Here is a 55199-nt window from a genome sequence, read left to right on the forward strand (position 1 = left end):
CCTCGCGTGGCGAACCCTGACAGCACCGTCGGGGTGGGCCCGGGAACACGCCGTCTTCGGGTGCCGCCCCTCAGATCGTTTCGGGAGCGACAGCGCATGCCGACCGACACATCGACGTCCCGTCCCGCCCCGCTCACCACGGCCCCCGGCACAACGCCCGCACGGCGGAGCCATGACGACGCCCCCGACACCTCCCGGCTGTTCGCCCGGCTGGCGGCGCTGGAGGAGGGGCCGGAGCGTGACGCCGTGCGCGACGAACTCGTCACCGCCTGGCTGCCCATGGCCTACCGGATCGCCGGCCGCTTCCGCGACCGCGGCGAGTCCGTCGAGGACCTGCGCCAAGTGGCCGCGCTCGGACTGGTGAAGGCCGTCGACCGCTTCGACCCGTCCCGCGGGGCCTTCGAGAGTTACGCCGTGCCGACCATCACCGGTGAGGTCAAACGGCACTTCCGGGACCGGATGTGGGCCGTCAGGGTGCCGCGCCGGGTGCAGGAGCTGCGCAACCGCGTACGGGTGGCCCGCCGGGAACTCACGCAGAACCCGGGCAGCCCCGAACCCACCGTCGCGGACCTCGCCGCCCACACCCGCCTCACCGAGGACGAGGTGTCCGCGGGCCTGGAGGCCCTGGAGAGCTTCAGCACCCTGTCGCTGGACGCCGAACTGACCTCGGGGGACGACGGCTACAGCCTCGCCGACACCCTGGCCGCGACCGACGCCTCCTACGACGTCGTGGTCGACCGCGAGGCCGCGAAGGAGGGTCTGCGCCGGCTGTCCGAACGGGAACGGGCCGTCCTCTACATGCGCTTCTTCGAGGACATGACGCAGAGCAGCATCGGCGACCGCCTCGGCATCTCCCAGATGCACGTCTCCCGGCTGATCAGCCGCAGCTGCGCCCGGGTCCGCGACGAAGCCCTCGCCCGCCGGACCGCCGACCGCCGCCGGCTGTGACAACCCCCCACACCTCACGGAGCCTGCACCGATGCCACATCAGCACGCGGCGACCACACTGACGGCCGCAGCGGTCATCGCCGCGATCCTCGTGGCCCGAGCCGCTCTCCTGCACCGCACCGGCCGGAGCCGGGACCTGCCCGTACTGCGTGCGTCGCGCCGCGTCATGACATCGGAGGCCGTGACACGCCGACCGGCCGCCGTGCCGTCGGACGATGTCGTGCCCTTCGCCGTACGAGAGGCCGAACGGCACGTTCACCGCACCTGGCAGCAGATGCGGGCACACCCCGACCCGTCCGAGTGACCGGAGCGGTCTGTGCGTGATTCAGCGGCCGTGGGGGACACGCGGTGCATGTCCTCCGTCCAGAATGCGCAGCCGGACACCGCCTCCGGCTCCGGTCTCAAGCGAGCTCTCACCACCCCGCTGCTGTACTTCTTCATCCTCGGCGACGTCCTGGGCGCAGGGGTCTACGTCCTGGTGGGGCAGGTCGCCGCGGACGCGGGCGGGGCCGTGTGGGTCCCCCTGCTCGTCGCCCTCCTGCTCGCCCTGCTCACCGCCGCCTCCTACGCCGAGCTGGCGACGAAGTACCCGAAGGCGGGCGGCGCTTCCCACTACGCGACCAGGGCGTTCGGCCCGTTCGCCGGCTTCGTCGCCGGCTTCTGCATGCTCGCGGCCGGCATCGTCTCCGTCGCCGCGCTCGCCAGGGGATTCGGCGGCGACTACCTGTCGGCGTTCGTCGACCTGCCCGTGGCCGCCGTCGCCGTCGTCTTCCTCGCCCTGCTCGCCGCCCTGAACGCGCGCGGCATCCAGGAATCGACGCGCGCGAACGTCGTCGCCACCGTGATCGAGGTCAGCGGGCTGCTGATCGTCGTCGCCCTCGGCGGATGGCTGCTGCTGCGGGGCGACGGCGACCCCGGCCGGCTCACCCGGCTCGGGACCCCCGGCCACGGCGCCGCCGGCGCGGTGCTCAGCGGCTCCGTCCTCGCCTACTACTCCTTCGTCGGTTTCGAGACCTCCGTGAACGTCGCCGAGGAGACCCGCAACCCCAGGCGTTCCTACCCGCGCGCCCTGTTCGGCGCGCTGGCCACCGCCGGGGCGGTGTACGTGCTGGTGGGCGTCACCGCGTCGGCGGCCGTGCCCACCAGCCGCCTCGCCGCGTCGAGCGGGCCCCTGCTCGAGGTGGTCGAGGCGGCGGGCGGAGTGCCTCAGCGGCTGTTCAGCGCGATCGCGCTGGTAGCCGTGGCGAACGGCGCGCTGCTCACCGGGATCATGTCCTCGCGCCTCGCCTTCGGCATGGCACGCGACGGACTGCTGCCCTCGGTGCTGACCACCGTGCTGCCCGGCCGCCGTACGCCCTGGGTCGCCATCGCGGCCACCACGGTCCTCTCGACCGCCCTGGCGCTGACCGGGGACGTGGCCACTCTGGCCTCGACGCTGGTCCTGCTGCTGCTCGTCGTGTTCTTCATGGTCAACGTCGCCGTCCTCGTCCTGCGCCGCGACTCCGGTACGGCGGACCACTTCCGTACGCCGACCGTCCTGCCCGTGCTGGGAGCGGCCTCCTGCGTCGTGCTGGCCACCCAGGTCGAGACCGAGGTCTGGTGGCGCGGACTCGCGGTGCTCGGCGTGGGCGCCGTCCTCGGCGCGGTCAGCCACCGCGCGGCCCGGCGGAAGGGCGCGTCGCGGCCGTGACGCCGCGCGACTCCCGGGCCGGAGGAACGCCCGCCGCCCGGCGTGGACCGGGCGGCGCCCGGCCCGCGCCGGGCAGCGGGCTCACAGCGTCAGGTACAGCCGCGTGCCCCGGGGCCGGAAGCCGACGCGTTCGTACACCCGGCGGGAGCCCTCGCCCGAGTACTCGAGCCACACCGACGACGTGCCACGGCTGAACGTCGCCCCGGCCAGGGCGGCGGTGACGGCGGCCGCGATGCCGCGGCCCCGGTACGCGGGCCGGGTGCCGACGCCGGCCAGTTCCGCGGTGTCCTCGGCGGGCGCGGAGCAGAGTGCGCCGCCGGCGCACGTGCCGTCGGGCGCGCGCACGAAGCGCACGGCGCCGCCCTGCTCCTCGGTGCGCCGCAGCCGGGCGGCGCCCGCCTCGGAGGGGCCGAACTCGCCCGCGAACGCGTCGGCCAGCGCGGTGTCGATCGCCCGGTAGTCCTCGTCGGTGTGCGGCGCGCGCACGTCGAGGCTCCCGGCCGGTGGCGCCACCAGGGTCGCGGGGGTGCAGACCAGGTACTCGTGGACCGCCTCGGTGCGGAAACCCGCCCGGCGCAGCGCGGGTTCGACGGCGGGCGCGGCGTCCGGGGCGAACTCCAGACGGGGCCGCAGGCCGCGTGCGCGGAACGCCCCGATCAGGGCGGTGACGTCCCGGTCGGCCGGCTCGGCGCCGGGGAACGGGGTGGCGTAGTTGACGTACGGGCTGTCCGTCGCCGGATCGAACCCCGCGACGAAGCCTCCGGTTTCGAGCGGCGCCGGACGGCGGAGGAGATGGGCGACGGCGAAGTTCTGCACGTTGTCGTGCACGGTGATGTGGACCTCACGGTGAAGGGCAGCCGCGAAGGCTGCGGGACCGGCCGTGGCCGGGGACACGGGACATGCGTGGGGCCGCCGTGGGAAGACGCGAGGGCACCGGCCGCCGCCGTGGCGGCGGGGATGTCAGTGCCGACGGCGGCCGCTGCGGGACGCCGCGATCAATGGCTTCAGTCCTTCATCGTGCAGAGGTCTGCGTGGATCGACTCGCGGGATCGTGCCACAGGTTGGGGAGCCGCACAAGCCGTCGCCCGCTCACAGCCGGACCACGATCAGGGCGATGTCGTCGCGGCCGCCGCTGGCCACCCCGAGTTTGGTCAGCAGGGTGTCGGCGAGCCGCTCGGCGCCCAGGCTGCCGCACTGCCTCAGCGCGTGCATCAGCCGGTCGAGGCCGGCGTCGATGTCCTCCTTGCGGCGTTCGATGAGTCCGTCCGTGTAGAGCACCAGGGTGTCGCCGGGCGTGTACGGGATGCTGGCCTGGGGGCGCGGCACATGCATCGGCCGTGCGCCCAGGGGCGGGTCCGTGGCCCGGTCCAGCAGCTCCATACGGCCGTCCGGGTGAGCCAGCACCGGCGGCGGGTGGCCGGCGCAGCTGTAGGTGATCAGGTGGCTGCGGCGGTCGACGATCGCCTTGACCGCCGTCGTGCCCAGGGCTCCGTCGATCGAGCGGGCGTACAGCCCCAGGACCTCCAGGGCCTGCGCGGGCCGTTCCAGGGCCCGGATGGCCGCCGACAGCGCGCTGCGCAGCATGCCCATCACGGCGGCGGCCTCCAGGCCGTGCCCGATGACGTCGCCGACCGCCAGGGCGAGCTGGTCCGGCGGGATGTCGACCACGTCGTACCAGTCGCCGCACACGTTCAGCGAGCCGATCGCGGGCAGGTAGCGCACCGCCACGTCGTGCGGATGGTGGGCCAGGTCGGGAGCGTGCAGCATGGCCTCCTGCAGGGTGACCGCGACCTCCCGCTCCCGGGTGTTGGCCTGCCGCAGCTCCTCGTTCAGCCGCTGCAGCTCGCGCGCCCGGGAGTACAGCTCCGCCTCCAGCGTCTGGGCGGCCTCCAGTCGCTGGCCGACCCGTATCCGCGTGGGGTCGCCGGCCTGGTAGGCCTTGACGAACGCGGTCACGTCCTCGACCCGGTGGATGATCCACGCCACCTGCCCGTCCGGCCCCATGACCGGGGTGTTCACCGGGGACCACCAGCGTTCCTCGAACTCCCCGGGCCGGCGCACGACGGGGATGTCGTACTTCTGCAGCGCCATCGTGTCCGGCTTGCGGGAGGACAGGACCCGGTGGAGGGACGCGTTGAGATTGCGCGTGCCGTCGGCCTCCGGGTCGTTGGGGTTGTCCGGGAAGGCCTGGAAGACGTGCTGCCCGATCAGGTCGTCGCGGGTCCGCCCGGTCGCGTCCAGATACGCCCGGTTGACGTCCACGATCACCAGGTCCGGCCCCAGGACGAGGTACGGGCTGGGGGTGGCGGCGAACAGCGCCGCGTGATCGACCTCCGCCGGCATCCTCCGCTCCCTGCTCCGCTGGTGTCCGCACACCCAGGCTGCACCAGCCGGACGAGTCCCGCTCTCCCGGCGGCGCCCGGACGCGACCGGGGTACGACGGCGGCATGCCGGGGTACGACGGCGGCGCGGGCCGTGTCGGGCCCGCGCCGCCGTCGTACCGTTCGGGTGTCCGCGCCCCGGGGCGCGGTCAGACGGCGGGCCGGACGGCCTCCACCGCCTCGGGCCCGGCGGCGTGGGCGCGGCCCGGCAGGGTGAGCACGGCCACGAAGCCCAGCACGGCCACGGCGGCGAAGAAGTAGAAGCCCCACGGGTGGCCGACCCCGGAGGCGACCAGGGCGCCGGTGATCGACGGGCCGACGATCGACCCGATGCGGCCGATGCCGGAGGCCGAGCCGAGGGCTGTGCCGCGCACGGCGGCCGGGTAGAAGTTGGTCACGTAGGCGTAGACGAGCACCTGCGCCGAGAAGACGAACACGCCGGTCAGGAAGACCACGGTGTCGAGCAGCAGGTCGCTGTCCATCCTGACGCTCAGGCAGGCCAGCATCACCACCGAGACCGCGAACCAGCCGAGCGTGACCGGCTTGATGCCCCGCCGGTCGGCGACGAAGCCGCCCAGCACCAGCCCGGCCACACCGCCGGCGTTGAGGATCAGGAGCTGGGTGACGGCGGTGGGCACGGGGTAGCCGGCCTCGTTCATCAGCTTGGGCAGCCAGGTGTTGAGGCCGTAGACCAGCAGCAGGCCCATGAAGGAGGCGACCCAGATGCCGATGCCCGCGCGCAGGTACGCCGGCTTGAGCAGCTCGGCGAACGGCACGCGCTGCGCCCCGGTCGCCTGCCGGGCGCGCACGAACGCCTCCGACTCCGGCAGCCGGAACCACTGGACGGCCGCGACGACGAGCCCGGCCGCGCCGAGGACGTAGAAGAGCACCTCCCAGTTGTCGGTCACCTGGAGGGCCAGCAGCGAGGTGATCACGGCGCCGGTGTGGTAGCCGGTCATCGTCAGCGTGCTGGCCCGCGCCCGGCGCCGGGCGGGCATGTGCTCGGCCATCATCGTCAGGGACACCGGCATGCAGGCGCCGAGGCCGACGCCGGCGATGAGGCGCAGCACGGCGAACATCGCCACGGAGGAGGCGAGCGGAACCAGCAGGGTGAAGACGGAGAACAGCACCACCGACCCGATGAGCAGCAGGCGCCGCCCGAGCCGGTCGGCGAGCGGGCCGACCAGGACCGCGCCGATGGCCACGCCGACCAGCGAGAGCGTGGCGATGGTGGTGGCGTCCCCGGCGGTGATGCCGAGGTGCTTGGTCTTGATCAGGGTCGGGATGATCGCGCCGAGGACGACGAGGTCGTACCCCTCGAGCATGACGGTGATCCAGCACAGGACCACCGTCCAGACGCTGCGGCCGGCGGCGCCGGTGCCCGCGGAGGTGTTGGACGCGTCGGACGCGTCGGAAGAGACGACGGATGCCATGGTGACATTCCCCCCAGAGCGGCTACGGGAGACGGAGACGGGTGAGCGGGAGCCGGAGCGGCCGCGCGGCGAGCCGGAGGGTTCGCGCGCGGGTCCGGCGGAACGGGGACGCGGGGATCAGAACGGGTAGTCGGCGATGTCCGGCCGGACGGTGACCCACTGGGTCTCGGTGAAGGCCTCGATGTTGGCGGCGGCTCCGCCGAACCGGGACCCGGTGCCGGATGCCTTGACCCCGCCGAACGGGGCGTTGGGCTCGTCGGCGACGGTCTGCTCGTTGATGTGGATCTTGCCGGAGTCGATCCGGTCGGCGAGCTTCATGGCCGTGCCGACGTCGCCGAGGATGCCGACGGACAGGCCGTACTCGCAGTCGTTGACGATCCGGGCGGCCTCCTCCGGCGTGGAGAAGCCGATGACCGGCGCCACCGGACCGAAGATCTCCTCGCGCCAGGCCGGCATGTCGGGGGTGAGGCCGGTCAGCACGGTGGCGCGGTATCCGGCGCCCACGATCTCGCCGCCCGCGGCCAGCTTCGCGCCCGCCGCGACGCTGTCGGTGACGATGCCGTGCACCCGCTCGAGCTGCCGCCGGTCGATGATCGGACCCAGCGCCACGTCCTCCCGGGCCGGGTCGCCCACGGGCAGCGCCTCCGCCTTCGCGGCGAGCACCTCCGCGTACTCCTCGAGCAGCGACTCGTGCACGAGGTGGCGGCCGGTCGTCATGCAGATCTGCCCCTGGTGCAGGTACGAGCCGAACGCGCCGGCGGAGGCCGCCTTGCGCACGTCGGCGCCCGGCAGCACCACCAGGGCGTTGTTCCCGCCGAGTTCGAGGTGGGCCCGCTTGAGCAGGCGCCCCGCCCGCTCGCCGATCGCCCGGCCGACCGGGGTGGAGCCGGTGAAGGACACGACCCGCACCTCGGGCGCCTCGACGACCGCCTGGCCGACCGAGCCGTCGCCCGGGAGCAGGTGCAGCAGACCGGAGGGCAGCCCGGCCTCCTCGAAGACGCGGGCGATGACGACGCCGCCGCTGACCGCGGTGCGCGGGTCCGGCTTCAGCAGGACCGCGTTGCCCAGCGCCAGCGCGGGCGCGACCGAGCGCAGGCCGAGGATGAGCGGGAAGTTGAACGGCGCGATCACGCTGACCACACCGGCCGGGCGGCGCCGGGCGAACGACCAGCGGGACTCCTCCGAGGCCAGCACCTCGCCCTGCGGATGCGTCGGCAGCGCGGCGCACTCGAAGCACTCGCCCAGCGCGAGCCGCACCTCGAAGGCCGCCTTGGACCGCACCGAGCCGGCCTCCCGCACCAGCCAGTCCTCGATCTCGGCCGCGTGCTCGGTGAACAGCTCGCCCGCGCGGCGCAGCACGGCCGCCCGCTCCGCCGCGGGGGTGGCCGCCCAGTCCCGCTGGGCCTCGGCGGCGCGGGCGGCGGCCCGGCCGGCGTCCTCGGCCGTGGCGAGGCCCACGGTGCCGAGCCGGTCGCCGGTCGCCGGCTCGGTCACCGGCTGGTCGAGGGACGCGTCCCGCCAGCCGTCGCCGAAGAGCTTCTCGCCCCAGACGGCGCTGTCCAGGAGTGTCATCGGTTTCCCTTTCCGCCACCCGGGGAGGGGGCGAGTTGTCTGAGAGGGCACAGGGGAGAGGGGGGGATCGGGAGGGTCGTCAGGAAGGGGTCGTGAGCGCCGTGTCGACCTGGACCAGCCGGGGGCCGTCCGGGCGCTCGGCCAGCACGGCCCGCAGCTCGTCCACGCCGCCGACGTGCCGGGCGGGCACCCCGTACCCCTCCGCGATACGGGTGAAGTCCAGACCCGGGATGTCCAGGCCCGGCGCGTCCGGCACGCCGAGGAGTCCGCTGAACCAGCGCAGCGCCCCGTACGTCCCGTTGCGCAGCAGCACCACGGTGAGCGGGACCCGGTGCCGCGCGGCGGTCCACAGGGCGGTGATGCCGTAGTTGGCCGAGCCGTCCCCGATCACACCGACGACCGGCCGGCCGGGCTGGGCCATGGCGACCCCGACCGCGCCGGGCAGCCCGAAACCGAGGCCGCCGGCCGCCGGGAAGTAGTAGGAGCCCGGCTCGCGCAGGTCAATCTGGCGCCACCAGGCGGCGTTGGTCGAGGTCGACTCCACGACGTAGGCGGTGTCGCCGGGCTGCTCGTCCCGCAGGGCGGCGAAGACCTGCTCCGGGTGCAGCAGCGGCGCCTCGGCGGACGCCGGCGCGGGCGCGGGCCGGAACTCGCCGGTGGGCGCCGCGGGCGCGTCCAGCTCCTTCAGCAGCAGCTCGATCACCGCCGCCGGGTCGGCCACCAGCGCCTCGCCCATCGGCGCCCGCGCGGCCGCCGCGGCGTCCTCGGTCACCTGGATCAGCCGGGTGCCCTCGGGCAGGTACCGGCCGGGAAGGTACTCGTGGTACCGGAACACCGGGGCGCCGAGCACCAGCACCAGGTCGTGGCCCTCGAACGCGCGGGACACCGGCTCGATGCCGGCCGGCAGCACACCGCGGAACAGCGGATGGCGGTTGGGGAAGGGCAGCCTGAACTGCGACGGCGCCGCCCACACCGGACCGCCAAGCCGCTCGGCGAGGCGCACCGCGTCGTGGAACAGCCCGGCCGAGTCGACGTCCCCGCCCAGCACCAGCGCGGGCCGCCGCGCGGCGGCGACCCGCTCGGCCAGCCGGCGTCCCTGCTCCGCGCCCGGCACGCCCGCGCGCTCCACCCGCCGGTCCAGCACGGCCGGGGAGTTCTCGCCCGCGTCGGCCGCCCAGTCGTCGTACGGCACGGAGAGGTAGGTGGGCCGGCGCTGCAGTCCGGCCTCGAAGACCGCCTGGGCGAGCGCGCGCGGCACGTCCTGCGCGCACGCCGGTTCGGCGGCCCAGCCCACCAGCGGCCGCATCAGCGCGGGGGCGTCGACGTTGGCGAGGTTGGCCTCCGGCCCGATGGCCGGCCGCACCTGCTGGCCGGCCACGACCACCAGGGGAGTGCGCGAGGCCACCGCGTTCGTCAGCGCGCCCATGGCGTTGCCGGAGCCGGACGCCGCGTGCAGGTTGACCAGTACCGGACGGCCGGTCGCCTGGGCGTAGCCGTCGGCCATGCCCACCACGGCACCCTCGTGCAGACCGAGGACGTAGCGGAACCCGTCCGGCAGGTCGGCGAGGAAGGGCAGCTCGTTGGAGCCGGGGTTGCCGAACACGGTGGTGAGCCCCTGGCGGCGCAGGAACTCATGGGAGACATGACGCACGGATGGCACGGGTGCTTTTCCCTTCGGAAGTGACGCAGCACACGCTAGGGAGCCCACGACATGGTCACCAATAGATGTTGTCCGGCCCCGATATAGACTTCGTCGATATGAGCAGCTTCGACCTCAACCTCGCCCGGGTCTTCGTGCTGCTCTACGAGACCGGCAGCGTCACCGCGACCGCCGAGACCCTGCACGTCACCCAGCCCACCGTCAGCTACAGCCTGGGCAAACTCCGCCGCCACTTCGGCGACGACCTGTTCCGCCGGACCGGCCGCGGACTCACCCCGACCGCCGGCGCCCGCCGCCTGTACGAGCCGCTGCAGCGCGCGCTCGCCGACATCGACGGGGCCATCCGCCAGTCCGACGACTTCGACCCCGCGACCATGGGCGGCCGCTTCACCGTCTCCTTCTCCGACCTGGGCGAGGTCACCCTGCTCCCGCGCCTGGTGGCGGCGGCGCGCGAGCGCGCGCCCCGGGTGTCCTTCGCCGTCCGCTCCCTGGACGTGGACGACGCCGAGAGCCAGCTCCGCAGCGGAGAGCTCGACGCCTTCGTCGCCACACCGGTGCTGACGTCCCACCGCACCGTGCGCATCCCGCTCTTCCACGAGCGCTACGTCGGCATGGTCGCCGCCGACCACCCCCGCGTCCGCGGCGCCCGCGTCACCCTGGCCGAACTCGCCGCCGAGCACCACGCGTCGGTGTACGGGCCCAGCGGGCACGTCGTCCCGCGTTCCCTGCTGGCCACGCACGGACTGCTGGACCGCGTGGCCGTGGACGCCACCCGCTTCTCGGTGCTGCCGTACCTGCTGGAGCGGACCGACCTGATCGCCATCGTCCCCGAGTACGTCGGCGAGGTCTTCACCGCCTCGCACCGCCTGCGGCTGGTCCGTCTGCCGTTCGACACCGAGCCGATCGAGATCGCGCTCTACGCCCGGCACGAGGCGTCCCGCAGCCCCTCGCAGCGCTGGCTGGTCCACTTCATGGCCGAGGTCCTGGGCGAACTGGTCAGCCCGGCGCAACTGCCGCCGACCGCCATCCGGTAGGGCGCGCTCTTCTGGCGGTGCGGCGCTGCCGCGCGCACCGTGGAGAGGAGGGGCTGGGATGGACCGTCCAGGCGGGCGCTCGTGCCGCGAGAGAGGTGGGACACGTGGACAGCAATGTCTCCGGGCCGAAGGTCGTGGTCGGGATCGACGGCTCGCCGTCCTCGTACGCCGCGCTGCGCTGGGCCGTGCGCTACGCGGAACTCGTCGGCGCCACGGTGGACGCCGTCACCGCGTGGGAGCTGCCGGGCCTGTACGGCTGGTCGGGGCCCGCGGTGGACATGGACGTCGACCGGGACGAGGCCCGGGACCGGATGCGGCAGGAACTCACCGACGTGCTCGGCGCGGACGCGGCCGGCTCGGTGCGGACCCACGTGGTGCACGGCAACCCCGCCGACGTGCTGCTGCGGGCCGCCGAGGGCGCCGAGGCGCTGGTCGTCGGCAGCCGGGGCAGGGGCGGCTTCACCCGGGCCCTGCTGGGCTCCGTCGGCCAGCATCTGACGCAGCACGCGACCTGCCCGGTCGTGCTGGTGCGCCCCGAGCCGCCCAGGCCCGAGCCGAAGTAGGTCCGGCCCGGGACGGTCACCCGGTGGCGGCGCCCACGGTCACTCGGTGGCGGCGCCCTGACCGGCCACCGCGCCATGGCCCTCCGGCGGCAGATCGAACCGTACGTCGACCACGCCCTCGACGGCCCTGACCAGGCGGGCGGCCACGGGAACCAGGGCGGTGTCGCGCACCCTGCCGACGAGCGTCACCACTCCGTCCTCGACCACCACGTGCAGCGACGAGGTCGGCGGCGGGAAGAGGTACGACACGATCTCGCGCCGGACCTGCTCGGCGATGTCCTCGTCCCCGCGCAGGAAGACCTTCAGCAGATCCGCGCGGCTCACCACGCCCTGCAGCAGCCCGAGTTCGTCGACCACCGGCAGCCGCTTCACCGCGGACCGGGCCATCACCCGGGCGGCCTCGGCCAGGGTCGCGTCCGCCCGTACGGTCACGGCGGGCGAGGACATCAGGTCCCCCGCGCTGAGCGCGCCGGCCTTGGCCAGGTCGGCTGGGCGGCGCAGCCGCGTGTACTCCTCCGCGGGGTCGTCCCGCAGCTCCTCCGTGGGCAGCAGGTCGGCCTCGGAGACCACACCGACGACCCGGCCCTCGCCCTCGATCACCGGCAGGGCGCTGACCCGCCAGTCCTGCATCATCTCCACGATCTCCTTGAACGGCGCTCGGCGGCCGACGGCGGCCACCGTGTGCGTCATGACGTCGCTGACGATGTGCGGGGTGCCGTACATGGCGACTCCAGGGGGACTTGGCTTCGGCGGGAGTTTCAGGCGGCGGGCCGGGGCCCGGGGTCCGGGTTCCCAGGCAGTCGCGTGTGCACCTCGAAGACTCCGCCCAGGCCCGCGAGGCGCAGCATGCGCAGGAAGCCCGTGCTGTCGTCGGCGACCAGCCGCAGCCTGCCCCGGCGGGCCAGCGTCCGGTTCCGGGTCCGGCACAGGACGCCCAGGCCGGCGCAGTCGATGAAGGTGGCCGGCCGCAGGTCGAGCACCAGGTCCGGGTGCGGGCCCGCGGTGAGCGTGTCGAGCCGCCGCGCCAGCGCGTCCACCGCCAGCAGGTCTATCTCCCCGTTCAGGGCCACGACGGTCGCGCCGTCGGCCTCGCGGACCGCGGGGGCCGGGCCGGGCAGCGTGTTCTCGGACATGCAACGAGACAAGCGCCTGCGGGGGTGTGCGCGGAAGGGCCGGTCGGCCCCATCCCGGGGCCGACCGGGGCCCACGGGCCCCGCACGCGGCGCGCCGCGTGCGGGGGAGAACAGGCAGCGGCGGGGAGCGAAGGGCCCGGAGGGGCGCCCTCCGGCCGGCGGCGAGGGCCGGTCGGCCCCATGCGCGGACCCCCGGCACCGCACAAGCTGAACATGTGGGGCACTTCCGGCACCCCGCCGGAGTCCGGCCGACGCCCGCGCGTCCGCCGGACGCCCTGGTCCCGCGGCAGACCGAAGAGGTGAGGAGCGTCATGAAGGGCTACGTCTTCCACGGTCCCGGGCAGGCCTCCTGGCAGGACGTCCCGGACCCGGCGATCAAGGAGCCGACCGACGCGATCGTGCGGGTCGGCGCCGTGACCATCTGCGGGACGGACCTGCACATCCTCAAGGGCGACGTGCCCGAGGTGCGCCCCGGCACGGTGCTCGGCCACGAGGCCGTCGGCGAGGTCGTCGAGGTCGGCAGCGACGTGAACACCGTGCGCCCCGGCGACCGCGTGCTGATCTCCTGCATCACCTCCTGCGGCCGGTGCCGCTTCTGCCGGGACGGCTCCTACGGCCAGTGCCGCGGCGGCGGGGGCTGGATCCTCGGCCACCTGATCGACGGCACCCAGGCCGAGTACGTCCGCGTGCCCTACGCCGACCTGTCCGTGCACCCGCTGCCCGGCGCCGTCCGCAGCGAGGACGCCGTACTGGTGGCGGACATCTTCCCCACCTCCTACGAGGTCGGCGTCCTCAACGGGCGGGTGCGCCCCGGTGACACCGTGGCCGTCGTCGGCGCCGGCCCCATCGGGCTCGCGGCGATCATCACGGCTCACCTGTTCTCGCCCGAGCGGATCATCGCCGTCGACCTGGCGCCGGCCCGGCTGGAGGCGGCCAGGCGGCTCGGCGCCGACGCGGTGGCCGACGCGCACGAGGCGCCCCGGCAACTGGTGGCCGACCTGACCGACGGGCTGGGCGCGGACGTGGTCGTCGAGGCGGTCGGCGTCCCCGAGAGCTTCGAACTGTGCACCCGCATGGTCCGCCCCGGCGGGCGTGTCGCCAACATCGGCGTGCACGGGCGGCCGGCGACCCTGCACCTCGAGGACCTGTGGATCAAGAACGTGACCATCACCACCGGTCTGGTGGACACCTACTCCACCCCGACACTGCTGCGGATGGCCGCGGCGGGCCGGCTGCCGACCGGTCAACTGGTCACCCACACCTTCCCGTTGCAGCAGATGGAGGAGGCCTACGACATCTTCTCGCAGGCCGGCGAGACCGGCGCGCTCAAGGTGGTGCTCGGCGGGGAGCAGCACGCGGAACTGGCCGTGCCCGCGGCCTGACCGAGAAGGAGGCGAGGGACCATGACCGGCAGGACTAGGGCCAGGACGGTGGCCGACCCCTCCGCGGCGGCGACTGACGCGCCCGCCGAGGTGGAGACCCGTACCGCGCTGGGTGACCTCGGCCGGCGGCTGGCCGCCCGGCGACTGCAACTCGGCCTGACCAGGCGGCAGGCGGCGGCCCGCGCCGGAATGGCGGCCAGCTACCTCAGGTACCTGGAGGAGCACCCCGGCGCCGCGCCGGGCACGGGCGCCCTGATGAACCTGGCCCAGGCGCTGGAGACCACCGTCACCGAGCTCACCGGCGGCGATGCCGACCTGCCGCCCGGCACCGGACGGGCCGGGCGCGCACCGGAGTTCAGCAAGTTGCGGCCCAGCGAGTGCCGCACCCTGCTGGCCATGCACGGAGTGGGGCGGCTCGCCGTGCCCACGGCCTCGGGGCCGGTGATCGTGCCGGTCAACTACACCGTCGTGGACGGCGCGATCGTCTTCCGGACCGCGCGCGGCGCGACCCCCTCCCTGGCCGCGGGACTCCAGGTGGCGTTCGAGGTGGACCGCATCGACGACGCGTTCAGCGAGGGCTGGAGCGTCCTGGTGCGCGGGCCCGCCCGCGCGGTCACCGACCGGCACGAGCAGCTCAGGCTGGCGGAGCGGGCGTACAGCATGCCCTGGGCCGGCGGCCCCCGGAGCGTGTGGGTGCGCATCGACCCCTTCACCATCACCGGACGCCGGATCACCGTGTGAGGCGGTCCGGCGCCCGGCCTGGGCCACGGTCTGTCCGCCCGGCGCGGGAACGACGGAGCGACACCGCGGGGGATCGGTGCCGCTCCTGCCACCACTTTCGTGCGTGCCCCGCCGCGTCCATAGTGCCGATGGGCCCCCATGGGGGGCCACAGGTCCCTCGACCCGTGCGGCCCGCCGCGGCCCGGGCCGCTTCGGCCCCGGGAACGGGCCACTCGGCCCATCCCGCGGACGGGCCCGTGGCCGCACGCTGAAGGTGTCCCAGGAAGGGACCCCCGTCTCCGGGAGGACGCCATGAACGGCACTCCGACCGTCGTGAACGACGTGATGACCCGCACGGTGGTCGCCCTGCGCACCGGCGCGGCCTTCAAGGAGATCGTGCAGGCGATGCAGGACTGGGGAGTGAGCGCCCTCCCCGTGCTGGACGCCGACGGCCGGGTCGTGGGCGTGGTCTCCGAGGCCGACCTGCTGCCCAAGGAGGAGTACCGCGAGGGCGACCCTGACCGGTACGCGCAGGTCCAGCACCTCGCCGACCTCCGCAAGGCGGACGCGGTGACCGCGGCGGAGCTGATGACCTACCCGGCCGTCACCGTGCCGCCCGAGGCCACCCTCGCCCACGCGGCGCGGGTCATGGCCCGCCGCAGGGTCAAGCGCCTGCCGGTCGTCGGCCGGGACGGAACCCTCCAGGGCGTCGTCAGCCGCTCCGACCTCCTGAAGGTGTTCCTGCGCGCCGACGAGGACATCGCCGAGGACGTCGGCCGGGAGGTCGTGGTGAGGCTGTTCGGCACCGCGGACGCCCCGGTGCGGGTCGAGGTGCGCGAGGGGGTGGTCACCCTCACCGGACGCGTCCACGACGCGGTGCTCGTGCCGCTCGCCGTCCTGCTGACACGGTCGGTGCCGGGCGTCGTCGACGTGCACTGCGCCCTGACCGGCCCGCGCCGCCACCCGCACGCCGGTCCGGAACTCCCGGAGCCGCGCCGCACGGCCCCCGCCTGACGGCGGCCGACGGCAGACGGAGCCGAGAGGAGGCCAGCACCGATGCCGGCGAAGACGTCCCGCAGGAACAGGCCCGCCGTCCGGCTGTGGCGTTGGCGGCGCAACGCGCTGCGCAGGCACAGCGACGTCGTCGAGGCGTGGATCGTGCTCGGCGTCTGGCTCCTCGTCCTGGTCGGCGGAGCGGTGGCGGGCCTGGTGACGGCACGGACGGTGGACTCGGACCTCGCCGCGCGCCGGGCCCGGGCGCACCCGGTGGCCGCCGTGGTCACCGACGTCACGCCGGTGACGCCGGCCGCGACGAGCGCCCGCGACGACGGCCGGATGTGGGTCGCCGTGCGGTGGACCGACGCGGCCGGCTCGGTGCACCAGGCCCGGACCAGGATGCTGCCGGACGCCCTGACGGGCACCCGGCTCACGGTCTGGACGGACGGGGCCGACCGAGTGGTGGCGAAGCCTCTGGGCAGGACGGAGGCGGCCGTCCAGGCGGCTCTGACCGGCGTCCTCTTCGGCCCCCTCGCCGCCGGGACGATCTGGGCGGGCGGCCGCCTGCTCCGAGCCGGGCTCGTACGCCGTCGCCTGACCGAATGGGACGAGGAGTGGAAACGGGTCGGCCCCGAGTGGCGCAAACTCAGCGGCGGACGGGGGTGAGGGGGCGGTTTCAAGGATGCCCACCCCACGGAATCCGGGCCGTGCGCCGCGGCGCACGGCCCGGCCACGGCCTCTCAGTCGTCGGCGTCTCAGTCGTCGGTGGATGTGAGGTGGCAGTCCACGCCGACCACGCCCTCGACGGCGCGGACCATGCCGACCGCCAGCGGGATGCGGGCCGCGTCGGTGACGCGGCCGGTCAGGGTGGCGACGCCGTCCGAGACCGTGATGTGCACGGGCTCGGCAGGGGCCGGGAAGAGGACGTCGACGACGTCGCGCCGGATCTCGTCGGCGAGGTCGCCGTCCGGGCGCAGGAACACCTTGAGCAGGTCCGAGCGGCTGACGACGCCTTCGAGCACCCCCTCGGTGTTCACCACCGGCAGCCGCTTGACGCGCCGCATGGCCATGATCCGTGCCGCCTCGGCGAGCGTGGCGTCGGCGTGCACGGTGACGGCCGGGGTGCTCATCACCTCGTCCGCCGTCACCGCCCCGGCCTTGGCCAGGTCGGGCAGCCGGCGGAGCTGGGTGCGCCGGTCCGGATCGCTGTCGCGGAACTCCTCCTTGGGCAGCAGATCGGCCTCGGAGACCACACCGATCACCCGGCTGTCGCCCTCCAGCACGGGCAGCGCACTGACCTTCCACTGCTCCATGCGCTCGACGATGTCCTTGAACGGGGCCTTGCGGCCGACGGCGACGACGGCACGCGTCATCACGTCGTTCACCCGGTACGGGCTGCCTGCCATGGTGTCCTCCTCACCGGGCCGGGTGCTCACACCAGGCCGCCGCTGCCGTAGGGGGCGTAGAGGTCGAGCAGCCGGATCCGGGACGCGTGCAGCCGCTGCGCGACCACCCGCCCGACCCAGACCGCGATCGCCCGGCCGAACTCCGGGTCCGCGGCGCACATCTCCAGGACGGTCCCGGCGTCGAACTCCCAGGCCCGCACCGGGCTCAGCGCCTCGGCGCCCAACTGCCAGATGTGCGGCGGGTAGTGCCAGGACCAGCCGACCAGGTCGCCGTGGCCGAGCGACTCGATGACGGCCGGACGGCGGCCGGGCACCCGCAGGTCCAGGGCCACGGTGCCGGTCCGCACGATCCAGAAGCGGTCGGCACGCCTGCCTTCCTCGAACAGGCGGGTACCGCTCTCGAACGAGGCCTCGCGGGCGGCCCGCATCAGGCTTTCACGCTGCTCGGCGGGCAGAGCCGCGTTCAAGGTGGTGGTGGCGGAGGTCATGGCACCGGCTCCCTTCATGGCGTCTGCTGCCAGCGTGGGCCTCCCGGGCCCCTGGCACCACGGGCCGCTCGGGCCCGACTCCGGGGCCCTTCGGCCCGGACGTGCACGCCGGGAAGGGCGAGCGGCGGGACGGACGCACGGCGGGACGGACGTACGACGGGGACGGCGTGACGGCGTGACGGCGGGAAGGACGCCATCCGCTTCTCGTGGATCCTGATTGCGCGGTGCACGGCCGTGAGCCGCTTCTCCGCGTCTCCAAGGAGTCCTTCCCGCTACCTCCAGCAGACCACGGGAAGCGCGGGTCCACCAGTAGTGCCCCGCCGCCGTTCCCCTCCGGCCTCCAGCCGCTCCAGCCCCTCGTCACTCCCCGGACAGGTCGAGCAGCACCTTGGAGGCGACGGTGCGGTCCCGGGCCGCGGCGAAGGCGGCGGCCGACCGCTCCAGCGGGAACACATGGGTGACGGCGGGCTCCACGTGCAGTCCCTGGGCCAGCAGCGTCAGCGCCTCGTCGAACTCGGTGTCGAAGCGGAACGCCCCGCGCAGCTCCAGCTCCCGCGTCACCGTGACGTTGCCGAGCAGCCCGATCTCGCCCGGCGGCAGCAGGCCCAGCAGTACGACCGTGCCGCCGCGGCGCGCCCGCTCCACGCAGGTGCGCAGTCCCGCGGGCGCGCCGGACGCCTCGACGGCGACGTCGAAGCCGCCGGACCAGGCCGCATCGGCGGGCCGGTCCGCGCGCACCGTGGCGGTGGCGCCCATCGCCTCGGCGATCCGCAGCGGCTCCTCGTGCAGATCGCTGACGACGATCTCGGCCGCCCCGGCGTGCCGCAGCGCCGCCACGACCAGGCAGCCGATGGGACCGGCGCCGGTGACCAGGACCCGCCTGCCGCGGACCTCGCCCGCCCGGCGCACGGCGTGCAGCGCCACCGACAGCGGCTCGGCGAGCACCGCGCGGCGCAGGCTCAGGCCGGGCGGCAGCGGCCGGACCTGGTCGGCGGGCACGCTGACGAGCTGGGCGAAGCCGCCCTGGACGTGCGGGGTGTGGGCGGCGCTGCCCAGGTAGCGGGTATGGCCGCAGATGTTGCGCCGGCCGCGCGCGCACTCCTCGCAGGCGCCGCAGGGGGTGGCGGGATGGATCGCGATGGGAGTGCCCGGCGCCGGCCCGTCCGGTACGCCGGCGCCGGGCCCGAGGTCGGCGACATGGCCGACCACCTCGTGCCCGAGCACCATCGGCTCGCGCAGCGCGAAGTCACCCACCCTGCCGCTGTGGTGGTAGTGCAGATCGGATCCGCAGATCCCGCCGAGGGCGACGGCGACCGCGATCTCACCCGGTCCGGGGCCGGTGAACGGCCGCTCCTCGATCCGCAGGTCGCCGGCTCCGTGGACGACACAGGCTCGCATGGTCAGGGGCTCCTTCACGGTCACAGGACGGAGAGCATGCCGCCGTCGACGTACAGCAACTGCCCGTTGACGAAGTCGGAGGCGGGGGAGGACAGGAAGAGCAGGGCGCCGACGAGGTCCGCGACGTCGCCCCAGCGCCCGGCCGGGGTACGCCCGCGCACCCAGGCGCTGAACTCCTGGTCGGCGACCAGCGCGGAGGTCAGCTCGGTGTCGAAGTAGCCGGGGCCGATGCCGTTGACCTGGATGCCGTGCGGCCCGAGGTCGGCGCACATGCCCTTGGTCAGCATCTTCAGGCCGCCCTTGGTGGCGGAGTAGGGCGCGATGCCGGGGCGCACCACCTCGCTCTGCAGCGAGCAGATGTTGACGATCTTGCCCTGCCCGCGCGGCACCATGCGCCGGGCGACCTCGCGGCCGACCAGGAAGGCGCTGGTGAGGTTGGTGTCCAGCAGGCCGTGCCAGTCCTCGTCGGTGAAGTCGAGCAGGGGCGCGCGGCGCTGGGCCCCGGTGTTGTTCACCAGGACGCCGATCGGCCCCACCCCGTCCTCGATCCGGGCGACGGCGGCGGTGACCGCGGCGGAGTCGGTGACGTCGAACGCCTCCGCCACGACCGCCTCCCCGAACTCCGCCGCCAGCTCCGCGCGGGCCGACTCCAACGCCACGGCGTCGCGACCGTTGAGGACCACCGTGCAGCCCGCCTCCAGCAGCCCCCGGGCGAGCGCCTTGCCGATGCCGCGACTCGATCCGGTGACCAGGGCCACCTTGCCGGTGACGTCGAAAAGGGGGTGGCTCATCTGTGTCGTCCTCCAGGGTGGCCTCGACCGCGATGCACTGCAGTTCTTTCCATTCAGTGGAAAGGCTGCCTGCTCAACGGAAAGCATCGTGGTCATGTCCGGGACTCGCTGTCAACCGCTGGATGAAAGGCCTTTCCGCTCAATGGAAAACAGCTGTAGAACTGCGTACGCTGCCACCCGTGACCTCCAGTGACTCCAGAGATCCCGCCGCCGCCCCGGCGGACGTCGTGGGCCGGGCGATCCGGCTGCTCGTCCTGGTCGGCGAGCACGCGCACGGCAGCACCCTGTCCGCGCTGGCCCGGGAGAGCGGTGTCCCCGTGAGCACCGCGCACCGGCTGCTCGGCACGCTGCGCCGTGAGGGCCTGGTGGAGTTCGAGCCCGACGGCAAGCGCTACAGGCCCGGCCTCAAGCTGTTCCAGCTCGGCCAGCAGGCCGGACAGGCCTACGGGTTCGCCGGCACCGCCCTGCCCGTGATGCAGCGCGTGACCCGGCAGACCGAGGAAGCCACCCTGATGTCCGTGCTCGACGGCGCCCGGCACCTGTACGTGCACTACGTCGACGGGCCGCTGCCGGTCGGCGTGCGCAGCGAGCCGGGCCGGCACGGGCCGCTGCACTGCACCTCGATGGGCAAGGTGCTGATGGCCTTCGCCCCCGACGACGTGCGCGCCGATCTGCTGGACCGCGTGGAGCTGACGCCGCACGGGCCGAACGGCATCACCGACCGCGACGTCCTGCGCGCGGAGGTGGCCCGCGCCGCCGACCTCGGGTACGCGACGGTCGACGAGGAGCACCATGCCGGGCTGCGCGCCGTGGCCGTCCCGATCCTGCGCGCGGACGGGAGCCTCTTCGGCGCCCTGTCCACCGCCGCCCCCGCCTTCCGGCGCGAACTGGACGACCTGGTGGCACTGGTTCCCGTGCTGCGGTCGGCCGCCGCGGAACTGGGGGTCCGACTGCCCGCCCGCTGAGCCGGGCGATCCGGCTCTGGACGGCGGCGGAGGCGCTGGGTTAGCCTCCGTGTCCAGAGTTGGATTTCCAGTCTAGTTTTCCGGATGGCCACCGATGGACCACGTCATGGACGGCGCCGAGCCGGACCGCCGCGCCGGTGCGGCGACCTCGGCGGCCGCCGAGGCGGACGAGCACCTCATCCGGGAGACGGAGAAGATCGCCGTCGCCCTCGGACGCATGTTCCCGGGCCTGTGCGAAGTCGTCCTGCACGACCTGCGCGACCCCCGGCACGCCGTCCGGGCGATCGAGAACAACCTCTCGGGCCGCCGCGTCGGGGACTCCGCGACCGAGCTGGGCCTCGCCCGGATCGCCGACCCGGAGTACCCGGGCGTCATCCAGAACTACCCCAACCGGTTCCCCGACGGCCGCCCGGCCAAGAGCACCTCGATCGGCATCAAGAACGCGGCCGGCGACTACGTCGCCGCCCTCTGCCTGAACCTCGACGTCTCCGTGCTCTCACCCGTCACGCTCGCCCTGTCCAACCTCGTCGCCACCGACGACGACCACCGCGACCAGCCGCTGGAGACCCTGCGCGACCGCAATGCCCGGGAACTGCGCCGGGCCGTCGAGACGCTCGCCGCCGAGCGCGGCGGGACACCGCGTTCGCTGAGCCGCGACGCCAAGAAGGCACTCGTACGGCATCTGCACGCCGAGGGGTACTTCGACTCGCGCGACGCCGCCCAGACCATCGCCGACCTGCTCGGCGTGTCCCGCGCCACCGTCTACAACTACACCAGGTGAGAGGCCGCCCATGACCGCCGCGGACCACCGTCTGCCGCTCATCGCCGAGGAGCGGACCGCCGCCCCCGCTTCCGCCCGGACCCTGGCCGACCCCGACACGCCGTTCGCGGTCGTCGACGCGCACCGGGTGCGGCGCAACATCGCCCGGCTCGCCCGGCGCGCCGACCGCCTCGGCGTCACCCTGCGCCCGCACGTCAAGACGGCCAAGAGCCTCGACGTCGCCGCGCTCCCGCACGACGGCGCACCCGGCCCCGTGACCGTCTCCACCCTCGCCGAGGCCGAGGCGTTCGCCGACGGCGGTCACACCGACATCACCTACGCCGTCGGCATCGACCCGCACAAGCTGCCCCGGGTGATCGCCCTGCTGCGCCGAGGCGTCACCCTGCGCGTCCTGCTCGACAGCGCCGAGCAGGCGGCGTCCGTGGCCGAAGCGGCCAGGGAGGCGGGCATCGCCGTGCCCGCCCAGATCGAGATCGACTGCGACGGCCACCGCGGCGGCCTGCGGCCCGACGCGCCGGAGCTCGTCGGCATCGGCCGCGTCCTGCACGCCGCGGGCTGCCTCGACGGGGTCCTGACCCACGCGGGCGAGTCCTACTTCGCCCACACCGCCGAGGAGCGCCGCCGGGCGGCGGAGGGGGAGCGCGACGCCGCCGTCGCGGCCGCCGGACGGCTGCGCGCCGCCGGTCTGCCCGTGCCCGTGGTCAGTGTCGGCTCCACCCCCACCGCGCACGCCGCGGAGGACCTCACCGGGGTCACCGAACTGCGCGCCGGGAACTACGTCTTCTTCGACCTCGTGATGGCCGGCCTCGGCGTCTGCGACCTCGACGACCTCGCCCTGTCGGTCGTCGTCACCGTCATCGGCCACCGCCCCGAGTACGGCTGGATCATCACCGACGGCGGCTGGATGGCCATGTCCCGGGACCGCGGCACCTCCACCCAGCCCCAGGACCAGGGGTACGGACTGGTCGCCGACCTCGGCGGCCGGCTCGTCCCCGGGCTCGTCATGACCGCCGCCAGCCAGGAGCACGGCACCCTCACCGCCCGCGACGGCGCCCGCCTGCCCGACCTGCCCATCGGCACCCGGCTGCGCGTCCTGCCCAACCACGCCTGCGCCACCGCCGCCCAGCACCAGGGCTACCACGTCGTCGACGGCACCCTGCCCGCCGAACCCGCCCCCGCGGTCCAGGCGGTCTGGAAACGCGTCACCGGCTGGTGACCCGCACCCCGCCGGCCACCGTCCCGCCCGTCGCCCCCGCCCGCTCCTGCCGTAAGGAACCAGCATGGCCGCCGCATCACCCGTATCGTTCGACGACGTCCGGGAGGCCGCCGCACGCCTCCGCGGCATCGCCCACCGCACTCCCGTCCTCACCTCCCGCACGCTGAACTCGGCCGTCGGCGCCGAGGTGTTCGTCAAGTGCGAGAACTTCCAGCGGGTCGGCGCCTTCAAGTTCCGCGGCGCCTACAATGCCGCCGCCCGGCTCTCGCCCGGACAGCTCGCCAAGGGCATCGCCGCCTACTCGTCCGGCAACCACGCCCAGGCGACCGCGCTGGCCGCCCGGGAACTGGGCACCAGCGCCGTCATCCTGATGCCCGAGGACGCCCCCCGCTCCAAGCTGGCCGCCACCGCCGGATACGGCGCCGAGGTCGTCACGTACGACCGCTACGCCCAGGACCGCACCGCGCTCGGCGAAGCCCTGGCCGAGGACCGCGGCCTGGCCCTGATCCCGCCCTACGACCACCCCGACGTCATCGCCGGCCAGGGCACGGCCGCCCTCGAACTGCTGGAGGAGACCGGGGAACTCGACGCGCTCCTGGTGCCGGTCGGCGGCGGCGGCCTCATCGCCGGCAGCGCCACCGCGGCCAAGGCGCTGCACCCCGGCATCCGCGTGATCGGCGTGGAACCCGAGGCGGGCGACGACACCAGGCTGTCCCTGGCCAGCGGCGCGCGCGTCACCATCCCGGTGCCCCGCACCATCGCCGACGGCCAGGCGCTCGCCACGCCCGGCGAGATCACCTTCCCGATCAACCAGCGCCTCGTCGACGCCGTCAGCGTCGTCAGCGACGAGGAGATCGTCCACACCATGCGGTTCGTCTTCGAACGCCTGAAGATCGTGCTCGAACCGAGCGGAGCGAGCGCCCTCGCCGCCCTCATGGCCGGGCGCGTCGACAACCCGCCCCGGCGGATCGGCGTCATCGCCTCCGGCGGCAACATCGACACCGAGAGGTTCGCCGCACTCCTCGCCCGCTGACCCTGTGACTTCTCCCACCTGCTCTTGCCGCGGCGGCCGGGGCCTCCTTACGTTCGGACGCATGTCCACCCATGGCCCCATCATTCCTGGCGAACCGGACGAACCCGTCGCGGCGGGCGAGCTCCCGGCGGACCGGCCCGGCACCGCCGAGCCGGTCGAGTTCACCGTCGACCTCAGCTCCCACGAGATGCTCCGGCGCACGCACACCGTGGCCGCCCTCGGCGCCGGCTGGGACCCCGTCGCGGCGCTGCACGGCGAGCAGGCCGCGTACGACCTGCTGTACTCCGGCCTCGACGACGAACAGCAGCGGCTGTACGAGGAGCTGATCGCGGCCGGTGTGCTGCCGCGGCGCGGCGGCGGCGATGCTGCCGCTTGACCCGCAGGCCGACATCGGCCGCCGGGCCTGGGTGGCCTGCCCCAACTGCGACGACCGCCGCGGCTGCGCCACCTGCCAGCAGGGGCGCCCGTGCCGGGGGCACTGGCGCTACCTGCTCTCCAACACCGGCAGCCTGCTGCACCTGCAGTGCCCCTCCTGCCGCCACGTCTGGAACCACGAGACGCACTTCGGCGCCACCCGCTCCCGGATGTGACGCGGGCCGGGACACGCGGCGCCGCTCAGCGGGCCCCCGTCCAGTTGTGGGCCACGTCGACGACCAGATGGCCCGACACCTGCTGGACCCGGAACGGCAGCCGGGCCCGGACGCCGAGACCCACCTGCGTCTCGCCCTCGAAGCTGCCGGCGAACCGGGTGTCCCGGAAGGTCCGGTACCCGTGGACGTTCACGCCCGGCAGGGTGCGGCCGACCCGCCCCGGGTAGGTGACCGCGCCGGTCGCCGGGTCGTAGCTCGGCGCGCCGACGTGCACGTCCAGCACGGCCCCGCCGCCGACCGGGATCGTGTGCCCGGTGGCGCTCTGCCGCAGCCGGTTCACGTACCGGACGTAGTAGCCGACGGCGCGGCCGCCGCCCGGCACGTCGAACACCATGCGGTCGTAGCAGTCGTGCCGGCCGGTCCTGATGTTCTTCAGCGGCACCGCCCCGGTGGCCGTACCGCCCTTCGCTCCGCTGCCCCAGCCGGTCGGACAGGCCGTGGCCCGCGCGGCGGCCGCCGGAGCCGTGTCCGCGGCCGTCGCCACGCCGCCCAGTCCGGCGCCCGCCAGGACGAGAGCTGTCGCTATTACACCTGTTCTCCGCATGATGTCCCCCTTGGTCACGCCATGCTGTTATGGGATGAGACATGCGGATATGGCGAATGGTTGCACGCGGAGCGGGGGAATCTGCCGCGTGTTCGCCGGGGGCTCAGGACAGGGGCGGCGCCCGGTGCGGGGCGGTGGGCATCGCGAGGTGCGCGAGGTCGCCCGGCGGCGGGGTCCGCACCGGCCACAGGGGAGCGGCTTCGCCGTCGGCGAGCGCGGCGGGAGCGTCGGTGAGGTTCATCCGCTCGCGCAGCCGGCCGTAGAAGTCCATCGGGCCCAGCCGGACCGCCTTGAGCCGGCGGGGGGCTGCGTACACCCCGATCCAGTCCCCGGGGTTCAGCACCCCGCGCACCTGGCCGTCGATGCTGACGGCGGCCGGCCCGGACCGTTCCAGCACCCGCAGCGCGATGGGCTCGTCCGGCGCGGCCACGACCGAGCGGTTGAACGCCATGTGCGGGGCGACCGGGGTGAAGATCAGCCCCTCGGCGCGGGGCGAGACCACCGGCCCGCCCGCGGCGAAGCTGTACGCCGTCGAGCCCGTGGGCGTGGCCACCAGCAGCGCGTCGGCCGAGTAGGCGGCGAGCAGCCGGCCGGCGAGATAGACGCCCACCGACACCTGCCGGTCCCGGGTCAGCTTCTCCAGCACCACGTCGTTCAGCGCGACGACGTTCAGGGCGACGCCCCAGTCGTCGCCGATCTCGCACTCCGCGCGCACCCGGGGCGGCGGCAGCATCGGACCGCGGCCGTAGCGCACCAGCTCCTCCATGGGCTCCGGCACCTCCAGCCGGCACGACGCCCGCAGGGTGAGCAGCATCCGGTTCTCGACCGTGATCCGCTCCTCCCGTACGGCGTCCAGCGCGACGCGCACGGCCGGGGCGGGCACCTCCGTCAGGAAGCCCACCCGCCCGAGGTCGACGCCCAGCACCAGGGCGTCGTTCTCGGCTGCCAGCCGGGCGCCGCGCAGGAAGGTCCCGTCGCCGCCCAGGGTGATGACCAGGTCCGGATCGCCGGCCGCGTCCATCTCCTCCCGGGCGCTGTGCCGCTCGCCCTCCTGCCACACGTCGATGTCGGCACAGGCCACCTCGTGCTCCGCGCACCACTCGCGCGCCGCACGCGCGGCGGCCACGGCCTCCGCCCGTCCGCCGTGCACGACGAGGCCGACACGGTTCACCGTCATAGCCGCCTCCCAGCCGGTTCGCCCAGAAACCCATCCTCGCCGGGAATCCCGGCGGGCACCTCCCGCGGGCGGGTTCCGTGCCGGTCCGAACCCGTCCGCGTCACCGCCGTGTCACAGGTGGGCCGCCGCGGAACCCCTGGTCAGGCTGCTCTGTCTGGGTGGGTGAGCGCCGGCGCCGAGCCGGCCGACCTGAGCACTTCGAACCATCGGGGGATCCCATGCCGTACCGCAGCACCGTCCGGGTCGCCACATCCGCCGCCGCCGTGATCGCGGCCGCCCTGTCGCTGGCGGCATGCCGGTCCGGCGGCGACGAGCCGGCCGCCGGGGCGTCCCCGGCACCGGCGGCCACCGCCGCTTCCCCCACCGCCTCCGCCGGACACGCCACCGCCCCCACGAGCCCGGCGCCCACGGCCTCCCGGCCCGCGGGCGCCGGCACCCCGGCCGCCACGGCGGCCCCCGCCTCACCGGCGTCCCACACCTCGGCGAAGCCCGCGCCGCCGTGCCCGGCGACGGCGCTGAAGACCAGCGCCCGCCAGGCCGCCGACCGCCCGGACGGCACCGGCACCGGCGCGGCGGTCGTGGAGTTCACCAACGTCTCCGGCGGGGCCTGCGTGCTGCGGGGCCACCCCACGGTGGCCGGGGCGGGCAACGGCTCGCCCGGCCACAACAAGCCGCTGTCGGTCACCGCGCAGGGCGCCGCGTCGAGCGTGCGGCTCGCACCGGGCGGCAGGGCGTGGGTGAAGCTGACCTTCGTCCAGGTGCAGGGCGAGGGCGACGGCTACTGCGCGTCCGGCGCCGAGCCCGCCGCCTACCCGACGCTGGTGGTCGGCCTGCCCGGGGCGGGAGCGCACCAGGTGGCGCTGGACGACGGTGTGTTCGCCGAGTGCGACGACACGGTCACGGCGACCGCGGTGACGTCCGTCGAGCCGGCCTGAACCGCGTCGGCCGGCCCCGCCGCGCACGGGCGAGGGCGGGGGCGGCCGACGTGGGGGCGGGGACGCGGCGGCCGGTTCCGTACCCTGGCGGCATGCGCATGCGCCCCACCCTGACCTGGACCCCCGCGGAGGACCTGCCGCCGGGCACCACTGACCTGGAGCCGGTCGCCGACGCGCTGAGCGGCGGCGGTGTGCTGGTGCTCAGCGGGGCCGGCATCTCCACCGAGTCGGGCATCCCCGACTACCGGGGCGAGGGCGGCAGCCTGAGCCGGCACACCCCGATGACCTACCAGGAGTTCACCGCGGACGCCCTGGCCAGGCGCCGGTACTGGGCGCGCAGCCACCTCGGCTGGCGCACCTTCGGCCGCGCGCGGCCCAACACCGGGCACCGGGCCGTGGCCGCCTTCGAACGGCACGGCCTGCTCTCGGGCCTGATCACCCAGAACGTCGACCGCCTGCACCAGGCGGCGGGCACCGCGAACGTCGTGGAGCTCCACGGCAGCCTGGACCGGGTCGTCTGCCTCTCCTGCGGCGCCCTCAGCCCGCGCCGCGACCTCGCCCGGCGCCTGGAGGAGGCCAACCCGGGCTTCGATCCGGTGGCCGCGGGCATCAACCCGGACGGTGACGCCGACCTGACCGACGACCAGGTCGGCGACTTCCGCGTGCTGCCCTGCACGGTCTGCGGCGGCATCCTGAAGCCCGACGTCGTGTTCTTCGGCGAAGCCGTGCCACCGGCGCGCGTCGAGCACTGCCGCACGCTGGTCCGCGAGGCCTCCTCGCTGCTGGTCCTCGGCTCCTCCCTGACGGTGATGTCCGGCCTGCGGTTCGTCCGCCAGGCCGCCCAGTCCGGGAAACCGGTGCTGATCGTCAACCAGGACCCCACCCGAGGCGACCGCCACGCCCGTACCCGCGTCGCGCTCCCCCTGGGAGCGGCCCTCACCACGGTGGCCGCCCGGCTGGGCGTCCCCGTCGACGGCGGGACCGGGGACATGACGCGGCCCTGAGCCGTCGGCGGCTCCGCCAGGGCACCGGAGCCCTCGGCCGCCCGGCGGGACCTCAGGAGGCGCGGGCCGCCGTGGTGCCCACCGCGGTCCGGGACGCGCGTTCCACCAGCGAGACGCCGTCCTTCATGGTCTTGTTGCCGTCCGACAGGACCGCGACGAGGTAGTGGTGTCCGCCCGCGGTGATCCGGCCGACGCTGTTGACGTCCCACAGGTCGGTCGTGTCGCGCTGCAGCCAGCCGTTCTTCAGGGCCGGCCCGGAGCCGCCGGCCGCCGACACGCCCCAGGACTGGTCGTCGGCGACCTGGCCCATCAGCGTGCGGACGTAGGCACGGGACGCGGTGCCGAGCGCCGGCGCGGAGCCGGTCGTGGCGGCCTGCCCGGTGTCGAACACCGCGCGCAGCAGCCGTATCTGGTCGGCGGACGTGGTCCGGGTCAGACCCCACTTGCCGCCGGGGCCGCCCTGGGTCTCGGTCAGCCCCAGCCGCTTGTTCGCCGCCTTGAGGCCCGGCGCGAGACCGATGCGCCGCCACAGGGTGTTCGCCGCCGCGTTGTCGCTGTGCTCGATCATCTTCTTCGTCTGCGCGCGCTCCTGGGCGGTCAGGACGCGCCCCGAGTCCTGCGCCTTGAGCAGCAGCGCGGCGAGGATGTCGACCTTGACGATGCTGGCCGTGTCATAGGGGGTGTCCTCGCCGAACACGGCGGGCGTGTGGCCCGGGCGGTCCAGGTCCAGGACCGCGGCGGTCACCCGCGCCTTGCCGTGCGCCCCGACCGACGCGGGGAAGTCCGCCGGGCCGGCGGCGGCCGGGGCCGCCGAGGCGGCGGAGGGCAGCAGCGTCGCCGCGGCGGCCGCGAGCGCGCCGCAGAGGGCCGCGCGCTTGCCCGGGCGGGGGAGCAGGAGGGTTCGGAACGGCATGGTGGCAGGCCTCGGCGGTGCGGGGGACAGGGACACGGACTTGCGAACGTAGCCAGAACCCCCGGCCCGCGTAGTGACCGCTGCCACGAAAAGGCCCCTTCAGGGCGATTTGTGAGCAGAGCAACAGATTCCGATGGGCGCAGAATGAGACCAGGGAGGCGTCACAGGTCCGGGAGGCGTCATGAGCACATCAGGCGAGTCCAGGGTGTCCGGGCTCGAGGTCCGGTCCATCGACTACGTGCCCCTGAGCGAGCGGCACGGCAGGCTCTGGCACCTGGGCCCGCTGTGGTTCATGTCCAACGCGCAGATCGCCACCCTGGCGGTGGGGCTGATCAGCATCACGGAGGGCGGCAACCTGCTCTGGTCGCTGCTGGCCATCGTCGCCGGCACCGTCATCGGCACCTTCTTCATGGCCTTCCACTCGGCCCAGGGCCCCCAGCTCGGCCTGCCGCAGATGATCCAGTCCCGGCCCCAGTTCGGCTACGTCGGCGCCCTGCTGGTGTGGCTCTTCGCCTACGTCCAGTACGCCGGGTTCAACGTCTTCAACAGCATCCTCGCCGCCGACGCGCTGCACACCACGCTGCACGGAGGCGTCAGGTTCTGGGTGGTCGTGGTCACCGCGATCGCGCTCGTCATCGCCCTGGTGGGCTACGACATCATCCACAAGGCCGAACGCTTCCTGACCTACACCTTCCTGGTCGTCTTCGGCGTCTTCACCGTCGGGGTCCTGGTCAACCTGCACTACCCGGCGGGCTCCTTCGACGTCGGCGGCTTCCGGTGGACCCCGTTCCTCGCCCAGTTCGGCGTGGTCGCCGGCTACCAGATCAGCTGGGCCATCTACGTCTCGGACTACTCGCGCTACCTGCCGCCGGACGTGACGGTCCGCAAGACCTTCTACTGGACCTACTTCGGCTCCGCGCTCGGCGGCATCTGGCTGATGGTGCTCGGCACCCTGCTGGCCGCCTGGGCCGGCAAGGACTTCGAGACGATCCGGTCCATCAACGCCGCCGGCGACAAGGTGTTCGACGGGTTCGGCGCGATCGTGCTGCTCTTCGCCTCCCTGGGCCTGATCTCCGTCACCGCACTGAACATGTACGGCGGCTCGCTGACCCTCATCAGCGGCATGGACTCCTTCCGGCGGGTGCGGCCGACCCTGCGCGTACGGCTGCTGACCATCGGGCTGACCGCGGCGCTCTCGCTGGTCGGCGCGCTCGCCGCGACCGCCCACTTCCTGGAGAACTTCAACGACTTCCTGCTGCTGGTGCTCTACCTGTTCATCCCGTGGACCGCTGTGAACCTCATGGACTACTACGTCGTGCGCCGCGGTCACTACGCCATCGCCGAGATCTTCAACCCGCGCGGCATCTACGGCCGCTGGGGGTGGCACGGCATCATCGCCTACCTGGTCGGCTTCGCCGTCATGGTCCCGTTCTTCTCCGTCGGGAAGCTCTTCGTCGGTCCCGCCGCCGAGGCGCTCGGCGGAGCCGACATCTCGCTGTTCGTGGGGCTGCCGGTCTCCGCGCTCCTGTACTGGTGGCTGACGCGCTCCGTGGACGTGGAGGCCGAGACGCGCATCGCCGAGGCCGAGGCGGAGGCCCTGGAGCAGGCGGCGCACGAACACCGCGAACCCTGAGCGTCGGCACCGCGCGGCGCCGGGGTGGCCTGCGGTGGTTAATTACCTGCGCGACGCAGGGGAATCGGGATATGTTTCTGCGTGGCGCAACCGATGTGCCGCGCAGTGTTCGCTGCGCGCCGTCCCGCGCCACCCCGAACCCCGACTCTCCTCGGAGGAGCCCCCATGCTCACCATCGCCGTCACCGGTGCGACCGGCGCCCAGGGCGGAGCCACCGCCCGCGCACTGCTCGCAGCCGGCCACCGCGTCCGCGCCCTCACCCGCGACCCGGCCGCACCGGCGGCCGCGGCCCTGGGCCGGCTCGGCGCCGACGTCCGCCGCGCCGACTTCGACGACCGCCCCTCCCTGGACGCGGCCCTCGCGGGCGCCGACTCCCTCTTCGCGGTGACCACCCCGTTCGGCACGGACACCGCGACCGAGGTGCGCCAGGGCAGGAACCTGCTCGACGCGGCGGCGGACGCCCGTCTCGGGCACGTCGTGCTCACCTCCGCGGCGCACGCCGACCGCCGCACGGGTATACCGCACTACGACAGCAAGGCCGAGATCGAGCGGCACCTGGCGACGACGGGCATTCCCTGGACGGTCGTCGCCCCGGCGGCCTTCATGGACAACTTCACCACCGGCTGGACGCTGGAGGGCCTGCGCGAGAACACCTTCGCCTGGCCCATGCCCGGGGACCGCCCCCTCACCCTCATCCCCGCCGAGGACATCGGCGCCTTCGCGGCCCTGGCCCTGGTCTGCCGCGCCGAGTTCACCGGCCGCCGGATCGACATCGCCTCGGACGAACTCACCGCCGTCGGGATCGCCGAAGTGCTGGCCGGCGTCACCGGCCTGCCGGTCGGACACCACGAGGTGCCCCTCGCCCAGGTCCGCACCCACTCGCACGACCTCGCGGCGATGTTCGGGTACTTCGGCACCACCGGCCTCGACGTCGACGTCAGCGCCCTGCGCCGCGCCCACCCCGAGGTCGGCTGGCACACCTTCGCCGGCTGGGCCGCCGCCCAGGACTGGCCCGGCCTGCTCGCCGCACCCGCCCACGCCTCATGAGCGCTGCCGCACCGCGCGGCGCGACTCTCACTCCTCGTGGACCGGCATCCAGTGGTGCTCGCAGAACCAGCGGCCGAACAGCGCGCCCCCGTACACGACGAAGCCCACCCCGATCAGCCAGGACTCGACCACCAGCACCGTCCCGACCGCCCCGTAGTTCAGCGCGTTGGTGACGATGAGCGGGGTGAAGACGAGGTACGAGAAGGCGCGCAGCCCGGCCAGGCCGGCGACGGTGGCGATCGCGCCCGGCAGCAGACGGCGCCAGTTGACCTGGCCGCCCAGCAGGAAACGCTGGCCCCACCAGAAGAACAGCACCCCGCTCAGCACCGACACCACGATCCGCGCCGTCCCGTGCAGCGCCGGCCGGGTCTGGACCTCCTGATAGAGGTAGCCGGTCAGCACCACGAGCCAGGTCGCCTGCCGCCAGACCCGGTGCCAGGGGCCGGCCGCGAGACCCCAGACGCGTTCGTAGCCGTTCTGCACACTGCCGGCGAACGACACCCCGAACACGGCCAGCAGCACCAGGCTGAGCAGGCTGGTGGTGCCGATGACCTTGCGCGGTGGACTGATGATCCCGGTGAGCGCGTCGGCGGACTGGCCGGACAGGCCCATGCCGTCGGTGAGCCAGGACGCGAAACCGCCCCGCACCAGCGGATCTCCGGCCGCGACCACGATCAGCAGCGGAGCGAGCGTCACCAGGGCCAGTGTGGCGAACCCCATCGCCCGGTGCATCAGTTCCAGATCCCGCCCGCGCCGGAACAGCACGCGCACACCGAGCCACTCCCACGCGCGGTGGAGGCCGCGCCGCCACTGCCTCACGGGTCCCTCCCGTGCTCGCCGCACCCGGGCTCGTCACCGACGGCCGTACGTCGCCCCCCGGAGCGGGCGGGCACCGGTCGAGCCCCTGGTGCCATGATCCGACGAAAGGAGCCGCTCCGCTCGGTCCCCTCCGGAGGGCGGCACGCTCAGCTCCGGCTGCCGGGTCCCCGTCACCGGAGGGAGTACACCGGGCGAACGGCGCCGGGAGCCATGGCCCCAGAGCCGTTCCGCGGGCATCGTCACCCGGGCGTCTCCCGCACCGTGGTGGTCACGCGTACGAGGGAGGGCCGGGGCGGGGTGGAGCCGAAACCGAAGCGCACGGGCGGAGCGACGGGTCGGAGGGCGCCCAGGTTCCGGCCCTCGAACGAGGCCGTCGCCGAGGTGAGGGCGTGCAGATCACGCGCTCCGTACCACTCGCGCCGGCCCCCGCCCGCGCTCCCGCGCGTGCGTACGCCCATCAGCAGCCGGGCGAGCGGATCCGTCACGGCGGTCCAGGCCGGCGACGCGGCCAGCGCACCCGGGACGGCCCTCAGCAGCAGCCCCGTCGCTCCGCGCCGCCCCACGGTGAAGCACAGCCGCAGCAGCGACTCCGCCTCCACGGTCCAGGAGCGGTCGCCCGTGTGCACGCTCACCGGCACGACCCGTACCTCGTCGAAGGCGTACGTGCCGGCGATGAACCGCGCCGTGCGCGGGGTGGGGGCCATGAGCAGCCGGTGGCCGTCGGCCCGTTCGAGCATCACGTCGCTGAACGGGCCGAAGGGCGTGCGGACCCAGTGCCCCACCACCAGGCGGGTGCCGGAGGACGTTCCGACCCCCGCGATCCAGCCGTCGAAGCGCAGCGGAGCGGGCCGGGCCCGGTTCCGGGCGCGGCCGCTCGCCGGCGCGGGCCGTTCGGGGGGCGGCGTCATGGGACGGACCGCCCTGGCGGCTGCTAGACCGTCCCGCTCTCGGCGATCGTGACCTTGGCGCTCGGCGTGCCGCTGCGGCTGCCCAGCCCCTCGATGCGCTTCACCAGGTCCTGGCCCTCGACGACCTCGCCGAAGACGACATGCTTGCCGTCGAGCCAGTCGGTGACGATCGTGGTGACGAAGAACTGCGAACCGTTGGTGTTCCGGCCCGCGTTCGCCATGCTCAGCAGGTACGGACGGTCGTGCTTGAGGTTGAAGTTCTCGTCCTCGAACTTCTCGCCGTAGATGCTCTTGCCGCCGGTGCCGTTGCCCCGGGTGAAGTCGCCGCCCTGGAGCATGAACTGCGGGATGATGCGGTGGAAAGAGGAACCGGCGTAACCGAAGCCGTTCTGGCCGGTGGCCAGCTCGCGGAAGTTCCTGGCGGTCTTGGGGACCACGTCGTCGAACAGCTTGAAGACGATCCGGCCGGCCGGCTCGTCGTTGATCGTGATGTCGAAGTACACGTTGTCACTCATGGCGATCAACCTACCGTCGAGCGGCGTCCCGGCGCGCGGAAGGGTCTGCCTGGACGCCCGGTGTCGTAGCCGGCGGCCGAGGCGACCCGGACTGCCGGCACCCTGCCAAACCCTACCGGAAGTCTCGCGGTGACATGATCGGCCCCAGGCGGCGCGCATGGGGTACCGGGGGAGAGGCGCCCGTCGCGGCCGAGGGCCGGACCTGGGACGAGCCGCAGAAGGCCTCACGGACGCCTCGATGCCTCCCAGCGACCGGCTGGGAAGCGGCCCAGGGGAGTGCCCGGACGGACTACTGCGGGCGTGGGCCTGTGCCGCACTGGCACGGATGCAGTGCGACACAGGCGTCCGGGGCCCCGCGGGGCCAGTGCGCTTCGAGGACTGGCTGACCCGCACCCCGTGGCCGCCCCGCCACGCCCGATCCGGGCACCTGCGCCTGATCCAGGGCGGCAGGAAACCCTCACCTCTTCTCGAGGCGGCGACTCGCCCGGTTCGAGGCCGAAGCCCGCGATCGAGGCGTCACAAGATCGACCAGCCAGTTCCCACCGGATCTCACGCCTGGGCGCGCGATGGGCGGGAACGCGATCAATTCCAGATCGTCCGGTGGTGCGGAGGCCACGGACCCTGACCCGGCCCCACGGGCCATGCCGGCCATGCAGTGCTCGGGCCGCCGGCGGACGGGTCCTGCGTGCCCGGGACCACGGACGGTGCCGACGGTGCAGTGCTCGGGTCACCGGCGGACGGATTCCCCGTGCCCGGGGCCACGGGCGGTGTCGACGGCGCAGTGCTCGGGCCGCCACCGGACTGGTTCCCCGTACCCGAAGCCTGCGCGCCACCGCCGGCCCACAGCTCGTCGACACGCGCACGCTCGGTGGCGTTCGGGTTGCGGTTGGTGCAGGACGGGCCGGGTCCGCCGCCCGACATCAGCTCACTGCACGGCCCGCTGTAGTCGTCCGGCAGGCCCAAGACGTGCCCGGTCTCGTGGGTGACGACGCGAATCGCGTCGTACTGCTGGACCTGGGTGTAGTCGAGGAAGATCTGGCCGCTTCCGTGGCCGTCGGTGGAGGCGTGGGACCCGCGGGAGTCGTTGCCCTCGGAGTAGGAGAAGTCGGCGCTGCTCGAACCGCTCGAGGCCTCCTCGAGCTTGACGTTGGACTCGGAGCTGTTCCAGATCTCGGCCGCGCTCGATATCTGCGAACGGAAGCTCGGCGCCTTGGAGACGTCGTAGTGGAGCGTCACCGCCTGCCCGCTCGGCTGGGCGGCGCCCTTCTCGGCGACCGACTTGAGTACGGCCTCGAAGAACGCCTTGTTGTTCGCAGCCTCCTCAGCCGACCCGGTGTAACCCGCCACGGAGGTATCGGCGGAATCGGAGGGGGTGGCGGTCGGCTGGGCGCTCGCCGGCGCTGCCACAGCCAGCGCGCTGGAGGACAGACCCAGGCCGAGAGCGAAGGCGAGGAACATCGGGGACAGTCGGGACGACTTCATGTGGGGGGCTCCTACTTACTCGGTGACGCCGAGCGCCACAGCGCGCGGTCGACTCGGCGTGAACACCGGTTCCGAACTGCAGCGACGTCCTGTGGGGCGACATTCTTAGAACGGCTCGACAGGCACGCAATGGGTCCTACTACTACGTCGCTTCGTAGATCTCAGGACCTCGCCAGGGCCGTGCGCGGGCCTCCGGTCCCCACGCAGCGACAGGAGAGAAATCTGTCGCAGCGTCAGAAGCCCTACGGTGGGGGGCAATAGGCGCGCCGGTCGGTCGGACGGAATTCCGACACACACCGCAGGATTCACATCCAGGTCAAGACGGACAAACACTCAGATGTACGCCATGGCGCATCTACTAAGTACACAGGGCAATTCGCTGAGCATTGTGACCGACGTCACGAAATAATTGACCTTCCGCGCCTTTTGCGCCCAACAGTGGGGTCTGGATGGTGGGCCCAGGCTGCCGCCGGCCACATGAGCGAGGCGTGTGAAGGACCAGGTTCGGCGCCCGCGGCCGGATCTCGCGCAGCGCATGGAACGCGAGGTCGCCGACCGCCGGCAGCCGCAGGTCCGCGCGCGGGCGCGACGGACCGCGGCCACCAGCACCGGCATCGTCGTCGACACCCGCGCGCGGTTCGGCTACCCGGCCGCGCCCGGGTCCACCGACGACGCCCGGCTGCGCCACCTCGCCCTGGCGCCTGCCTCCGCAGCAGGCCGCCCGCCTCTTCGAGGCGCGGAGGCGGGGGCAGGCGAGGACCGGCTGCGGCAGATCACCGCGGAGGCCCTGGGCGAGGACTACTTCCGCGGCAGCGGCCGCCGCGCCCACGGCCTGGAGGTGGAGTTCACCGACCTGCGGCACGTGGAGTTCGACCTGTAGCCCTGGCCCCTCGCCCCCGTGCGCCGGAGCCTCAGGGGTACGAGACCACCGTGGACGGCGTCGTGGACGTGCCCGAGGTCGGGGCCCCCGTCTCGTTGATCACGTGCTCGTACTGCCCGTTGCCGCCGAGCGAGACCACCAGCAGGTCGTGGAACTTCACGCCCGGCCGGTTCGGCGCGGAGAAGCCGTGGTGCTGGACGATGCCCGGATCGACGTTGTAGTAGCAGTAGCTGCCCAGGCCCCAGCCCTCGTGCGCGGTGACGTGGTCGCCGACCTTGTAGGCCGCGTAGCCCTTGACGGAGCCGTTCTGGATCGCCGCCTGGTTCGGGGCGTCGTACGCCTTCTCGTTCTGGAAGAAGATCGTGCGGCCCCGCTGGCCGTTCCACTGCACGTCGTACTTGTTGAAGTGCTCCACGAAGAGCCCGGTGCAGAGCACGTCGTCGCCGTTGACCACCACGCCGTAGTCGGCGCGGTTGGTCTCCCAGCCGACGCCGGTGCCGTGGTCGGCGCGCCACACCCAGGTGTGGTCGACGATGGTGTGCCGGTTGTTGACCACGATGCTGGTGGTGGCCTTGCCGGCGCCCGCGCCACCGATGCGCACGAAGACGTCCTGCACCGTGGTCGGGTTGGCCGAGTGGTCCTTGGCGGCGCCCGCCGGGCCGATCTCCAGCAGCGTCCGGGAGGTGACCGGCCCGGCGTCGATCAGGAACCCGGCGAGCCGGACGCCGTCGACGTCGGCGACCTTCAGGGCCGTGGTCCCGTTGTCGGGCACGAGAGTGGCGTAACCGAGGCCGAGGACCACGGTGTTGGGGCGGTCGACCTGGATCGGCCGGTCCAGGTGGTAGACGCCGGGTGTGAGCAGCAGGTGCAGACCCTGGGCGAGCGCCTGGTTGAGGGTGGCCGCGCTGACGCCCGGCTTGGCGACGTAGAACCGCGACAGCGGCAGGGACGTGCCCCTCGGCGTGCCGTTGCCCCAGGTCACCCCGCGGGCGTTGGTCCGCTTCTCCGGCAGGAAGACCCGGAACTCGGCTCCGCTGACGTACAGGAACGGCTTCTCCCGGGAGACCGGGGTGGTGTCCAGCGTGGTGTACACCGGGTTCGGGAAGCCCTGTGCCGGGGCGCCCTGGACGCCGGAGAACACCATGTTCCAGACGCCGTTGAGCCAGCTGCCGATGACGCTGTCGCGGGTGTACCACTGCTGCTGCGAGTAGGGCCCGACCTGGCCGTCGATCCGGCAGTCGGCGATGTAGCCGCCGCTCGCCCAGCCGTAGCCGGACGGCGCCAGGTCCAGTCCGCCCCGCACGTGCATCCGGCGGAACGGCGCCGCCTGGGCGACCGCCCACCGGTTGGTGCCGTTGGCGGGTACCAGGGCGAGGTTCTCGGCCGAACGCCAGAAGTTCTGCGTGGCGTTGCCGTCGAACCAGCCCGCGTCGACCGTCACGTCACCGTTGATGGTCGTGTCGTCGGGGGACAGGCCCAGGCCCGCGATGGAGGTGTAGAAGCCGATCTGAGCGTTCAGGCCGTGGTACGTGCCGGGCTTGAACAGCAGCGCGTAGCGGCCGGTGCCGAACTGGGCCGACTCCTGCTTCGCGAAGACCTCGTCCAGTTCGGCCTGGATGCCGGGCGTCGCCGGGTCGAAGACGAGCACGTTCGGACCGAGGTCGCCGCCACCGCGGAGGGCGCGCGGGGACCGGCGGCGCCCGGTCGCGGCGCCGGCCGGGGCGGCCGCGCCGGCCAGCACCGGCACGGCCGCGGCCGCGGCGCCGAGCACGGTCCGGCGGCCGACCGAGGGCGAGGAGGGGGAAGTGGGGGAGGAGGGGGGCATGCGCGGCTCTCCTGGTTCAGGAAATGAACGATGCGGGGCGTGGGAGCGCTCTCTCGACGTTGGATGCTTCATTGGCGTGAACGATGCGTCAAGAGTTACGACGGGATTTCTGCGCAAGGCCCCTGAGTGACCGTCACATTCCCACCCATGCCTTCGAGAAGTGAGCGAAAGAGCATCGCTGATCCTTTGGTCGATTCCCTTGACACCTCCCGTCGCCGCCCCAACACTCCAGCGGTGGGAGAGCGCTCTCCCAGTCCGTACGACAGCCCCCACCTCCCTCCGAGGAGCCCGTATGTCACGGAGATCGAAGATCCTGTCGGGCGCGCTCGTCACCTCCGCCCTGCTGCTGACCCCGCTCGGACTCGGCGGGGTCGCCGCGTCCTCCACGCCGTCCGCGGCCGTCACGCACACCGGCCACACCATGGCGCTGTCCACCGCCTCCTCACCCGAGGACCCCGACGGCGACGGCTACATCCCCGCGAACCCCCCGGTCACCGGCGTCACCCCGTCGGCGCAGAACCCCCCGCACCGCTACTTCCACGAGTTCCAGGCCAACTGCTCGGTCAGCCACACCAGGCCGGACGACCCGATCGTCTATCCGCAGCAGCCCGGCAAGTCCCACGACCACACGTTCCTGGGCAACACCACCACGAACGCGAGCAGTACGACCGCGACGCTGAGCGCGGGCGGCACCGCCTGCAAGGCCCCGGGCGACCTCTCCGGCTACTGGATGCCCACCCTCTACAACGGGGACAGGCCGGTCCTGCCGACCGGACCGCAGGTCATCTACTACAAGGCCGGCGTCACCGACTACACCAGCGTCCGGCCCTTCCCCAAGGGGCTGCGGTTCGTCGTCGGCAGCCCCACGCAGAGCGCCGACGAGTTCCGCCACCACCCCGGCTTCGTCGAGGGCTGGGAGTGCGGAGACAGCTTCTTCAACACCGAATTCCCGGCGAGCTGCCCCTCCCGGCCCGACGTCCAGCTCAACATCCGCTTCCAGGCCCCGAGTTGCTGGGACGGCCGGTACCTGGACACCCCCGACCACAAGAGCCACATGGCCTACCCGGTGGTGAAGCCCGGCACCAACGACAACGTCTGCCCCGCCGACCACCCGGTGGCGCTGCCGATGATCGAGTTCAAGATGGCGTTCCCGGTCAACGGCGACATGTCGAAGGTGCGGCTGGCCAGCGGACCCGGCCACAGCTTCCACTACGACTTCTTCAACGCCTGGGACGACCGCACGCTCAAGGCGCTGGTCGACCACTGCGTCGTCGGCGGACTCCAGTGCGACGCACGCGGCTACGACGAGACGCACCCGGAAGCGGGCGCGGCCCTCGGCGCCGACTACCGCCTCCCCTGACCCCCTCACCGACCGGAAGACCCCACACCATGACCCCACCACCCCGCACCCGCGCGCGCCGCCTCGCCGCGCCCCTCACCGCCGGCGTGCTGACCCTCGGCGCCCTCACCGCACTCCCCGCCGCGCAGGCCCGCGCGGCCGGCGGCGTCGTCGAGGTGACCGGAGCCCAGGGCGACTGGCAGTTGACCGTCGACGGCAAGCCGTACCAGGTCAAGGGCCTGACCTGGGGCCCGTCCATCGCCGACGCCGACAGGTACATGCCCGACCTGAAGTCCATGGGCGTCAACACCATCCGCACCTGGGGCACCGACGCCTCCAGCAAGCCGCTGTTCGACTCCGCCGCCGCGCACGGCCTCAAGGTCATCGCCGGGTTCTGGCTCCAGCCCGGCGGCGGACCGGGCAGCGGCGGCTGCGTGAACTACGTGACCGACACCGCCTACAGGACCCGGATGCTGGACGAGTTCCCCAAGTGGGTCCAGACCTACAAGGACAACCCCGGCGTCCTCATGTGGGACGTCGGCAACGAGTCGGTGCTCGGCCTGCAGAACTGCTACAGCGGAACCGAGCTGGAACGCCAGCGCGACGCCTACACCTCCTTCGTCAACGACGTGGCGAAGCGGATCCACGCCGTCGACCCCGGCCACCCGGTGACCTCCACCGACGCCTGGGTCGGCGCCTGGCCGTACTTCAAGAGGAACGCACCCGACCTCGACCTGTACGCCGTCAACTCCTACAACGCGGTCTGCGACGTCAGGTCCGCCTGGGAGCAGGGCGGTTACACCAAGCCCTACATCATCACCGAGACCGGTCCGGCCGGTGAGTGGGAGGTGCCCGACGACGCCAACGGCGTGCCCCAGGAGCCGGGAGACCGCGCCAAGGCCGACGGATACACGCGGGCCTGGAGCTGCGTCACCGGGCACCGGGGAGTCGCCCTCGGCGCCACGATGTTCCACTACGGCACCGAGTACGACTTCGGCGGCATCTGGTTCAACCTCCTGCCCGCCGGCCAGAGACGGCTGTCGTACTACGCGGTCAAGAGGGCCTACGGCGGCGACACCTCCCGTGACGACACGCCGCCGGTGATCTCCGACCTGACCGTCGAGGGAGACGCCGGCCGGGTGCAGGCGGGCCGGGACCTGACCCTCGCCGTCCGGGCCGCCGACCCGGACGGGGACGCGCTCTCCTACGAGGTCCTGGACAACAGCATGTACATCGACCAGAGCAAGGACCTCACCCCGCTGCCCTTCACCGATCTCGGCGGCGGCCGCCTCAGGGTCACCGCGCCCGACCGGCCCGGCGTCTGGAAGGTGTACGTCAAGGTGACCGACGGCCACGGCAACGTCGGCGTCGAGACCAGGTCCGTCCGGGTCGTCCCGCCCGCCCCGAGCGGCACGAACCTCGCGCTGGGCAAACCTGCCACCGCCTCCTCGTACCAGCCGGGTTACGGCGACTGCCCGTGCCCCGCCGCCGACGCCGTCGACGGGAACCAGAACACCCGCTGGGCGAGCGACTGGAGCGACCCGCAGTGGATCCAGGTCGACCTCGGCGCCCGCACGGCGTTCCGGCACGTCCAGTTGCTGTGAGAGGCCTCGTACGCGAAGGCGTACACCGTGCAGACCTCGGACGACGGGCGGACCTGGCGCACCGTGCGCACCGTGACGGACGGCAACGGCGGCGTGGACGACTTCGACGTCACCGGCACCGGCCGCTACGTGCGCGTCAACGGCACCGCGCGGGGCACCGGCTACGGCTACTCGCTGTACGAGTTCGGCGTCTACGGCTGACCCGGGCGGCCGGCGGAAGGGAGGGGTGAGGATGACCGACGGGGACGAACTCGACCGGCTGCTCGGCAAGCTGACCCTGCGGACCGCGGTCCGCCTGCTGACCGGCGCCACCACCTGGCGCACGGCGGCGGAAGCCTCCGTGGAACTGGGCCAGTTGGTGCTCTCGGACGGGCCGGCGGGGGTGCGCGGAGAGGGCTGGGACGAGCGCGACACCTCCGTCCTGCTGCCCTCGGCCACCGCGCTCGCCGCCACCTGGGACGAACCGCTGGTCGAGGAACTCGGCGGTCTCCTCGCCTCCGAGGCCCGGCGCAAGGGCGTGCACGTCGTCCTCGCCCCGAACCTCAATCTGCACCGCAGCCCCCTTGCCGGGCGGCACTTCGAGTGCTTCTCGGAGGACCCGCTGCTCACCGCCCGGACCGGGGCCGCCCTGATCCGGGGCATCCAGGCGCACGGAGTCGCCGCCACGGCCAAGCACTTCGTGGCGAACGACGCCGAGACCGACCGGCTGACCGCCGACGCCTCGATCGACGAGCGGACCCTGCGCGAGGTCCACCTCGCGCCGTTCGAGGCGGCGGTGGCGGCGGGCGTCCGGCTGGTGATGGCCGGGTACAACCGCGTGAACGGCACCACCATGACCGCGCACGCACTCCTGACCAGGCCCCTGAAGGCCGAGTGGGGGTTCGACGGCGTGGTCGTCTCCGACTGGGGCGCGGTACGCGGCACCCTGGACACCGCCCGGGCCGGTCTCGACCTCCAGATGCCCGGACCGGCGGGGGAGTGGGGCGAGTCGCTGGCGCGGGCCGTGGAAGCGGGCGAGGTCGCGGAGCGGGCCGTGACGGACAAGGTGCGCCGGCTGCTGGGGCTGGCCGCCTGGTGCGGCGTCATCGGCGGCCCGGACCGCCCGGCCCGGCCGCCGCTGCGGTCCCGGCAGGCGCGGGCCCTGGCCCGGCGGGCGGTCGCGGCCGGTTCCGTACTGCTGGCCAACCGGGGCGTCCTGCCGCTCGACCCCGGACACCTCGGCACGGTCGCCGTCGTCGGCGCCCCCGCGGCCCGCACCCGCACCCAGGGCGGCGGCAGCGCCGGTGTCTTCCCCCAGGACGAGGTGTCGCTGCTGGACGGCATCCGGGCCGGTCTGCGCGGCCGGGCCCGGGTCGTCCACGTACCCGGACCGGCGCCGGACGGCCCGCCCCCGCCGCTGGACATGACCCTCGCCGCCGACCCGCGCACCGCCGCCCCCGGTGTGCTGCTGCGCGTCCTGGACTCCTCCGGTACCGAGCTGTACGCGGGACACCGGCGCGGCGGTCGGCAGCTCGAGCCGCCGCTGCCACCGGGCGCGCACACCGTGGAGATCAGCGCGCGACTGCACCCCCGCACCTCCGACGCCTGGCGGATCGGCGTCGCCGGATTCGGCCGCCTCAGCCTGCACCTCGACGGAGACCCGCTGCTGGACGGCGAGTTCGCCGCCACGACCGACGACCCGGCCGTCCTCCACGTCAGTCCGCCCACCAGGGTCGTCACCGCGCGACTGACCCGCGGCACGACCCCGCTGCTGGTCGCCCGCCGCGAACTCGCCCCCGGCACCGGCCGGGCCACCGTCGTCGGCGCCGAACCCCCCGCACCACGCGCCGCCGAGGCCCTCGCGGCCGCGGCCCGGGCGGCCCGCGAGGCGGACGTGGCGGTGGTGGTGGTCGGCACCGGCGAGCAGCAGGAGTCCGAGGGACGCGACCGCTCGGACCTTGGGCTCGGCCCGGAGCAGGACGCCCTGGTCCGCGCGGTCGCCCGGGCCAACCCGCGCACGGTGGCCGTCGTCAACAGCGGCGGCCCGGTGGAACTGCCCTGGCGGGACGAGGTCGGCGCCCTGCTGCTCGCCTGGTTCCCCGGCCAGGAGGCCGGCGGCGGCCTGGCCGACGTACTGCTCGGCCGGACCGAACCCGGCGGTCGGCTGCCCACCACCTGGCCCGCGACGCTCACCGACGCCCCCGTCACCCGCACCCGGCCGGAAGCCGGCCGGATCTCCTACGACGAAGGCGTGCACGTCGGCCACCGCGGCTGGCTCCGCGCCCGGCGCACCCCCGCGTACTGGTTCGGGCACGGACTCGGCTACACCATCTGGGAGTACGAGCGGCTCTCGGGCCCCGAGCGGACCCCGGCCGGAGAGGATCTCACCGTACGGGTGCGGCTGCGGAACACCGGCACGCGCGCCGGCCGTGAGGTAGTGCAGATCTATCTCGCCCGCCCCGGCCCGAGCGCCGTCGGCCATCCGGAGAGATGGCTCGCCGGCTGGGCGGCGGTCCGGGCCCGGCCCGGCGAGAGCGCCGTCGCGCAGGTGCGGATCCCGGCACGTGCGCTGTGCCACTGGGACGTCCGCGCGGGCGCCTGGCGGACGGAGCCCGGACCCTGCCGGATCCTCGCGGGCCGCTCGGCGGGAGACCTGCCCCTGAGCCTGGAGGTGGACGTGCTCGACCGGCCCTGAGCACCGCGCGGGCCGGCGCGGAGAGCGCTCTATCCCCGTGCGCCGCCGGGCCGTTAGGGTGCGGGCATGAGCAGACAGGCCCCCACGCTGGAGGACGTCGCCCGGGAGGCCGGCGTCTCCCGCGCGACCGTTTCCCGGGTCGTCAACGGCGTGCGCAACGTGGACCCGGCGATCCAGGAGGTGGTCCGCCGGGCCATCGAACGGACCGGGTACGCGCCCAACCGGGCCGCCCGCTCCCTCGTCACCCGGCGGACCGAGACCGTGGCCCTGGTCGTGTCCGGCGCCGGGGAGACCTCAGGCGAGGCCCAGGCGGCCTTCGCGGCCCGGGTGTTCGCCGACCCCTTCTTCGGGCGGGTGGTCGCCGGGATCGTGGGCCGTCTGCGGCCGCGCTCGGTGCACCCCGTGCTGATGTTCGCCGAGTCCGCCGAGGCCCGCCAGGAGGTGCTGACCTATCTGCGGCAGGGCCGGGCCGACGGCGCGCTGGTCGTCTCCAGCCACGCGGACGACCCGCTGCCCGCCCTGCTGGCCGAGGCCCGGCTGCCCGCGGTGCTCTTCGCCCGCCCCTCCCGCCCGGTCCCGCTCAGCTATGTCGACCTGGCCCACCGGGACGGCGGCCGGCTCGCCGCGGAACACCTGCTCGCCCGCGGCCGCCGCAGACTGGCCACGATCTGCGGCCCGTTGGCCGTCGCCGCGAGCCAGGAGCGGCTGGCCGGCTTCCGCGACACCCTCGCCCGGCACGGCCACCCGTACGTGCCCGTCGCCGAGGGCGGCTTCACCCTGGACACCGGCATCGCGGCCATGACCGACCTGCTGGCCGAACACCCCTACCTGGACGGGGTGTTCGCGGCGAACGACCTGATGGCCCAGGGCGCCTGCCAGGTGCTGCGCGAACACGGCCGCCGGGTGCCCGAGGACGTCGCGGTGGTCGGCTTCGACGACTCCACCGTCGCCACCACCTGCCGGCCCCCGCTCACCACCGTCCGCCAGCCGGTGGAGGACATGGCGGCCGACATGGCCCGGCTGCTCGACGAGCACATCCACGGCGTCCGCACCGCTCCCACCTCGGTCGTCTTCGACCCGGAGCTGGTGGTCCGGGACTCGGCCTAGCAGCCGCCTTGCGCGGTCGCCGGGCGGCCGGTGCCTAAGGTGGAGTGTGATCAGTAGCGCCACAGAGCACCGCGGTCAGGACCGGCGGGCGGACCGGCGGCGGCCGGGTTACCTGGCCGCCGCGGCCGTCTTCGCCGTCGGGATGATGGGCACCACCCTGCCCACGCCGCTGTACGGGCTGTACCGGCAGCAGCTCGGCTTCTCCGAACTCGTCGTGACGGTGGTGTTCGCCGCCTACGCGGTCGGCGTCATCACCGCCCTGCTGGTCGCCGGAGGCTTTTCCGACGTGCTCGGGCGGCGGCCGATGCTGCTGGCGGCGCTGGGCCTGTCCGCGCTCAGCGCGGTGTGCTTCCTGACCGAGGGCGGACTGCCCCTGCTGTACACGGGCCGGGTGCTGTCGGGTTTCTCGGCCGGAGTGCTGAGCGGCACCGGCACGGCGGCCGTCCTCGAACTGGCCCCGCCGGGCAGGCACGCCAGGGCCGGGTTCGCGGCGACCGCGGCCAACATGGGCGGGCTGGGGCTCGGCCCGCTGATGTCCGGCGTCCTCGCCGAGTACGCGCCGCAGCCGCTGAAACTGCCGTTCGCCGTCCACCTCGCCCTGCTCGCGGTGGCCGCGGTGGTGGTCTGCCTGCTGCCCGAGACCGTGCGCCGCTCGCATCCGAGGGAGTCGCTGCGGCCGCAGGGGATGAGGGTGCCGCCGGAGGTGCGGGGGGTGTTCGCGCCCTGCGCCCTCGCCGCCTTCGCCGGGTTCTCCGTGCTCGGGCTGTTCACCGCGGTCGCCCCGGCCTTCCTCGACCAGACCCTGGGGGAGCACAACCTGGCGGTCGCCGGCGCCGTGGTGTTCTGCGTGTTCTGCGCCTCCACCGGCGGGCAGCTCCTCATGGGCCGGATCGGTGCGCGCCGGGCCCTGCCCTGGGGCTGCGCGGTGCTCGTCGCCGGACTCCTCCTCATCGCGCTCTCGCTGCTGCTGACGTCCTTCCCCGTGCTGCTCGCCGGCGCGCTGACCGGCGGCGCCGGACAGGGAATGGCGTTCCGCGCCGGCCTGAGCGAGGTCAGCTCGGCGGCGCCGGAGGCCCATCAGGGCGCCACCATCTCGGCGTTCTTCGTCGTCGCCTACGTGGGGATCTCGCTGCCGGTCGTCGGGGTGGGCGCCCTGACGTCGGCGCTGGGGCTGCGCGGCGCCGGGCTGGTGTTCGCGGGGTGCGCGGTGCTGCTCGTCGCGGCCGTGGGCGTGCGGGTGAGCCGCACCCTGGCGCGGGACTCCGAGCGGTGACGTGGACGCCCCGGACCTGGGCCGAACTTCTTGACGTCCACCGGCGTCGAAGGAGGGACACCCGAAGAGGCCGAGAGGCGACCCATGAACTCCGTACGCTCCACATCCCGCTCCCCGCTGCCGCGCCTCGCGTCGGTCGCGGGTCTGGTCTGCGCGGCCGTCGCCTGCCAGGCGCCCACCGTCTCCACCCGTCCGGCGCAGAGCATCGCCTGGCGGGAGCCGTCCGCCTACACGTACACCCTGCGCTCGACCGGCGGGGAGCGGGAGCTGATCGGCTCGTTCCGGGTGAGCGTGCGGGCGGGGAAGGTGGTGCGGGCGACCGGACTGGACGCGGAGAGCCGCGCCGTGGTCAGGCGCTCGCCCGCGATCGTGCCCACCATCGGCACACTGGTGCGGGAAGCGGAGCGGGCGCGGCGCGAGGGAGCGGACCGGGCCGACGCGCGGTACGCCTCAGCCGGCTACCCCCGCCTGATCACCGTGGACTGGTCGGCCGACGCCGTCGACGACGAAGTCCGGTACGAGATAAGCGACTACACGCCCGGCGGGCGAGGAGCCCGCGTCGGGTGAGCGCCGCTCGCCGGGTGTGCGCGTACGGGGGGGAGCCGGTCACCCGCGCGGGGTCAGGACTTCCTGGAGGAGAGCGCCGTAGCGCGTGACGAGTTCCTCGCGGTCGGTGCGGAGCAGGCCCTCGTCGCGGGCCACCCACAGGCCGTAGAGCAGACCCCCGGACATCGACGCGGCGAGCCGGGCGCGCAGGTCGGCGTCGGGGCCGCGCAGCCGGTCGCGCAGGGGCGCGATGAGCACCTTCTCGTGCGTCTCGCGCAGCCGGTCGAGGATCTGCGGTTCACCGCTGCCGTGCACCAGCGCCAGGAAGATCCCGCGGGCGGTGCCGTCGAGGTCGAGGAGGAGTTCGGCCAGCCGCTCCCCGAGCCGTTCCAGCGGTACGTCGAACAGGGGCGCGTCGTCGATCGCCAGGTGCATCGTCTCCAGGAACAGCATCTCCTTGCTCTTGAAGTGACGGATCACCAGGGCCGGGTCGGTCCCGGCGGCCGCGGCGATCCGGCGCACGGTGGTCCTGGCGAACCCCTGGTCCCGGAACAGCCGGGCGGCTGCCTCGTGGATGGCGTCACGGGTGGTGGAGCCGGAACCGGTCTGCAGCATGCGGCACAGCCTATGCGGGACTCCGCCCGGTTTACCGGGCTCTTCGCGACCGCCGCGCGAACAGGGCGTGAACCGGCCGCCGAGCGGCTGGAAGATCGGGTTACGTGAGCGTTTCAAGAAGTTCGGTCAACATTGTTGACTCGCCGCTGCGGCGCCCGCACATTACCTATCAGTAGAACCGCACGGTAATCCCGTGGCCGGTTCTGCGCGGCCGCGACGTGCGCTTTTTCGCCCGTACTCCGCCGGCCGGCACTCCCCACTTGCTCGAGCCGCCCCGTTCTCGCGAACCGGTCCGCGCGCACCGCTGTGCCCGCGTACTCCCCACGCGCCCCACGCGCTCCACGAGAAGAGAGAGCAGATGCACATGCCCGCTTTGCGCCATGTCATGACCACGACAGCGGCCGCCGCCGGTGCGCTGGCACTCGGCCTCACCGGAACCACCGCCCAGGCCGCCACGCCGCTGAACTACGCGGCCCTCGGCGACAGTTACAGCGCCGCCTCGGGCGTCCTCCCCGTCGACCTCTCCAGCCCGCTCTGTCTGCGCTCCACGGCGAACTACCCGCACGTCCTCGCGTCCCGCACCGGCGCCCGCCTGACCGACGTCACCTGCGGCGCCGCCCAGACCAAGGACTTCACCACGTCCCAGTACCCCGGCGTCGCCCCGCAGGTGAACGCCGTCGACGCGGACACCGACCTGGTGACCGTGACCATCGGCGGCAACGACAACGGCACCTTCATCAACGCCATCCTGGCCTGCGGCACCGCCGGCGTCCTCAGCGGCGGCCAGGGCAGCCCCTGCAAGGACAAGTACGGCTCCTCCTTCGACGACGCCATCGACGCGAACACCTACCCGGCCCTCAGGACGGCTCTCGGCAGCGTCCGCGCGAAGGCGCCGGGCGCCCGCGTGGCGGTGCTCGGCTACCCGTGGATCACGCCCGCCACCGCCGACCCGTCCTGCTTCGTCAGGCTGCCGATCGCCTCCGGCGACGTCCCCTACCTGCACGCCATGCAGGCCCATCTCAACGCCGTCGTCCGGCGCGCGGCCGAGGAGAGCGGGGCCACGTACGTGGACTTCGCGCAGGCGTCCACGGGCCACGACGCCTGCCAGGCCGTCGGCACCCGCTGGATCGAGCCGCTGCTGTTCGGGCAGAACATCGTCCCCGTGCACCCCAACGCCCTGGGAGAACGGCGCATGGCCGAGCGCACCATGAGCGTCCTCGGACTCGGCTGACCGAGCCGCCGGCCGGCCCGGCTTGCCTTCGAGCGGACTCCAACGGCCACACTGGGCACGACGGAATCCGCAACGGGGAACGAGGACGGGCGCAGCCGATGGACACGACGAGCAGGGCGGGGCACCCGCTGCCGTACGACACCTACCGTGAGGCGATCGCACGCGAGACGCTGCGCTTCACCGAGGCCGTCGACGGCGCCGACCCCACGAGCGCGGTGCCCTCGTGCCCCGACTGGACCCTGGCCGACCTCACCCACCACGTGGGCGCGCTGCAGCGCTGGTTCTGCGCGCTGCTGACCCGGCTGGTGCAGGAGCCGCCCCGCTCCCGCGACGTGGAGCTGGGGCTGCCCGGCAGCCCGGCCGGGTACCCCGGCTGGGTGGCGGCCGGGGTGCCGGCCGTGGCGGCCGTGCTGCGGGACACCGACCCCGGGGCGCCGATGTGGGCCTGGGGCGAGGACCAGCACGCCCGGTTCTGGGCGCGCCGCATGCTCTTCGAGACCCTCGTGCACCGGGTGGACGCGGAGCGCGCCGTCGGCCTGGAGCCGGACGTCGACCCCGCCCTGGCAGCGGACGGCGTGGACGAGTTCCTCGTCAACCTGCCCTACGCGGGCCTCTTCGCCCCCGGCGTGCGCGAGTTGCGGGGCGACGGCGAGACCATCGCCTTCCGGTGCGCGGACACCGGCGAGGAATGGCGGGTCCGGCTGGACGCGGACGGCTTCCGCCCGCTGCCGCCGGCGGCGGACGGCGCCGCCGGCACCGGACCGTGCACCGCGGCGGTGAGCGGCACGGCGGCGGACCTGCTGCTCCTGCTCTACGGCCGCAGGTCGCACAAGGAACCCCTCTTCGACGTGTCGGGCGAGACCGCGGTCCTCGACCACTGGTTCGCCCACACGGCCTTCTGACCCGGCCGCCGGCTACCTAGGGCTCGGCCGCCTTCCGCTCGCCGGTGAGCAGGCAGGCGGCCAGCGCCGCGGTGTCGTCCTGCAGCCGGTTGTCGCCGTACTCCAGCAGGTCGTCGTGGAGCCGGTCCAGCAGTTCCCGGGGCGGCAGCGGTCCCCACCGGCGCAGGCGCTCGGTCAGCGGGTAGAAGGCGCCGTCCGCGTCCCGCGTCTCGGTGACGCCGTCCGTGTACAGCAGGAGCTGGTCGCCGGGGTGGAAGGGATAGACGTCCACGTGATACGCGTCCCCGACGAGCACGCCGAGGTTCAGCGGCGGCGCCGACCGCCCCCGGTCCAGCTCGCGCACCTCCCCGGGGAGGATGAGCAGCGGCGGCGGATGGCCGCAGTTGACGACGCGGACGACCCGGCCCTCGCTCGGGATCTCGGCGAACACGGCGGTGACGAACCGCTCGCCCGCCTCGCTCCCGCCGAGCTGCGCCGCCCTGCGGCCGATGCTCGTCTCCACCCGGTCGGCCAGAGCGGCAAGATCGGGCTCGTCGTGCGCCGCCTCGCGGAACGCGCCGAGCAGGGCGGCCGCGGTCTCCACCGCCAGCAGCCCCTTGCCGCGGACGTCGCCAATGAGCAGCCGGACGCCGAACCGGGTGGGCACGGCCTCGTACAGGTCCCCGCCGATGCGCGCCTCCGCCGCCGCGGAGACGTACAGGCTCTCCAGACGGAGGTCGCCGATCCGGTGCGGCACCGGCCGGAGCAGCACTCGCTGCGCGATGTCGGCCACGAAGCGGACGTCCGCGAGGGTGCGTTCGCGGCGGATCCGGTGCGCGGCCAGGATCGTGCCGAGCACGCCGACCAGGGCGGTGCACACGTACGCGGCGACGTAGTGGCGCTCCCACAGGTAGCCCACCTGCCGGCCCGCGCAGCACGGGGTGCCGGCCAGCGCGCCTTCGAGGAGCACGGCGAACGCGGCGGCGGCGAGCACGACGACGGGCCGGTGGGCGAACGCGGCGACCAGGGGCAGCGCGATCAGTACGAAACTCACCGGCCACTGCACGGGGGTGACGGGTTCGAGCAGCAGCACGGCCGCGACGAACAGGACCGGCAGCCAGCGCATCCACGCCGGGGCGGCCGGTAACCCGATCCGCGAGACCGTGCCGTCCACCGGTCCGTGACCGGTACGTCCGTGCTTCGCCCCTCGCACCCGCCACTCCCGTCACACGATCCCGACGGGACCCAGCCTGGTGCGCCGGGCGGCGGCGCGCCCGTTATTGCTCCACCCAGCGGCATGTTCCGCCACCCGCCGGTGGCGGCGCCCCTCCCGCGTCCGGAGACACGAACTGGTAACGGCGCACAACTGGACCGGAGCCGACGGGGTCTGCACCGGCATGAAGATCTCTTTCCTGCTCCACAACGCCTACGGCATCGGGGGGACCATCACCACGACGTTCAACCTGGCCCAGGCACTGGCCGAGCGGCACGACGTGGAGATCGTCTCCGTGTTACGGCACCGCAAGCGCCCCCAGATCACCCCCGACCCGCGGGTGAGCCTGCGACCGCTGGTCGATCTGCGGCAGGAGAAGGACCACACGTCGCATCGGACGCCGGCGAAGGTGTTCCCGTCCGCCGAGTACCGCTACCGGCAGTACAGCCGGCTGACGGACGAGCGGATCGCCGAGTGCCTGGCGGACACCGACGCCGACGTCGTCATCGGCACCCGGCCGGGACTCAACGTGCACCTCGCGCTCCAGGCCCCGGACCGGGTGCTGCGCGTCGGCCAGGAGCACCTCACGCTGGACAACCACCCGGCGCCGCTGCGCACGGCGCTCCGCCGGGCCTACCGGCGTCTGGACGTGCTCACCACGGTCACGGAGGCGGACGCCTCCGACTACCGGCGCAGGATGCACCTGCCCGGCGTACGCGTCGCGGCCCTGCCGAACAGCGTGCCCGACCCCGTGCTGCCGCCGGCCGACGGCCACGCGAAGATGATCGTGGCGGCCGGCCGGCTCGTCCCGGTGAAACGGTACGACCTGCTCATCCAGGCGTTCGCCCGGGTCGCGAGCGAGTACCCCGACTGGCACCTGCGCATCTACGGAGCGGGCGAGCAGCGGGACGCGCTGCGGGCGCGCATCGAACGGCTCGGGCTGAGCAACAACGCCTTCCTCATGGGGCCGGCCGCGCCCATGGAGGCGGAGTGGGTGAAGGCGTCCATCGGCGTGTCCACCTCGTCCTTCGAACCGTTCGGCATGACCATCGTCGAGGCCATGCGCTGCGGCCTGCCGGTCGTGAGCACCGACTGCCCCTACGGTCCCGCCGAGATCATCGAGGACGGCGTGGACGGCCGGCTGGTGCCGGTCGGGGACCGGGACCGGCTGGGCTCGGCGCTGCTGGAACTGGTCCGCGACGACGAGCGCCGCCGGGCCATGGGGCGGGCGGCCGCCGAGAACGCCCGCCGCTTCGCTCCCCGGAGCGTGGTGGCGCAGGCGGAGCGCCTGCTGGAGGACGCCCTCGCGGCCCGGTCGGCGGGGCGGAGCACCGCGGAGGCGCCGCGCGACCTGCGGCAGAACCTGGTGAGCCACGGGTTCGCGGCCCGCGACATCGCGCACACCGCCACCGGGCGGGTGCTGAGGACTCTGCGCAGGGGGCAGCGGTGACCACGGAGACCGGCGCCGGAGCGCGCGCGAACTGCGTCGTGGACGCCGAGGGCCGCATCGCCCTCGAACTGCCGACGGCCGCTCTGGGCGCTACGGCCGGGGCAGCCGAGACGGTCGGGGCAGCCGAGACGGCTGCGACGGCCGGGGCAGCCGAGACGGCCGCCCGGCCGCACCTGCTGCTGCGGTTGCGGCCCAAGAAGGGCGAACCCGTCACGGTCCTGCGGACCGTTCCTCTCGAAGCCGCGGGGGACGGCCCGGCGCGGGCCGTCCTCGAACCCCTGCCCGCCCTGGAGGAGGGCCGCTGGGACGTGTTCCTGCAGGCCGGGCCGGACGACACCGCACCGGTGCGGCTCCGGCAAGGCCTGCGCGACCTGCGGGCCCTGGTCGACGGGCAGCTGCGGGACCGGCCGTCCCCGGTGGCGGTGCGGATTCCGTACGCGACGAAGGAGGGCTACCTCGCCGTACGGGCCTGGCTGCGCACGGCCCACGCGGAGGCGGCCCGGATCGAGGTCGGCGACCGGTCGACCACGGTCACCGCCCGGCTGCACGGCGCCACGTTCGAGGACGGCGCCGTCGTCCGCCTGCGGATGCGGGGGAGCGACACCCCCGGGTGCGACGTGCGGCCGGTGACCGACGGCGACCGGCGGGGCTTCCGCTTCACCGTCGACCACGAGGAGCTGGTTGCGGGCACCCCCGCCGAGGGCGGCGTCTGGGACGTCTTCGTCCACCGCGCCGCGGACGCCTCCCCGGTCCGCGTCGCCCGGCTCCTGGACGACGTGGCGGACCGCAAGGCGTCGTTCGTCCACCCGGCCGCGCGCGCCGCCGGCGCCGTCCTGAGGCCCTACTACACCCTCGACAACGACCTCTCCATCCGGGTGGCCAGGGGCTGACTTCCCGGCCTGCGCCGGGGGCACGGGCCGGGATCCGCACCGCGGCGACCCGGCCCGTGCCTTGCCCCCGCCGGGCGCCCGGGCGCACGCTGTTGCTATGCGCGCGCACGACAGCCCCACGCTGATCACGTCGGTACAGCGCGCCTTCCGCCTGATGGAGGCGGTCAGCGCACACGAGAACGGCGCGCCCGCCAAGCAGCTGGCCCGGGAGACCGAGCTGCCGCTCGCCACCGCCTACCACCTGCTGCGGACGCTGGTGCACGACGGGTACCTCCGCAAGCTGGACGACGGCGGATTCGTCCTGGGCGACCGGCTCCACACGCTGCACACCGCCAGCCGCGCCCAGGTCCTGCTCAACCGGGTCCGGCCGGCCCTCGCCGCGCTGCGCGACGAGCTCGCCGGCGCCGCCTACCTCACCTTCTACGAGGACGGAGAGATCAGGATCGCCGAGATCGTCGACGGCCCCCGCGCGCCCCGGGCCGACCTGTGGGTGGGCTTCGAGGACGCGGGGCACGCCACCGCGCTCGGCAAGTCGGTGCTCCGCGAACTCGACGACGACTCCCGCCGTGACTACCTCTCCCGGCACCACCTCGCCGACCTCACCCCACGGACCGTCACCAGCCTGACCGAACTGTTCAGACGGCTCGACTCCGCCCCGCTCGCCCCGGCCGTCACGGACCTGGAGGAGTACGCGCTCGGCACCGTGTGCGTGGCCGTGCCGGTGTACAGCGGCGACACCCTGGGCTCGCTCGGAGTGTCCCTGCCGGTGGAGCGGCTCTCCCGGCTGCCGGAGATCGGCGCCCGGCTGCTGCCGGCCGCCAGCCGGGTGACCAGAAGCCTCTCGCTCACTATCTGAAAACCCGCTTCTTGAAGCCGTCCCCGCCGAGCCCTTTTCCTTGAATGCGAAACAGGGCAAGGGGCCGGGCAGGGGAGCACCCCGTACACACGTGAGGGACAGCGCGACAGGTGAGCGACTCCGCACAGAACTCGAGCCGGCGCTCGGAGCACGGTGGCGAGCACTGGGCGACACGGCTGCTGATGCCGGCCGGGCCCGGCGCGCCGGCCCCGTGGCGCGTCCCCGCCCAGGCGGTCGCCGCGCTGCCGGTGGTGATCGTCGTGGTCGTCGTGGTCGTCGACCTGCTGACCGGAGCCGGCCTGCCCTGGCTGCCCATGCTGGCGGCGGGACCCGCGCTGGCCGCCACCACCAACGGGCCACGCGGCGTCCTGTGCGTCGGTCTGCTCGCCTCCGTGCTGTGCGCGGCCCTCAGCACGGTCTACACCGTGCCCGGGCGAGAGCCGGCGGCCGTGCTGTGCGCCGTGCTCGCCGTCACGGCGGCGAGCACCCTGGCCAGCGAGCTGCGCGGCCGGCGGGAGCGGGTGCTCGCGGCGGTCCGCTCGGTCGCGGAGGCCGCCCAGCACGCCCTGCTCAAGCCAGTCCCGGAGACCGTCGGCCCGTTCCAGGTGGCGGTCCGCTACAGCGCCGCCGCGGCGGAGGCCCGTATCGGCGGGGATCTCTACGCGCTGGTGCCCACCCCGCACGGGGTCCGGCTCATCGTCGGCGACGTGCGCGGCAAGGGGCTGCCCGCGGTGAGCACCGCCGCGCTGGTCCTCGGCGTCTTCCGCGAGGCCGCCTGCGACGAGCCCGACCTGCTGGCCGTCGTCGGCAGGATCGAGCGCAGCCTGGCCCGCAACCTCGGGCCGGACGACTTCGTCACCGCCGTGGTCGTGGGCTGCCCGCGGCCCGGCGAACTGGAAGTGGTCAACTGCGGGCACGCGCCTCCGCTGCTGATCACCGCGGGCGGGGGAGTGGAGCCGGTGGAACCCGCGCGTCCCGCCCCGCCGCTCGGGCTGCGCGCGCTGTCCGGCGAGCACCCGGAGCTGCACCTGCTGCCCTTCGCGGACGGCGACCAGCTCCTGCTCTACACCGACGGGGTCACCGAGGCCCGCGACCACGCGCGCGAGTTCTACCCGCTGGCCGAGGGCGTGGCGCGGCACGTGTCCGACGACCCGGCCCGCACCCTCCGCGCGGTCCACGCCGACCTGCTGGCGCACGTGGGCGGCCGGCTGCACGACGACGCGGCCCTGCTGCTGCTCCGCAGGTCCGTCGACGAGACGGCGGAGACGGCGGAGGGCCTTCGGGAGGACGCGGCCGGAGACGAGCCGGAGGAGGGCGGTCAGGCGCCGGACGCGCGGCGCGAGATCCTGCCGGAGCGGTCCGAGACCGCCGCGGTGGCGGTCACCTGCCGCGGCGGGGGCCGCTGAGAGGGTTGCTCAGGGCGCCGCTCAGGCCGCCACGAGGTCGGCCCAGCGCGTGCAGCCGCCGGGATGGACGTCGAGGCCGTGCCGGTCGGCCAGCGCGTGCACGATGCCCTCGCCCCGGCCGTGTTCGTCCGGGTCGTCCCACGCGGCCGACCGCCCCGCCGGGCGGGCCGGCCCCGCGTCGGTGACCTCCAC

At 73.8% G+C, this 55199-nt stretch carries 52 protein-coding genes and 2 pseudogenes (1 of these 54 cut by a window edge); 32 read left to right on the forward strand and 22 right to left on the reverse strand.

The window, feature by feature from the left end:
* Positions 1–96: 96 nt before the first annotated feature.
* From ACFYU0_RS05975 to ACFYU0_RS05985, 3 genes are read left to right on the forward strand one after another with little or no spacing between them, the layout of a single operon-like run.
* Entirely contained in the window at positions 97–948 is an 852-nt protein-coding gene (locus ACFYU0_RS05975) for a SigB/SigF/SigG family RNA polymerase sigma factor (protein ID WP_351666344.1), read from the forward strand.
* Between the two features lie 31 nt (positions 949–979).
* Complete coding sequence (locus ACFYU0_RS05980) at positions 980–1252, forward strand: hypothetical protein (RefSeq protein WP_389298119.1); 273 nt, start codon at positions 980–982, stop codon at positions 1250–1252.
* 48 nt (positions 1253–1300) lie between these two features.
* The gene (locus tag ACFYU0_RS05985; protein WP_351666348.1) at positions 1301–2638 is read left to right on the forward strand and encodes an APC family permease; all 1338 of its coding nucleotides are present in this window, start codon (positions 1301–1303) and stop codon (positions 2636–2638) included.
* Positions 2639–2719: 81 nt separating this feature from the next.
* Here the strand turns inward: ACFYU0_RS05985 and ACFYU0_RS05990 are convergent, their stop codons facing one another.
* From ACFYU0_RS05990 to mdlC, 5 genes are all read right to left on the reverse strand, one after another.
* Positions 2720–3466 (reverse strand): GNAT family N-acetyltransferase, encoded by a 747-nt coding sequence (locus tag ACFYU0_RS05990; protein ID WP_389298121.1) that lies wholly within the window; start codon positions 3464–3466, stop codon positions 2720–2722.
* 261 nt (positions 3467–3727) lie between these two features.
* The gene (locus tag ACFYU0_RS05995) at positions 3728–4981 is read right to left on the reverse strand and encodes a PP2C family protein-serine/threonine phosphatase (protein ID WP_389298123.1); all 1254 of its coding nucleotides are present in this window, start codon (positions 4979–4981) and stop codon (positions 3728–3730) included.
* Positions 4982–5168: 187 nt separating this feature from the next.
* Positions 5169–6452, reverse strand: coding sequence for an MFS transporter (locus ACFYU0_RS06000; RefSeq protein ID WP_389298125.1), 1284 nt, complete (start codon positions 6450–6452; stop codon positions 5169–5171).
* A gap of 117 nt (positions 6453–6569) precedes the next feature.
* On the reverse strand, positions 6570–8024 hold the full coding sequence (locus tag ACFYU0_RS06005) for a benzaldehyde dehydrogenase (RefSeq protein WP_351666355.1): 1455 nt from the start codon (positions 8022–8024) through the stop codon (positions 6570–6572).
* Between the two features lie 79 nt (positions 8025–8103).
* Positions 8104–9684: a benzoylformate decarboxylase gene (mdlC, locus tag ACFYU0_RS06010; protein WP_389298127.1), complete on the reverse strand. Its 1581-nt coding sequence runs from the start codon at positions 9682–9684 to the stop codon at positions 8104–8106.
* 98 nt (positions 9685–9782) lie between these two features.
* On the opposite strand from mdlC, the gene ACFYU0_RS06015 reads away from it, so the two are divergent.
* Complete coding sequence (locus ACFYU0_RS06015) at positions 9783–10718, forward strand: LysR family transcriptional regulator (protein WP_351666358.1); 936 nt, start codon at positions 9783–9785, stop codon at positions 10716–10718.
* Between the two features lie 104 nt (positions 10719–10822).
* On the forward strand, positions 10823–11281 hold the full coding sequence (locus tag ACFYU0_RS06020) for a universal stress protein (RefSeq protein WP_389298129.1): 459 nt from the start codon (positions 10823–10825) through the stop codon (positions 11279–11281).
* Between the two features lie 39 nt (positions 11282–11320).
* Here the strand turns inward: ACFYU0_RS06020 and ACFYU0_RS06025 are convergent, their stop codons facing one another.
* Positions 11321–12004 (reverse strand): CBS domain-containing protein, encoded by a 684-nt coding sequence (locus ACFYU0_RS06025; RefSeq protein ID WP_351666360.1) that lies wholly within the window; start codon positions 12002–12004, stop codon positions 11321–11323.
* A gap of 35 nt (positions 12005–12039) precedes the next feature.
* A complete protein-coding gene (locus ACFYU0_RS06030) occupies positions 12040–12414 on the reverse strand; it encodes an STAS domain-containing protein (RefSeq protein ID WP_351666361.1) in 375 nt (124 codons plus the stop codon).
* A 311-nt stretch (positions 12415–12725) separates the two neighbouring features.
* On the opposite strand from ACFYU0_RS06030, the gene ACFYU0_RS06035 reads away from it, so the two are divergent.
* The 4 genes from ACFYU0_RS06035 (at position 12726) to ACFYU0_RS06050 (ending at position 16178) form a co-directional block, all read left to right on the forward strand.
* Complete coding sequence (locus ACFYU0_RS06035; RefSeq protein ID WP_389298132.1) at positions 12726–13796, forward strand: zinc-dependent alcohol dehydrogenase family protein; 1071 nt, start codon at positions 12726–12728, stop codon at positions 13794–13796.
* Positions 13797–13817: 21 nt separating this feature from the next.
* Positions 13818–14537: a pyridoxamine 5'-phosphate oxidase family protein gene (locus tag ACFYU0_RS06040; protein WP_351666363.1), complete on the forward strand. Its 720-nt coding sequence runs from the start codon at positions 13818–13820 to the stop codon at positions 14535–14537.
* Positions 14538–14828: 291 nt separating this feature from the next.
* Positions 14829–15530 carry a CBS domain-containing protein gene (locus ACFYU0_RS06045; RefSeq protein ID WP_389298134.1) on the forward strand — a complete coding sequence of 234 codons (702 nt, stop codon included), beginning with the start codon at positions 14829–14831 and terminating at the stop codon, positions 15528–15530.
* A gap of 42 nt (positions 15531–15572) precedes the next feature.
* Positions 15573–16178 carry a hypothetical protein gene (locus ACFYU0_RS06050; protein WP_389298136.1) on the forward strand — a complete coding sequence of 202 codons (606 nt, stop codon included), beginning with the start codon at positions 15573–15575 and terminating at the stop codon, positions 16176–16178.
* Between the two features lie 89 nt (positions 16179–16267).
* Here the strand turns inward: ACFYU0_RS06050 and ACFYU0_RS06055 are convergent, their stop codons facing one another.
* From ACFYU0_RS06055 to ACFYU0_RS06070, 4 genes are all read right to left on the reverse strand, one after another.
* Complete coding sequence (locus ACFYU0_RS06055) at positions 16268–16918, reverse strand: CBS domain-containing protein (RefSeq protein ID WP_389298138.1); 651 nt, start codon at positions 16916–16918, stop codon at positions 16268–16270.
* A 26-nt stretch (positions 16919–16944) separates the two neighbouring features.
* Positions 16945–17406, reverse strand: coding sequence for a cyclic nucleotide-binding domain-containing protein (locus tag ACFYU0_RS06060; RefSeq protein WP_351666367.1), 462 nt, complete (start codon positions 17404–17406; stop codon positions 16945–16947).
* 360 nt (positions 17407–17766) lie between these two features.
* Complete coding sequence (locus tag ACFYU0_RS06065) at positions 17767–18804, reverse strand: L-idonate 5-dehydrogenase (protein ID WP_389298140.1); 1038 nt, start codon at positions 18802–18804, stop codon at positions 17767–17769.
* A 20-nt stretch (positions 18805–18824) separates the two neighbouring features.
* Complete coding sequence (locus ACFYU0_RS06070; RefSeq protein ID WP_389298142.1) at positions 18825–19595, reverse strand: SDR family oxidoreductase; 771 nt, start codon at positions 19593–19595, stop codon at positions 18825–18827.
* A gap of 179 nt (positions 19596–19774) precedes the next feature.
* On the opposite strand from ACFYU0_RS06070, the gene ACFYU0_RS06075 reads away from it, so the two are divergent.
* The 6 genes from ACFYU0_RS06075 (at position 19775) to ACFYU0_RS06100 (ending at position 24180) form a co-directional block, all read left to right on the forward strand.
* Entirely contained in the window at positions 19775–20560 is a 786-nt protein-coding gene (locus ACFYU0_RS06075; RefSeq protein WP_389298144.1) for an IclR family transcriptional regulator, read from the forward strand.
* Between the two features lie 106 nt (positions 20561–20666).
* Entirely contained in the window at positions 20667–21341 is a 675-nt protein-coding gene (locus tag ACFYU0_RS06080) for a PAS domain-containing protein (RefSeq protein WP_351666501.1), read from the forward strand.
* A 10-nt stretch (positions 21342–21351) separates the two neighbouring features.
* Positions 21352–22557, forward strand: a complete 1206-nt coding sequence (locus ACFYU0_RS06085; RefSeq protein ID WP_389298146.1) for an alanine racemase — start codon at positions 21352–21354, stop codon at positions 22555–22557.
* Positions 22558–22621: 64 nt separating this feature from the next.
* Positions 22622–23590 (forward strand): threo-3-hydroxy-L-aspartate ammonia-lyase, encoded by a 969-nt coding sequence (locus ACFYU0_RS06090; protein ID WP_389298148.1) that lies wholly within the window; start codon positions 22622–22624, stop codon positions 23588–23590.
* A gap of 61 nt (positions 23591–23651) precedes the next feature.
* Positions 23652–23966 (forward strand): DUF6400 family protein, encoded by a 315-nt coding sequence (locus ACFYU0_RS06095; protein WP_389298150.1) that lies wholly within the window; start codon positions 23652–23654, stop codon positions 23964–23966.
* Positions 23953–24180 carry a hypothetical protein gene (locus ACFYU0_RS06100; RefSeq protein ID WP_389298152.1) on the forward strand — a complete coding sequence of 76 codons (228 nt, stop codon included), beginning with the start codon at positions 23953–23955 and terminating at the stop codon, positions 24178–24180. The genes ACFYU0_RS06095 and ACFYU0_RS06100 overlap by 14 nt, the downstream gene beginning before the upstream one ends.
* A 25-nt stretch (positions 24181–24205) precedes the next feature.
* On the opposite strand, the gene ACFYU0_RS06105 is transcribed toward ACFYU0_RS06100, so the two are convergent.
* The gene (locus ACFYU0_RS06105; protein ID WP_389298894.1) at positions 24206–24784 is read right to left on the reverse strand and encodes a hypothetical protein; all 579 of its coding nucleotides are present in this window, start codon (positions 24782–24784) and stop codon (positions 24206–24208) included.
* Between the two features lie 103 nt (positions 24785–24887).
* Positions 24888–25961 (reverse strand): NAD(+)/NADH kinase, encoded by a 1074-nt coding sequence (locus ACFYU0_RS06110; RefSeq protein ID WP_389298153.1) that lies wholly within the window; start codon positions 25959–25961, stop codon positions 24888–24890.
* Between the two features lie 218 nt (positions 25962–26179).
* Between ACFYU0_RS06110 and ACFYU0_RS06115 the strand changes: the two genes are divergently transcribed.
* Both ACFYU0_RS06115 and ACFYU0_RS06120 read left to right on the forward strand, forming a co-directional pair.
* Entirely contained in the window at positions 26180–26896 is a 717-nt protein-coding gene (locus ACFYU0_RS06115; RefSeq protein WP_389298155.1) for a DUF4232 domain-containing protein, read from the forward strand.
* Positions 26897–26988: 92 nt separating this feature from the next.
* A complete protein-coding gene (locus ACFYU0_RS06120; protein WP_351666377.1) occupies positions 26989–27900 on the forward strand; it encodes an NAD-dependent protein deacetylase in 912 nt (303 codons plus the stop codon).
* Positions 27901–27952: 52 nt separating this feature from the next.
* On the opposite strand, the gene ACFYU0_RS06125 is transcribed toward ACFYU0_RS06120, so the two are convergent.
* A complete protein-coding gene (locus ACFYU0_RS06125) occupies positions 27953–28813 on the reverse strand; it encodes a serine hydrolase (protein WP_389298158.1) in 861 nt (286 codons plus the stop codon).
* Positions 28814–28994: 181 nt separating this feature from the next.
* Here ACFYU0_RS06125 and ACFYU0_RS06130 point away from each other — a divergent pair, with 181 nt between their 5' ends.
* Complete coding sequence (locus ACFYU0_RS06130; RefSeq protein WP_389298160.1) at positions 28995–30446, forward strand: purine-cytosine permease family protein; 1452 nt, start codon at positions 28995–28997, stop codon at positions 30444–30446.
* A gap of 165 nt (positions 30447–30611) precedes the next feature.
* Positions 30612–31493 (forward strand): NmrA/HSCARG family protein, encoded by an 882-nt coding sequence (locus tag ACFYU0_RS06135; RefSeq protein ID WP_389298162.1) that lies wholly within the window; start codon positions 30612–30614, stop codon positions 31491–31493.
* A 27-nt stretch (positions 31494–31520) separates the two neighbouring features.
* Here ACFYU0_RS06135 and ACFYU0_RS06140 read toward each other — a convergent pair whose 3' ends face one another.
* The 4 genes and pseudogenes from ACFYU0_RS06140 to snpA form a co-directional block, all read right to left on the reverse strand.
* Complete coding sequence (locus tag ACFYU0_RS06140; protein ID WP_389298164.1) at positions 31521–32312, reverse strand: ribonuclease BN; 792 nt, start codon at positions 32310–32312, stop codon at positions 31521–31523.
* A 239-nt stretch (positions 32313–32551) separates the two neighbouring features.
* Entirely contained in the window at positions 32552–33220 is a 669-nt protein-coding gene (locus tag ACFYU0_RS06145; RefSeq protein ID WP_389298166.1) for a hypothetical protein, read from the reverse strand.
* A gap of 23 nt (positions 33221–33243) precedes the next feature.
* Entirely contained in the window at positions 33244–33735 is a 492-nt protein-coding gene (locus ACFYU0_RS06150; protein ID WP_389298168.1) for a peptidylprolyl isomerase, read from the reverse strand.
* An 831-nt stretch (positions 33736–34566) separates the two neighbouring features.
* Positions 34567–35217: pseudogene (gene snpA / locus ACFYU0_RS06155) on the reverse strand (snapalysin); the annotation flags it as partial.
* Between the two features lie 490 nt (positions 35218–35707).
* On the opposite strand from snpA, the gene tpg reads away from it, so the two are divergent.
* A complete protein-coding gene (gene tpg / locus ACFYU0_RS06160) occupies positions 35708–36097 on the forward strand; it encodes a telomere-protecting terminal protein Tpg (protein ID WP_389298170.1) in 390 nt (129 codons plus the stop codon).
* Positions 36098–36128: 31 nt separating this feature from the next.
* On the opposite strand, the gene ACFYU0_RS06165 is transcribed toward tpg, so the two are convergent.
* The gene (locus ACFYU0_RS06165; protein WP_389298172.1) at positions 36129–37922 is read right to left on the reverse strand and encodes a coagulation factor 5/8 type domain-containing protein; all 1794 of its coding nucleotides are present in this window, start codon (positions 37920–37922) and stop codon (positions 36129–36131) included.
* 292 nt (positions 37923–38214) lie between these two features.
* Here ACFYU0_RS06165 and ACFYU0_RS06170 point away from each other — a divergent pair, with 292 nt between their 5' ends.
* From ACFYU0_RS06170 to ACFYU0_RS06195, 6 genes and pseudogenes are all read left to right on the forward strand, one after another.
* Entirely contained in the window at positions 38215–39282 is a 1068-nt protein-coding gene (locus ACFYU0_RS06170) for a DUF1996 domain-containing protein (protein ID WP_389298173.1), read from the forward strand.
* A 29-nt stretch (positions 39283–39311) separates the two neighbouring features.
* Positions 39312–41066, forward strand: a pseudogene (locus tag ACFYU0_RS06175) (discoidin domain-containing protein).
* Positions 41067–41097: 31 nt separating this feature from the next.
* Complete coding sequence (locus tag ACFYU0_RS06180; RefSeq protein WP_389298175.1) at positions 41098–43539, forward strand: glycoside hydrolase family 3 C-terminal domain-containing protein; 2442 nt, start codon at positions 41098–41100, stop codon at positions 43537–43539.
* 66 nt (positions 43540–43605) lie between these two features.
* A complete protein-coding gene (locus ACFYU0_RS06185) occupies positions 43606–44646 on the forward strand; it encodes a LacI family DNA-binding transcriptional regulator (RefSeq protein ID WP_389298177.1) in 1041 nt (346 codons plus the stop codon).
* Positions 44647–44692: 46 nt separating this feature from the next.
* On the forward strand, positions 44693–45919 hold the full coding sequence (locus ACFYU0_RS06190; protein ID WP_389298179.1) for an MFS transporter: 1227 nt from the start codon (positions 44693–44695) through the stop codon (positions 45917–45919).
* 84 nt (positions 45920–46003) lie between these two features.
* Positions 46004–46486: a DUF6174 domain-containing protein gene (locus tag ACFYU0_RS06195; protein ID WP_389298181.1), complete on the forward strand. Its 483-nt coding sequence runs from the start codon at positions 46004–46006 to the stop codon at positions 46484–46486.
* Between the two features lie 39 nt (positions 46487–46525).
* On the opposite strand, the gene ACFYU0_RS06200 is transcribed toward ACFYU0_RS06195, so the two are convergent.
* A complete protein-coding gene (locus ACFYU0_RS06200; protein WP_351666390.1) occupies positions 46526–47080 on the reverse strand; it encodes a TetR family transcriptional regulator in 555 nt (184 codons plus the stop codon).
* A 358-nt stretch (positions 47081–47438) separates the two neighbouring features.
* Between ACFYU0_RS06200 and ACFYU0_RS06205 the strand changes: the two genes are divergently transcribed.
* Positions 47439–48311, forward strand: a complete 873-nt coding sequence (locus tag ACFYU0_RS06205) for an SGNH/GDSL hydrolase family protein (protein ID WP_389298183.1) — start codon at positions 47439–47441, stop codon at positions 48309–48311.
* Between the two features lie 98 nt (positions 48312–48409).
* Positions 48410–49213, forward strand: a complete 804-nt coding sequence (locus ACFYU0_RS06210; protein ID WP_389298185.1) for a maleylpyruvate isomerase family mycothiol-dependent enzyme — start codon at positions 48410–48412, stop codon at positions 49211–49213.
* Between the two features lie 16 nt (positions 49214–49229).
* Here the strand turns inward: ACFYU0_RS06210 and ACFYU0_RS06215 are convergent, their stop codons facing one another.
* Positions 49230–50318, reverse strand: a complete 1089-nt coding sequence (locus ACFYU0_RS06215; RefSeq protein ID WP_389298896.1) for a PP2C family protein-serine/threonine phosphatase — start codon at positions 50316–50318, stop codon at positions 49230–49232.
* Between the two features lie 271 nt (positions 50319–50589).
* On the opposite strand from ACFYU0_RS06215, the gene ACFYU0_RS06220 reads away from it, so the two are divergent.
* The 4 genes from ACFYU0_RS06220 (at position 50590) to ACFYU0_RS06235 (ending at position 55007) form a co-directional block, all read left to right on the forward strand.
* A complete protein-coding gene (locus ACFYU0_RS06220) occupies positions 50590–51855 on the forward strand; it encodes a glycosyltransferase family 4 protein (protein ID WP_351666394.1) in 1266 nt (421 codons plus the stop codon).
* Positions 51852–52745 carry a transferase gene (locus ACFYU0_RS06225; RefSeq protein WP_389298187.1) on the forward strand — a complete coding sequence of 298 codons (894 nt, stop codon included), beginning with the start codon at positions 51852–51854 and terminating at the stop codon, positions 52743–52745. Before ACFYU0_RS06220 ends, ACFYU0_RS06225 begins: the two co-directional genes overlap by 4 nt.
* Positions 52746–52842: 97 nt before the next feature.
* Entirely contained in the window at positions 52843–53601 is a 759-nt protein-coding gene (locus tag ACFYU0_RS06230) for an IclR family transcriptional regulator C-terminal domain-containing protein (RefSeq protein ID WP_351666396.1), read from the forward strand.
* A gap of 182 nt (positions 53602–53783) precedes the next feature.
* Positions 53784–55007, forward strand: coding sequence for a PP2C family protein-serine/threonine phosphatase (locus tag ACFYU0_RS06235; protein WP_389298898.1), 1224 nt, complete (start codon positions 53784–53786; stop codon positions 55005–55007).
* 21 nt (positions 55008–55028) lie between these two features.
* Here ACFYU0_RS06235 and ACFYU0_RS06240 read toward each other — a convergent pair whose 3' ends face one another.
* Positions 55029–55199, reverse strand: partial view of an ATP-binding protein gene (locus tag ACFYU0_RS06240; RefSeq protein WP_351666397.1) — the end only. It continues 255 nt past the right edge of the window; only the last 171 of its 426 coding nucleotides appear in the window; the start codon falls outside the window, past its right edge; it ends in the stop codon at positions 55029–55031.

Source organism: Streptomyces sp. NPDC003720, assembly GCF_042875075.1.
GTDB lineage: Bacteria > Actinomycetota > Actinomycetes > Streptomycetales > Streptomycetaceae > Streptomyces.

What these genes read in the sequence shown, in the direction of transcription:
- ACFYU0_RS06035 (WP_389298132.1), top strand. Translation starts at nt 12,726, where the DNA reads ATGAAGGGCTACGTCTTCCACGGTCCCGGGCAGGCCTCCTGGCAGGAC.
- ACFYU0_RS06215 (WP_389298896.1), bottom strand. Translation starts at nt 50,318, where the DNA reads ATGCGCTGGCTGCCGGTCCTGTTCGTCGCGGCCGTGCTGCTGCTCGAA.
- ACFYU0_RS06135 (WP_389298162.1), top strand. Translation starts at nt 30,612, where the DNA reads ATGCTCACCATCGCCGTCACCGGTGCGACCGGCGCCCAGGGCGGAGCC.
- ACFYU0_RS06205 (WP_389298183.1), top strand. Translation starts at nt 47,439, where the DNA reads ATGCACATGCCCGCTTTGCGCCATGTCATGACCACGACAGCGGCCGCC.
- ACFYU0_RS06005 (WP_351666355.1), bottom strand. Translation starts at nt 8,024, where the DNA reads ATGACACTCCTGGACAGCGCCGTCTGGGGCGAGAAGCTCTTCGGCGAC.
- ACFYU0_RS06060 (WP_351666367.1), bottom strand. Translation starts at nt 17,406, where the DNA reads ATGACCTCCGCCACCACCACCTTGAACGCGGCTCTGCCCGCCGAGCAG.
- ACFYU0_RS06110 (WP_389298153.1), bottom strand. Translation starts at nt 25,961, where the DNA reads ATGACGGTGAACCGTGTCGGCCTCGTCGTGCACGGCGGACGGGCGGAG.
- ACFYU0_RS06195 (WP_389298181.1), top strand. Translation starts at nt 46,004, where the DNA reads ATGAACTCCGTACGCTCCACATCCCGCTCCCCGCTGCCGCGCCTCGCG.
- ACFYU0_RS06025 (WP_351666360.1), bottom strand. Translation starts at nt 12,004, where the DNA reads ATGTACGGCACCCCGCACATCGTCAGCGACGTCATGACGCACACGGTG.
- ACFYU0_RS05975 (WP_351666344.1), top strand. Translation starts at nt 97, where the DNA reads ATGCCGACCGACACATCGACGTCCCGTCCCGCCCCGCTCACCACGGCC.
- ACFYU0_RS06040 (WP_351666363.1), top strand. Translation starts at nt 13,818, where the DNA reads ATGACCGGCAGGACTAGGGCCAGGACGGTGGCCGACCCCTCCGCGGCG.
- ACFYU0_RS06050 (WP_389298136.1), top strand. Translation starts at nt 15,573, where the DNA reads ATGCCGGCGAAGACGTCCCGCAGGAACAGGCCCGCCGTCCGGCTGTGG.
- ACFYU0_RS06235 (WP_389298898.1), top strand. Translation starts at nt 53,784, where the DNA reads ATGCCGGCCGGGCCCGGCGCGCCGGCCCCGTGGCGCGTCCCCGCCCAG.
- ACFYU0_RS06015 (WP_351666358.1), top strand. Translation starts at nt 9,783, where the DNA reads ATGAGCAGCTTCGACCTCAACCTCGCCCGGGTCTTCGTGCTGCTCTAC.
- ACFYU0_RS06130 (WP_389298160.1), top strand. Translation starts at nt 28,995, where the DNA reads ATGAGCACATCAGGCGAGTCCAGGGTGTCCGGGCTCGAGGTCCGGTCC.
- ACFYU0_RS05985 (WP_351666348.1), top strand. Translation starts at nt 1,301, where the DNA reads ATGTCCTCCGTCCAGAATGCGCAGCCGGACACCGCCTCCGGCTCCGGT.
- ACFYU0_RS06000 (WP_389298125.1), bottom strand. Translation starts at nt 6,452, where the DNA reads ATGGCATCCGTCGTCTCTTCCGACGCGTCCGACGCGTCCAACACCTCC.
- ACFYU0_RS06115 (WP_389298155.1), top strand. Translation starts at nt 26,180, where the DNA reads ATGCCGTACCGCAGCACCGTCCGGGTCGCCACATCCGCCGCCGCCGTG.
- ACFYU0_RS06045 (WP_389298134.1), top strand. Translation starts at nt 14,829, where the DNA reads ATGAACGGCACTCCGACCGTCGTGAACGACGTGATGACCCGCACGGTG.
- ACFYU0_RS06180 (WP_389298175.1), top strand. Translation starts at nt 41,098, where the DNA reads ATGACCGACGGGGACGAACTCGACCGGCTGCTCGGCAAGCTGACCCTG.
- ACFYU0_RS06090 (WP_389298148.1), top strand. Translation starts at nt 22,622, where the DNA reads ATGGCCGCCGCATCACCCGTATCGTTCGACGACGTCCGGGAGGCCGCC.
- ACFYU0_RS06165 (WP_389298172.1), bottom strand. Translation starts at nt 37,922, where the DNA reads ATGCCCCCCTCCTCCCCCACTTCCCCCTCCTCGCCCTCGGTCGGCCGC.
- ACFYU0_RS06170 (WP_389298173.1), top strand. Translation starts at nt 38,215, where the DNA reads ATGTCACGGAGATCGAAGATCCTGTCGGGCGCGCTCGTCACCTCCGCC.
- ACFYU0_RS06055 (WP_389298138.1), bottom strand. Translation starts at nt 16,918, where the DNA reads ATGGCAGGCAGCCCGTACCGGGTGAACGACGTGATGACGCGTGCCGTC.
- ACFYU0_RS06220 (WP_351666394.1), top strand. Translation starts at nt 50,590, where the DNA reads ATGAAGATCTCTTTCCTGCTCCACAACGCCTACGGCATCGGGGGGACC.
- ACFYU0_RS05980 (WP_389298119.1), top strand. Translation starts at nt 980, where the DNA reads ATGCCACATCAGCACGCGGCGACCACACTGACGGCCGCAGCGGTCATC.
- ACFYU0_RS06105 (WP_389298894.1), bottom strand. Translation starts at nt 24,784, where the DNA reads ATGCGGAGAACAGGTGTAATAGCGACAGCTCTCGTCCTGGCGGGCGCC.
- ACFYU0_RS06080 (WP_351666501.1), top strand. Translation starts at nt 20,667, where the DNA reads ATGGACGGCGCCGAGCCGGACCGCCGCGCCGGTGCGGCGACCTCGGCG.
- ACFYU0_RS06185 (WP_389298177.1), top strand. Translation starts at nt 43,606, where the DNA reads ATGAGCAGACAGGCCCCCACGCTGGAGGACGTCGCCCGGGAGGCCGGC.
- ACFYU0_RS06065 (WP_389298140.1), bottom strand. Translation starts at nt 18,804, where the DNA reads ATGCGAGCCTGTGTCGTCCACGGAGCCGGCGACCTGCGGATCGAGGAG.
- ACFYU0_RS06085 (WP_389298146.1), top strand. Translation starts at nt 21,352, where the DNA reads ATGACCGCCGCGGACCACCGTCTGCCGCTCATCGCCGAGGAGCGGACC.
- ACFYU0_RS06070 (WP_389298142.1), bottom strand. Translation starts at nt 19,595, where the DNA reads ATGAGCCACCCCCTTTTCGACGTCACCGGCAAGGTGGCCCTGGTCACC.
- ACFYU0_RS06100 (WP_389298152.1), top strand. Translation starts at nt 23,953, where the DNA reads ATGCTGCCGCTTGACCCGCAGGCCGACATCGGCCGCCGGGCCTGGGTG.
- ACFYU0_RS06120 (WP_351666377.1), top strand. Translation starts at nt 26,989, where the DNA reads ATGCGCATGCGCCCCACCCTGACCTGGACCCCCGCGGAGGACCTGCCG.
- ACFYU0_RS06210 (WP_389298185.1), top strand. Translation starts at nt 48,410, where the DNA reads ATGGACACGACGAGCAGGGCGGGGCACCCGCTGCCGTACGACACCTAC.
- ACFYU0_RS06095 (WP_389298150.1), top strand. Translation starts at nt 23,652, where the DNA reads ATGTCCACCCATGGCCCCATCATTCCTGGCGAACCGGACGAACCCGTC.
- ACFYU0_RS06200 (WP_351666390.1), bottom strand. Translation starts at nt 47,080, where the DNA reads ATGCTGCAGACCGGTTCCGGCTCCACCACCCGTGACGCCATCCACGAG.
- ACFYU0_RS05995 (WP_389298123.1), bottom strand. Translation starts at nt 4,981, where the DNA reads ATGCCGGCGGAGGTCGATCACGCGGCGCTGTTCGCCGCCACCCCCAGC.
- ACFYU0_RS06145 (WP_389298166.1), bottom strand. Translation starts at nt 33,220, where the DNA reads ATGACGCCGCCCCCCGAACGGCCCGCGCCGGCGAGCGGCCGCGCCCGG.
- ACFYU0_RS06230 (WP_351666396.1), top strand. Translation starts at nt 52,843, where the DNA reads ATGCGCGCGCACGACAGCCCCACGCTGATCACGTCGGTACAGCGCGCC.
- ACFYU0_RS06150 (WP_389298168.1), bottom strand. Translation starts at nt 33,735, where the DNA reads ATGAGTGACAACGTGTACTTCGACATCACGATCAACGACGAGCCGGCC.
- ACFYU0_RS06030 (WP_351666361.1), bottom strand. Translation starts at nt 12,414, where the DNA reads ATGTCCGAGAACACGCTGCCCGGCCCGGCCCCCGCGGTCCGCGAGGCC.
- ACFYU0_RS06125 (WP_389298158.1), bottom strand. Translation starts at nt 28,813, where the DNA reads ATGCCGTTCCGAACCCTCCTGCTCCCCCGCCCGGGCAAGCGCGCGGCC.